The sequence below is a fragment of the Oscillibacter sp. 1-3 genome (assembly GCF_000403435.2).
GTDB lineage: Bacteria > Bacillota > Clostridia > Oscillospirales > Oscillospiraceae > Oscillibacter.
This window is the reverse complement of record NZ_KE159707.1, coordinates 691326-746561: the sequence shown is the minus strand read 5'-3', so window position 1 is coordinate 746561 and position 55236 is coordinate 691326. Positions and strand designations below refer to the sequence as shown.

Annotated in this window: 58 protein-coding genes and 1 riboswitch (1 of these 59 cut by a window edge); of the genes, 16 read left to right on the top strand and 42 right to left on the bottom strand. The window is 63.9% G+C overall.

Going from position 1 to position 55236, the window contains the following annotated elements:
- Nucleotides 1-505, bottom strand: the start of a protein-coding gene (serC, locus tag C816_RS10095) for a 3-phosphoserine/phosphohydroxythreonine transaminase (RefSeq protein WP_016322299.1). 584 nt of this gene lie to the left of the window's left edge; only the first 505 of its 1089 coding nucleotides appear in the window; it begins with the start codon at nt 503-505; its stop codon lies beyond the left edge, outside the window.
- Between the two features lie 327 nt (nt 506-832).
- Here serC and tmk point away from each other — a divergent pair, with 327 nt between their 5' ends.
- The gene (gene tmk / locus C816_RS10090) at nt 833-1465 is read left to right on the top strand and encodes a dTMP kinase (RefSeq protein WP_016322298.1); all 633 of its coding nucleotides are present in this window, start codon (nt 833-835) and stop codon (nt 1463-1465) included.
- Nucleotides 1466-1516: 51 nt separating this feature from the next.
- On the opposite strand, the gene C816_RS10085 is transcribed toward tmk, so the two are convergent.
- From C816_RS10085 to C816_RS10055, 7 genes are all read right to left on the bottom strand, one after another.
- Nucleotides 1517-4618 carry an efflux RND transporter permease subunit gene (locus tag C816_RS10085; protein ID WP_016322297.1) on the bottom strand — a complete coding sequence of 1034 codons (3102 nt, stop codon included), beginning with the start codon at nt 4616-4618 and terminating at the stop codon, nt 1517-1519.
- Nucleotides 4619-4624: 6 nt separating this feature from the next.
- Entirely contained in the window at nt 4625-5800 is a 1176-nt protein-coding gene (locus tag C816_RS10080) for an efflux RND transporter periplasmic adaptor subunit (protein WP_016322296.1), read from the bottom strand.
- A gap of 11 nt (nt 5801-5811) precedes the next feature.
- On the bottom strand, nt 5812-7200 hold the full coding sequence (locus C816_RS10075; protein ID WP_016322295.1) for a TolC family protein: 1389 nt from the start codon (nt 7198-7200) through the stop codon (nt 5812-5814).
- Complete coding sequence (locus C816_RS21790) at nt 7197-7838, bottom strand: TetR/AcrR family transcriptional regulator (protein WP_016322294.1); 642 nt, start codon at nt 7836-7838, stop codon at nt 7197-7199. The genes C816_RS10075 and C816_RS21790 overlap by 4 nt, the downstream gene beginning before the upstream one ends.
- A gap of 181 nt (nt 7839-8019) precedes the next feature.
- On the bottom strand, nt 8020-8403 hold the full coding sequence (locus tag C816_RS10065; RefSeq protein WP_242832170.1) for a metallopeptidase family protein: 384 nt from the start codon (nt 8401-8403) through the stop codon (nt 8020-8022).
- The gene (locus tag C816_RS10060; protein ID WP_016322292.1) at nt 8397-9053 is read right to left on the bottom strand and encodes an HAD family hydrolase; all 657 of its coding nucleotides are present in this window, start codon (nt 9051-9053) and stop codon (nt 8397-8399) included. Before C816_RS10060 ends, C816_RS10065 begins: the two co-directional genes overlap by 7 nt.
- Nucleotides 9054-9186: 133 nt before the next feature.
- Nucleotides 9187-9801 carry a TetR/AcrR family transcriptional regulator gene (locus C816_RS10055; RefSeq protein ID WP_016322291.1) on the bottom strand — a complete coding sequence of 205 codons (615 nt, stop codon included), beginning with the start codon at nt 9799-9801 and terminating at the stop codon, nt 9187-9189.
- Nucleotides 9802-9894: 93 nt separating this feature from the next.
- Between C816_RS10055 and C816_RS10050 the strand changes: the two genes are divergently transcribed.
- The gene (locus tag C816_RS10050) at nt 9895-10188 is read left to right on the top strand and encodes a YciI family protein (protein ID WP_016322290.1); all 294 of its coding nucleotides are present in this window, start codon (nt 9895-9897) and stop codon (nt 10186-10188) included.
- A 39-nt stretch (nt 10189-10227) separates the two neighbouring features.
- Here the strand turns inward: C816_RS10050 and C816_RS10045 are convergent, their stop codons facing one another.
- The 15 genes from C816_RS10045 to udp all read right to left on the bottom strand — a co-directional run bounded on the left by C816_RS10045 (nt 10228) and on the right by udp (nt 24636).
- Nucleotides 10228-11049, bottom strand: coding sequence for a histidinol-phosphatase HisJ family protein (locus tag C816_RS10045; protein WP_016322289.1), 822 nt, complete (start codon nt 11047-11049; stop codon nt 10228-10230).
- Entirely contained in the window at nt 11046-11690 is a 645-nt protein-coding gene (gene hisIE / locus C816_RS10040; RefSeq protein WP_016322288.1) for a bifunctional phosphoribosyl-AMP cyclohydrolase/phosphoribosyl-ATP diphosphatase HisIE, read from the bottom strand. Before hisIE ends, C816_RS10045 begins: the two co-directional genes overlap by 4 nt.
- Nucleotides 11691-11756: 66 nt before the next feature.
- Nucleotides 11757-12527 (bottom strand): imidazole glycerol phosphate synthase subunit HisF, encoded by a 771-nt coding sequence (hisF, locus tag C816_RS10035; RefSeq protein ID WP_016322287.1) that lies wholly within the window; start codon nt 12525-12527, stop codon nt 11757-11759.
- Nucleotides 12521-13240 (bottom strand): 1-(5-phosphoribosyl)-5-[(5-phosphoribosylamino)methylideneamino]imidazole-4-carboxamide isomerase, encoded by a 720-nt coding sequence (hisA, locus tag C816_RS10030; protein WP_016322286.1) that lies wholly within the window; start codon nt 13238-13240, stop codon nt 12521-12523. Before hisA ends, hisF begins: the two co-directional genes overlap by 7 nt.
- A gap of 101 nt (nt 13241-13341) precedes the next feature.
- Nucleotides 13342-13812 (bottom strand): pyridoxamine 5'-phosphate oxidase family protein, encoded by a 471-nt coding sequence (locus C816_RS10025; protein WP_040655374.1) that lies wholly within the window; start codon nt 13810-13812, stop codon nt 13342-13344.
- 23 nt (nt 13813-13835) lie between these two features.
- The gene (gene hisH / locus C816_RS10020) at nt 13836-14447 is read right to left on the bottom strand and encodes an imidazole glycerol phosphate synthase subunit HisH (RefSeq protein WP_016322284.1); all 612 of its coding nucleotides are present in this window, start codon (nt 14445-14447) and stop codon (nt 13836-13838) included.
- A complete protein-coding gene (hisB, locus tag C816_RS10015; protein ID WP_016322283.1) occupies nt 14448-15035 on the bottom strand; it encodes an imidazoleglycerol-phosphate dehydratase HisB in 588 nt (195 codons plus the stop codon). It lies immediately after the preceding gene.
- 12 nt (nt 15036-15047) lie between these two features.
- On the bottom strand, nt 15048-16112 hold the full coding sequence (gene hisC, locus C816_RS10010; RefSeq protein WP_016322282.1) for a histidinol-phosphate transaminase: 1065 nt from the start codon (nt 16110-16112) through the stop codon (nt 15048-15050).
- 149 nt (nt 16113-16261) lie between these two features.
- Nucleotides 16262-17539 (bottom strand): histidinol dehydrogenase, encoded by a 1278-nt coding sequence (gene hisD, locus C816_RS10005; protein ID WP_016322281.1) that lies wholly within the window; start codon nt 17537-17539, stop codon nt 16262-16264.
- Nucleotides 17536-19113, bottom strand: a complete 1578-nt coding sequence (gene hisG / locus C816_RS10000; protein WP_016322280.1) for an ATP phosphoribosyltransferase — start codon at nt 19111-19113, stop codon at nt 17536-17538. Before hisG ends, hisD begins: the two co-directional genes overlap by 4 nt.
- A gap of 344 nt (nt 19114-19457) precedes the next feature.
- On the bottom strand, nt 19458-19649 hold the full coding sequence (locus tag C816_RS09995) for a PF20097 family protein (RefSeq protein ID WP_016322279.1): 192 nt from the start codon (nt 19647-19649) through the stop codon (nt 19458-19460).
- Between the two features lie 29 nt (nt 19650-19678).
- Complete coding sequence (locus tag C816_RS21785) at nt 19679-21160, bottom strand: MerR family transcriptional regulator (RefSeq protein WP_016322278.1); 1482 nt, start codon at nt 21158-21160, stop codon at nt 19679-19681.
- Between the two features lie 68 nt (nt 21161-21228).
- Nucleotides 21229-21630, bottom strand: a complete 402-nt coding sequence (locus C816_RS09985) for a DUF5655 domain-containing protein (protein WP_016322277.1) — start codon at nt 21628-21630, stop codon at nt 21229-21231.
- Between the two features lie 162 nt (nt 21631-21792).
- On the bottom strand, nt 21793-23064 hold the full coding sequence (locus tag C816_RS09980; RefSeq protein ID WP_016322276.1) for an amidohydrolase family protein: 1272 nt from the start codon (nt 23062-23064) through the stop codon (nt 21793-21795).
- Nucleotides 23065-23172: 108 nt separating this feature from the next.
- Nucleotides 23173-23271, bottom strand: a riboswitch (purine riboswitch).
- 594 nt (nt 23272-23865) lie between these two features.
- Nucleotides 23866-24636, bottom strand: coding sequence for a uridine phosphorylase (gene udp / locus C816_RS09975; RefSeq protein WP_016322275.1), 771 nt, complete (start codon nt 24634-24636; stop codon nt 23866-23868).
- On the opposite strand from udp, the gene C816_RS23645 reads away from it, so the two are divergent.
- Nucleotides 24610-24882 (top strand): hypothetical protein, encoded by a 273-nt coding sequence (locus C816_RS23645; RefSeq protein ID WP_155978968.1) that lies wholly within the window; start codon nt 24610-24612, stop codon nt 24880-24882. The two genes, udp and C816_RS23645, sit on opposite strands and share 27 nt — an antisense overlap.
- Before the next feature lie 164 nt (nt 24883-25046).
- Here the strand turns inward: C816_RS23645 and C816_RS09970 are convergent, their stop codons facing one another.
- The 6 genes from C816_RS09970 to C816_RS25610 form a co-directional block, all read right to left on the bottom strand.
- Entirely contained in the window at nt 25047-25499 is a 453-nt protein-coding gene (locus C816_RS09970) for a hypothetical protein (RefSeq protein ID WP_016322274.1), read from the bottom strand.
- Nucleotides 25500-25581: 82 nt separating this feature from the next.
- Nucleotides 25582-26346, bottom strand: coding sequence for a DNA repair protein RecO (gene recO / locus C816_RS09965; RefSeq protein WP_016322273.1), 765 nt, complete (start codon nt 26344-26346; stop codon nt 25582-25584).
- A gap of 220 nt (nt 26347-26566) precedes the next feature.
- A complete protein-coding gene (locus C816_RS09960) occupies nt 26567-26926 on the bottom strand; it encodes a pyridoxamine 5'-phosphate oxidase family protein (RefSeq protein WP_016322271.1) in 360 nt (119 codons plus the stop codon).
- 114 nt (nt 26927-27040) lie between these two features.
- A complete protein-coding gene (gene era, locus C816_RS09955; protein ID WP_016322270.1) occupies nt 27041-27940 on the bottom strand; it encodes a GTPase Era in 900 nt (299 codons plus the stop codon).
- A 58-nt stretch (nt 27941-27998) separates the two neighbouring features.
- Nucleotides 27999-29864 carry a tRNA uridine-5-carboxymethylaminomethyl(34) synthesis enzyme MnmG gene (gene mnmG / locus C816_RS09950; RefSeq protein ID WP_016322269.1) on the bottom strand — a complete coding sequence of 622 codons (1866 nt, stop codon included), beginning with the start codon at nt 29862-29864 and terminating at the stop codon, nt 27999-28001.
- Between the two features lie 174 nt (nt 29865-30038).
- Nucleotides 30039-30263, bottom strand: coding sequence for a helix-turn-helix domain-containing protein (locus C816_RS25610; RefSeq protein WP_040655171.1), 225 nt, complete (start codon nt 30261-30263; stop codon nt 30039-30041).
- Between the two features lie 81 nt (nt 30264-30344).
- Here C816_RS25610 and C816_RS09940 point away from each other — a divergent pair, with 81 nt between their 5' ends.
- On the top strand, nt 30345-30551 hold the full coding sequence (locus C816_RS09940; protein ID WP_016322267.1) for a hypothetical protein: 207 nt from the start codon (nt 30345-30347) through the stop codon (nt 30549-30551).
- Here the strand turns inward: C816_RS09940 and C816_RS09935 are convergent.
- On the bottom strand, nt 30543-31397 hold the full coding sequence (locus tag C816_RS09935) for a metallophosphoesterase (protein WP_016322266.1): 855 nt from the start codon (nt 31395-31397) through the stop codon (nt 30543-30545). The two genes, C816_RS09940 and C816_RS09935, sit on opposite strands and share 9 nt — an antisense overlap.
- A 68-nt stretch (nt 31398-31465) precedes the next feature.
- Nucleotides 31466-31768 (bottom strand): YciI family protein, encoded by a 303-nt coding sequence (locus tag C816_RS09930; protein ID WP_016322265.1) that lies wholly within the window; start codon nt 31766-31768, stop codon nt 31466-31468.
- Between the two features lie 769 nt (nt 31769-32537).
- Between C816_RS09930 and rpsF the strand changes: the two genes are divergently transcribed.
- The 3 genes from rpsF to rpsR all read left to right on the top strand — a co-directional run bounded on the left by rpsF (nt 32538) and on the right by rpsR (nt 33771).
- Nucleotides 32538-32834 (top strand): 30S ribosomal protein S6, encoded by a 297-nt coding sequence (gene rpsF, locus C816_RS09925; protein ID WP_016322264.1) that lies wholly within the window; start codon nt 32538-32540, stop codon nt 32832-32834.
- A 10-nt stretch (nt 32835-32844) separates the two neighbouring features.
- Nucleotides 32845-33297 (top strand): single-stranded DNA-binding protein, encoded by a 453-nt coding sequence (locus tag C816_RS09920; RefSeq protein WP_016322263.1) that lies wholly within the window; start codon nt 32845-32847, stop codon nt 33295-33297.
- A gap of 222 nt (nt 33298-33519) precedes the next feature.
- Complete coding sequence (gene rpsR / locus C816_RS09915; protein ID WP_016322262.1) at nt 33520-33771, top strand: 30S ribosomal protein S18; 252 nt, start codon at nt 33520-33522, stop codon at nt 33769-33771.
- A gap of 192 nt (nt 33772-33963) precedes the next feature.
- Here rpsR and C816_RS21780 read toward each other — a convergent pair whose 3' ends face one another.
- The 9 genes from C816_RS21780 to rpsO form a co-directional block, all read right to left on the bottom strand.
- Nucleotides 33964-35754 (bottom strand): VanW family protein, encoded by a 1791-nt coding sequence (locus C816_RS21780; protein WP_016322261.1) that lies wholly within the window; start codon nt 35752-35754, stop codon nt 33964-33966.
- A gap of 236 nt (nt 35755-35990) precedes the next feature.
- Nucleotides 35991-36800: a ParB/RepB/Spo0J family partition protein gene (locus C816_RS09905; RefSeq protein WP_016322260.1), complete on the bottom strand. Its 810-nt coding sequence runs from the start codon at nt 36798-36800 to the stop codon at nt 35991-35993.
- A 265-nt stretch (nt 36801-37065) separates the two neighbouring features.
- Nucleotides 37066-37293, bottom strand: a complete 228-nt coding sequence (locus C816_RS09900) for a hypothetical protein (protein ID WP_016322259.1) — start codon at nt 37291-37293, stop codon at nt 37066-37068.
- A gap of 823 nt (nt 37294-38116) precedes the next feature.
- The gene (gene prmA / locus C816_RS09890) at nt 38117-39094 is read right to left on the bottom strand and encodes a 50S ribosomal protein L11 methyltransferase (protein WP_016322258.1); all 978 of its coding nucleotides are present in this window, start codon (nt 39092-39094) and stop codon (nt 38117-38119) included.
- Between the two features lie 154 nt (nt 39095-39248).
- The gene (locus C816_RS09885; protein ID WP_016322257.1) at nt 39249-40115 is read right to left on the bottom strand and encodes a DegV family protein; all 867 of its coding nucleotides are present in this window, start codon (nt 40113-40115) and stop codon (nt 39249-39251) included.
- Complete coding sequence (locus tag C816_RS09880) at nt 40108-40680, bottom strand: DUF1836 domain-containing protein (protein WP_016322256.1); 573 nt, start codon at nt 40678-40680, stop codon at nt 40108-40110. The genes C816_RS09885 and C816_RS09880 overlap by 8 nt, the downstream gene beginning before the upstream one ends.
- Nucleotides 40681-40776: 96 nt before the next feature.
- Nucleotides 40777-42189 carry a tRNA uridine-5-carboxymethylaminomethyl(34) synthesis GTPase MnmE gene (gene mnmE / locus C816_RS09875; RefSeq protein WP_016322255.1) on the bottom strand — a complete coding sequence of 471 codons (1413 nt, stop codon included), beginning with the start codon at nt 42187-42189 and terminating at the stop codon, nt 40777-40779.
- Nucleotides 42190-42574: 385 nt separating this feature from the next.
- Nucleotides 42575-44725, bottom strand: a complete 2151-nt coding sequence (locus C816_RS09870) for a polyribonucleotide nucleotidyltransferase (protein ID WP_016322254.1) — start codon at nt 44723-44725, stop codon at nt 42575-42577.
- Between the two features lie 173 nt (nt 44726-44898).
- Nucleotides 44899-45165, bottom strand: a complete 267-nt coding sequence (gene rpsO, locus C816_RS09865) for a 30S ribosomal protein S15 (RefSeq protein ID WP_016322253.1) — start codon at nt 45163-45165, stop codon at nt 44899-44901.
- 304 nt (nt 45166-45469) lie between these two features.
- On the opposite strand from rpsO, the gene C816_RS09860 reads away from it, so the two are divergent.
- The 5 genes from C816_RS09860 to C816_RS24265 all read left to right on the top strand — a co-directional run bounded on the left by C816_RS09860 (nt 45470) and on the right by C816_RS24265 (nt 49677).
- Nucleotides 45470-45871 (top strand): GntR family transcriptional regulator, encoded by a 402-nt coding sequence (locus C816_RS09860; protein WP_016322252.1) that lies wholly within the window; start codon nt 45470-45472, stop codon nt 45869-45871.
- Nucleotides 45868-46764 carry an ABC transporter ATP-binding protein gene (locus C816_RS09855; protein ID WP_016322251.1) on the top strand — a complete coding sequence of 299 codons (897 nt, stop codon included), beginning with the start codon at nt 45868-45870 and terminating at the stop codon, nt 46762-46764. The genes C816_RS09860 and C816_RS09855 overlap by 4 nt, the downstream gene beginning before the upstream one ends.
- Nucleotides 46739-48712, top strand: coding sequence for an ABC transporter permease (locus C816_RS09850; RefSeq protein ID WP_016322250.1), 1974 nt, complete (start codon nt 46739-46741; stop codon nt 48710-48712). Before C816_RS09855 ends, C816_RS09850 begins: the two co-directional genes overlap by 26 nt.
- A gap of 3 nt (nt 48713-48715) precedes the next feature.
- The gene (locus C816_RS09845) at nt 48716-49396 is read left to right on the top strand and encodes a peptidoglycan recognition protein family protein (protein WP_016322249.1); all 681 of its coding nucleotides are present in this window, start codon (nt 48716-48718) and stop codon (nt 49394-49396) included.
- A 110-nt stretch (nt 49397-49506) separates the two neighbouring features.
- Nucleotides 49507-49677, top strand: a complete 171-nt coding sequence (locus C816_RS24265; protein ID WP_016322248.1) for a hypothetical protein — start codon at nt 49507-49509, stop codon at nt 49675-49677.
- 170 nt (nt 49678-49847) lie between these two features.
- Here C816_RS24265 and C816_RS09840 read toward each other — a convergent pair whose 3' ends face one another.
- Entirely contained in the window at nt 49848-50063 is a 216-nt protein-coding gene (locus tag C816_RS09840) for a helix-turn-helix domain-containing protein (protein ID WP_016322247.1), read from the bottom strand.
- Between the two features lie 124 nt (nt 50064-50187).
- Here C816_RS09840 and C816_RS24260 point away from each other — a divergent pair, with 124 nt between their 5' ends.
- The 4 genes from C816_RS24260 (at nt 50188) to ileS (ending at nt 54285) form a co-directional block, all read left to right on the top strand.
- Entirely contained in the window at nt 50188-50355 is a 168-nt protein-coding gene (locus tag C816_RS24260; RefSeq protein WP_016322246.1) for a hypothetical protein, read from the top strand.
- Nucleotides 50356-50761: 406 nt separating this feature from the next.
- Nucleotides 50762-51274, top strand: coding sequence for a hypothetical protein (locus C816_RS09835; RefSeq protein ID WP_016322245.1), 513 nt, complete (start codon nt 50762-50764; stop codon nt 51272-51274).
- Nucleotides 51275-51284: 10 nt separating this feature from the next.
- On the top strand, nt 51285-51476 hold the full coding sequence (locus C816_RS09830) for a PF20097 family protein (protein ID WP_016322244.1): 192 nt from the start codon (nt 51285-51287) through the stop codon (nt 51474-51476).
- Between the two features lie 37 nt (nt 51477-51513).
- The gene (gene ileS / locus C816_RS09825; RefSeq protein ID WP_016322243.1) at nt 51514-54285 is read left to right on the top strand and encodes an isoleucine--tRNA ligase; all 2772 of its coding nucleotides are present in this window, start codon (nt 51514-51516) and stop codon (nt 54283-54285) included.
- A gap of 112 nt (nt 54286-54397) precedes the next feature.
- Here ileS and C816_RS09820 read toward each other — a convergent pair whose 3' ends face one another.
- Entirely contained in the window at nt 54398-54994 is a 597-nt protein-coding gene (locus C816_RS09820) for a PIN domain-containing protein (protein WP_016322242.1), read from the bottom strand.
- Nucleotides 54995-55236: the final 242 nt, after the last annotated feature.

The following is a 55236-nucleotide window of genomic DNA, read 5'->3' as shown; positions in this document are numbered from 1 at the left end:
CCTTGCCCTTGGTATCCGGCAGCTTAAAGTATGTGGTGCCGTTGATGGTCTCGTTTTCGCAGATGTAGACGTAGTCGGCGTTATCGGGGATGTCCAGGTCAGAGCAGTCGGGGATGTAGGAAAAGTTCTTATCGGCGGAGGAGGCCGCGATCTTCACCTCGCCGTACTTCTTCGCCTCGGCAATGGCCTTTTTGGACCACGCGCCGGTCTCCACATAGCAGGCGAGGCCGTTCTTCATCAGATTCATGGCCACCATGGCAAACTGAACGGTGCCGCCGCCCTGGATAAAGAGAACCTTGTAGTTGTCGGGAATCCCCATGAGCCTGCGCAGATCGGCCTCGGCCTCGTCCCGGATCTGCTGGAACACCTTGGAGCGGTGGCTCATCTCCATGACGCACATGCCGCTGCCCCGGTAATTCAGCATCTCGGCGGCAATTTCCTCAAGGACGGGCTCCGGCATCATGGCGGGACCTGCGGAGAAGTTATACGTGCGGTTGTATTTCATACTGCGTTCCTCCAGACTTCAAAATTGGTATTTTTCCGGTCTTCGGTCAAAATAACCGAAATATATATTTCAGTATATCATAATCTTAAAAATATTCAACAGAAAAATGGTCAACCTTATAAAAAACTTTCAAGTCCCTAAAAATATTTTCAATTTCTGCGGCGCGCTGAAAACCGCCCCGCCGGAAGGACTGATCGTCCGCAGAATTCCTCAAAGCCCCAACAAGTCCCGGAATATACCGCTGCGCAGGTCTCCGCACCCCGTGCCGCTTGAAGCCGGAGAACATTTATGTTAAAATGGGCCAAACAAAAAAAGAGAGGTTATCCTATGAGCGGACAGACAAGCGGCCGGTTTCTGGCCTTTGAGGGCATTGACGGCTCCGGGAAGAGCACCCAGCTCCAGCTGCTGCTGGAGCGTCTCCGGCAGCGGGGCGTGGAGTGCCGCGGCACCCGGGAGCCCTCCGACGGCCCCGTGGGCGCCATGCTCCGCCAGATTCTCACCGGCAGAATGGCAGCGGACAGCCGGGTCATCGCGGGGCTCTTCGCCGCGGACCGGCTGGACCACCTGGTAAACGAGCGGGACGGGATTCTGGAGCAGGTGCGAAGCGGCGCCACCGTGGTGACGGACCGGTATTACTTCTCCTCCTACGCCTACCACGGCGTGGATGTGGACATGGGCTGGGTGATTGACAGCAACCGCCTCAGCGCGGAGCTGCTGCGGCCTGACGCCACCATCTTCCTGGACGTGCCCGTCCGGCGGGCCCTGGAGCGGATCGGCCGGAACCGCACCCACACGGAGCTCTTTGAGAAGGAGGACCGCCTCACTGCCACCCGGGAGAAATACCTGGAGGCCTTCGCGCGGCTGCGGGACACGGAGACCGTGCTGACCGTCGACGCGGACGCGGACGCGGACACCGTGGCGGAGCGGATCTGGGCCGCCGTTTCCCATCTGTTTCCCTGAGGGCGAAAACCACCCCCGGAAGCGCGCGCTTCCGGGGGTGGTCTGCCGTCTCTATACGCCGGCGGAAGCCGGCTCCTCCTCCGTCCGGGGGAGGACCTTCTTTTTCCGGCGGCGGAACACATGGCTCAGCTCGTCAATCACGGAGTAGAACACAGGGGTGAACACCAGCGTCACCACGGTGGAAATCACCATGCCGCTGATCATCACAATGCCCATGTCGCTCATCATCTCGTTGGTCTCGCCGATGCCCGCGGCCATGGGCACCATGGCCAGGACCGTGGTGAGGGTGGTCATCATAATGGGCCGGATGCGCAGGGGGCAGGCGTTGAGGATGGCGGTCGCCCGCTCCTCCCCCATCTCCCGGCGGATCTTGATATACTCCACCAGGATGATGGAGTTGTTGACCACCGTGCCCGCCAGCATGATGAGGGCCACCAGGGAGATAATGGAGAGATCCTTACCGGAAAGGGGCAGGGCGAAGAGGGCCCCGGCAAAGGCCACCGGCAGAATCATCATGACGATCACCGGCATCAGGAAGGACTCGAACTGGGCCGCCAGCACGAAGTACACCAGGCCCAGGGCCACCAGCAGGGCCAGCAGCAGATCGCCGAAGCTCTCCATCATGCTGGAGTAGCTGCCGCTGATCTCCGCGGTGTAGCCCTCCGGCATCTGGTACTCCGCCAGAATGGCACGCAGCTCCCGGGTCATGGCGGTGGTGTCGCCGCTGAGGGTGGAGCCGGTGACCTGCACCTGCCGGGACTGGTTCACCCGGGAGATGCTCTGGGGCTCCTGCACCACGGACACGTCCGCCACGGAGCTCAGGGGCACCGTGCCGCCCAGGGCGGTGGCGACGGGCATGGAGCGCAGGGCATCCAGACTCTCCTTGGCGCTGCCGCCGCCCCGGACCACCACGTCCAGCTCCCGTCCGCCGATGGTGACGGTGGTGGCGGTGCTGCCCGTCAGCTCCGAGCGGACCGCCATGCCGATGGAGGCCGCCGTGAGGCCGTACTGCGCCGCCGTCTCCCGGTTCACGCTGACCTTCACCTGGGGCACCCGCTCGGCCAGGGAGCTCTTGACGTCGATGGCGTCCGGCAGCCGGGAGACCCGGTCCGCCAGGTCGTCGGCAATCATAGCCAGGGTGGCGTAGTCCATGCCGGTGATGTCCAGGCTGATGTCGCTGCCGCCCATCATGCCCATGGTGCTGGAGGCATCCACGGTGATCTCGCACCCGGCGATGTCCTGAAGCAAGGGGCGCAGGCCGTCAGCGATGTCAAAGCTGCTGCGGCTCCGCTGGCCCTTGCTGGTGAGGTTTATCATGATGGTGACGGACTCGTCCTGGGCGATGTAGTATATTTCATCCATCTCCGGAATCTCCGCCTGGGCGATGGCGGTGATCCGGTCGGCAATCGCCGCGGACTCCTCCATCTCCGACCCGATGGGCATGGAGACGCTGACGTTGACCTGTCCCTGGTCCATGTCCGGCATCAGCACCATGGTGGTGGCGAATACCGGCACGGCAAACAGGACCACCAGGGCCACGGAGGCCAGCATTCCCGCCTTGAGATGGCGGACAAAGTAATTCAAAAGGCGCATATAGAGGCCGTGGAGCCTGGAGATCCAGCCGCCGATTCTCGCGGACAGGGCGCTTTGCTTTTTCTCCGCCTGCTTCAGCTGCTGGCGGCGGACCTTCTCCTCGTCCAGCAGCATGTAGCAAAGAAGGGGCACCAGCGCCAGGGCGATGACCAACGAGGCGAAAATCAGCGAGGCGATGGTGAGGCAGAAGTCCCGGAACATCATGCCCGCAAGGCCCGTCACCAGCCCCAGGGGGACGAACACCGCCAGGGTGGTGAGGGTGGAGGCCAGCACGGAGGTGGTGACCTCTTTGGTGCCGTCCACACAGGCGCTCATGCGGTCACGGCCCTCGGCGGCGAAGCGGTAGATGTTCTCCAGCACCACGATGGAGTTATCCACGATCATGCCCACGCCCATGGCCACGCCGCCCAGGGACATCATGTTCAGCGTCAGGTCCATGGCGTTCATCAGGATGAACACCGTCAGTATGCACACGGGCATGGACACCGCGATGGTCATGGTAGCGCCGCCCCGGCGCAGGAAGAGAAATACCACAGCGGCGGCCAGCAGCACGCCCTGGAGAATGTTCTGGAAGGCGGCGCTGACGGACATGTCGATGTACTCCGCGGCGCTGTACGGCACGGTGTAGACGATGGAGGGATTCTCCTCACGGAGCTCCGCCAGGCGCCGCTCCACGGCCTTGGCGGCGGCGGCCTCGTTGGCGCCGGACTGCTTGGAGACCTGCAGCACCACGCAGGCGGTGCCGTCCATCCTGGCCAGGGCGTCGGAGGGCTCCGTCTCCAGCGTCACGTCCGCCACCTCGCTCAGGCGCACCACGCCGCCGGTGGGCAGGGTGAGGAGCATATTGGCCACGTCCTCCACGGACTGAAACTTGGCGTCGGTGCTGACGGTCAGGGTCTTGGAGCCGTTCTCCATGCTGCCGCCGGGATAGAGCAGGTTCTGTCCCGCCAGGAACTGGGAGACCTGGGCGGCGGAGAGCCCCAGACCGGCGGCCCGGGTGGCGTCCAGCTCCACGGCGATCTTCTGGCTCACGCCGCCGTTGACCGTCACCTGGGCCACGCCGTCGATGCGCTCCAGCGCCGGGGCCACGGTGTCCTCCGCCAGGGCCTGGAGCTCCGCCAGGTCGTTTCCGGCCAGGGCCACCATGGCCGTGGGCATCAGCTCGCTGAGGTTCAGGTTCACGATGACGGGATCGATGGCGTCCTCCGGCAGGCTCAGCCGGTCAAACTGCTCCCGCAGCTTGGTGGCGGCGATGTCCAGATCCGTGCCGTCCACATAGGTGATCTGGAGCTGGCACATGCTGTCGGCGGAGGTGGAGGAGACCTCGTCCACGCCGGAGACCGACATGACGGCGGACTCCAGGGGCCGGGTGATCAGCTCCTCGATGTCGCTGGGGTTGGCGCCGTTGTAGTAGCACACGACCATGGCCATGGGGGCCTCCATCTCCGGCATCAGGGCCATCTGCAGCTGGGTGGCGAAAACCAGGCCGAAGACGGTAATCATGATGACTGCCAGGAGGGTTGCGACCTTGTGCTGGATGCAGAATTTAGAAACACTCATGGGGCCTTAACCCTCCCCGGAGACCACCCGGACAGGGTCCCCCTCGTGGAGGTACGCCTGTCCCACGGTGACCAGCTGCTGCCCCGCCGTGAGGCCGCTTGTCACCTCGGTAACGCCGTTGCCGGTGAGACCGGTGGTGACCTCCGCATACCGGGCGGTACCGTCCTCCACAACAAACACATACTGGCTGCCGCCGCTGGTGAGAATGGACTCCGTGGGCACCACCACGGTATTCCGGGAGACATCGGTGAAAAAGGTCACGTCGGCAAACATGCCGGAGAGGAGCCCGCCCACGTCCGCCGGGACGGTGAGGGTGACGGTGTAGAGCCGGGTCTGGACATTGGCCGCCTGCTCCACGGAGCGGATGACGGCGGAGAAGCTCTTGTCCACGGCGCTGACGTACACGTCCGCCTGGGAGCCGATGGAGATCTTGGGCACCAGGGCCTCGGACACGGAGACGGTGACCTTCATCTGGTCCGGCCCGTCGATTACCGCCAGGGGCATGGAGTTGGAGATGAAGCTGTTCTCCACGGCGCTCATGGCGGCCAGCGTCCCCGCCATGGGGGCGATAACGTTGCCGTTGGCGTCCACGTTCTCCAGGGCGGTGTCCAGCTGCTCCAGACCGGACTTGGCGCTCTGGATGCTGGACTCCAGCTGGGCGAGGGCGGAGTTGCGCCCTGCCACGGCGTTGGAGTAGTTCAGCTCCGCCTGGTCCACCTCCAGCTGGGAGGCGGCGCCGATCTCAAAGAGGGCGCGGGTGTTGGCCACATTGTCCGCCGCCAGCTGCACCTGTTTGTCCAGAATGGCCTTCTGGTCGTTGTAGCTCTGTACGGCGCCGTTGTAGCCGATGCGGGTGGCGTTGTAGTTGGCCAGGGCGCTGCCCAGCTCCAGCGTGCACAGGATGTCCCCGGCCTCCACCTGGTCGCCGGCCTCGAAGTACACGGCGGTGCACTTGGCAGTGGAGGCGATCATGATGACGGTCTCGTTGTCGGCGGAGATCTTGCCGGAGACCTTGTTCTCCGCAGCAATGGTGTCCTGGGCCACGGTCTCCACCTGGACGGCGACGCCTGCCGCCTGCTCCCCGTCCTCCTCCTGGGCCTGCTCCCCGCCGCCGCAGGCGGTCAGGGACAGCGCCAGGACCGGCGCCAGCAGAAGCGCGGCGGTTTTTCTCGGTATTTTCATGGATGTCCTCCTCAATTCAGGATGCCGTGCTGGACGGCCCAGCAGTAGGTGTTGTAGGTGGAAAACAGGTCTCCCGCGGCGGAGCGGACCTTCTCCTCCGCCTCCCGCAGGTCGTCCTCCGCCGTCAAAAGGGCGTTGCGGGAGATGGTCCCCTGCTGGAATTTCAGCTCCGAGGCGGCATAGGACGACTGCTCACAGGCCAGAGACACCTTGGCGGCCTCCCAGATCTGAAGGTAGTCCTTCACCTGGGCGTAGAGGGTGCGGAATCTCAGCTCGTAGCTCTGCACGGTGTTGTTGTATGTATACTGCGCCGCTTGCCAGGTGCGCTGGACATTGCGGAACTCCATCCGCTTTTCGTTGTATCCCCAGCTGTCGGCGTCCTCCTTATACTGGTCCCGGGCGTCCTCCAGCGTCTTCTCCGCGTCGTAGAGCTCGTAGCTCTTTTCCTTGGCGGCGGCCAGATCGCGCTCCAGATCCATCTCCTCCAGCTGCTCCGCCGTCACCTCCGGCAAAGGGCCCAGCGCAATCTCACCGCTCTGCTCCGCGCCGATCAGCATCTCCAGCTGGAGCTTGTAGTTTTTCACGTTCATCCCCAGGGTGGAAAGGCCGCTCTCCAGGGCCGTCCGGCCGGACTTCACCTCCGCCAGCTGCATGGCGGAGATCTGGCCCAGCTGGTAGCGCAGCTCCATCTCCTCCACGGTGCGGTCCAGGCCCCCCAGCTGCCGCCGCAGGCCCGCCTCCTGGCTCTCCATGGCCGTCAGGGCCGCGTACAGCGACTCTCCCGCCATCACAATCTGGTCCTGGAGGTTTCTGAGCTGGCGGATCATGTCGGCGTTGTCCTTTTGCATGTCGCCCTCCTTGATGGCGTCGAACTGCTCCCGCACGGCGTCGTAGGCCCGGTCCAGCTGGTCATAGGAGCTGTGGTATTCGTAGTCGCTCATATATCCCGCCGGAATCAGCATCTTTGAGGAGGTCACCAGCCCCCACTGGGCTTGGGCAATCTCGTTGAGCTGGTGCCAAAGCTTGTCGTAGAGCTTGTCGTAGTCGATGTCCTCAAGGGACAAAACGCTCTGCTCCAGCGCCAGGAGCTGGAGATTGTTCTCCCGCATCCGGCGCTCCACGTTGGCAAAGCTCACCTCCCCCAGGGCGTCCGGCTGGATGGTCACATTGTCCGCCAGATCCGGCCCCGCCAGGGCGGGAGGCTCCGCCGCTTCCTCCGCCGTCTCCGGGGCGGCCTCCGGCTCCTCTGCCGTCTCCGGCTCCCCCTCCGCTGGAGGGCCGGCCTGTTCCGTCTGCACGCCGTCCGCCGGAGCGGTGCGCTCCTCCGCCAGAGCGGACACGGCACACACCGACGCCAGCGACGCCAGCGCCAGCAGAAGGGCGATGACTCTTTGTCTCATACTTTCCTCCTTTTATGCTCTTTCCACGGGCACATGCCTTTCCGGCAGGCCCCGTCCCTGATGATCTCCAGCTGCTCCTCCATCTCCCGCCGGCGCTCTGTCCGCCGCTCCGGGCAGGTCAGGCTGTCCATAACGGCGGGCATCACGACCACGGAGGTCAGCAGCAGGGTGCTGCGCACAAAGGCGGGGTCCTTCCTCCGCAGCATTGAGAGATCGATCTTCCCTATCAGCGGCGCGGCGGAGGCGTCCGGGTCGCCGATAATCAGCTGCTTCAAATCCATGCCCGGATTCAGCAAAAGCACTTGGATGAAGCGGTCCCGCAGCTGTCCGGGGTCCATCTCCTGGCTGATGCGGTCGTAAACCGCCAGCTGCATCTGAAAAATATCGCCGCCGTTTTCCTCCAGCAGCCGGGCGAAGAGCTGGACAAACTGCTCCCGCACGCTCTGGAGAAGATAGGCGAACAGATCCTCCTTATCGGCGAAGTACTGGTAAAAGCTCCCACGGGGAATTCCGGCGTGCCGGACAATCTGATTGATGGAGGCGTCGCTGAATTTCACCCGGGTGAATTCCCCCCAGGCCGCTTCCAGGAAGCGGCCTCGCTTCTCCTCCGGCAGCCGGAGGAACGTCTCCGTACACATATGCGCCCTCCTCTCCAGAAATGACACTTTGTCACTTTATGACAGATTGTCACTGATTATACACGGGGACCGGGCGGCTGTCAATCCCCCCTCCTGCCGGGATCTGTTAAGATTTTGTGAATTTGGAGCCGGCAAAAACCACCCCGCCGAAGCTGCCGGCGGGGTGGTTGAAAAACGCGCTCTATTCCTCTTCGCGGCGCTCCCGCCGCCAGGCCTCCAGCTCCTCCGCGTCCCGGTCGTCCAGGGCGTGGAGACCGCCCCGGGCCTCCATGTGATGGGTCAGCTCATGGGAGAGGGTGAGTCGCAGCTCCTCCTCCCAGGTCCCGCCGTCCCAGTCCTCCCGGGATGCCAGGGCGGCGAAGGAGCCGTAGTACAGGTTGATGTACCGGCCCAGCAGATCGTCGCAGTACTCTCCCAGCACGTACATTTCCCCCGGCGGAAACTCCGGGTCCGGCGCCGCCTCCTCCAGCAGGTTCACCCCGCCGTTGAGTCCGTCAAACAGCGCCTGGGGAAACCGCTCCGCCAGGGCGTCCAGCAGCTCCCCAGCCCCGTCAAAGCTCAGCACCACGCGGCGTGCAGGAGCACCTGCTCCAGCTCCTCCACCGTGTCCGCCAGAAAGTCCGCCCCCTCCAGGGACGCCCGGGGCCGGAAGCCCCAGGTGACGCCGCAGACCCTGGCCCCGGCGTTATGGCCCGTCTGAATGTCCACGCCGCTGTCCCCAACGAAGACGGTCTCCGCCGGGTCCGCTCCCAGCTCCGCCAGAAGGGCCCGGGCGGCGGCGCCGTCCGGCTTCACCGGCACGTCCGGCAGCTTGCCCCGCACCAGCCGGAACACCCCAGGGAAGAAGTGCTCCACGATCTCCCGGCTGAAATCGTCGGCCTTGTTGGAGTACACCGCCATGCACATTCCGGCGGCTCTCAGCCGCTCCAAAAGCTCCGGAATGCCGGCGTAGGGGGCGGTCTTATCCATGTTGTGGGCGCCGTAGTAGCTGCTGAACTGGGACAGGGCGCTGGCAATCAGCAGGGGACTGCGGCAGGTCTCCGGGGTGAATTGGGAAACGAGATTGGGAATGCCGTGGCCCACCATGGCCTTGAAGCGCTCCACAGTGTGCTCCGGCCAATTGTGCTGGCGGCAGACCCAGTTTCCGGCGGCAGCCAGGTCCTCAATGGTGTCCAGGATGGTCCCATCCAGATCAAAGATCACAGTTCGAGCCATATAACGCCTCACTTTTCATTCGTAGTCCTCCTATTTTACCAACAGATGCCCTATAACTCAATTGACAAGAAGCCAAAAGGCGCAGCTTTTGCCGCGCCTTTTTCATACAATTTCCACGCAAACGCTGGGAAATTCAGCCGCTGTTTTCCGGAAAAAAGCATTTCACGGCATATGACACGGCCTTGCGGCCGCTCTCAGAGAGGTCATATGCCCCGCCGGAGAAGCACCATGTGGCCATCACGCCCCGGGTGACGCTCTCCAGATAGGAAAACGCCTCCTCCCGGGTGAAGCCCGCCGGCAAAAGAGGCTCCGCCTCCTCCAGCAGCCCGCGGAGGATCTCCGCAAAGGTCCGCCGCCGGAAGTGCTCCGAGGCCCCCGGACGGCAGGCGGCAAGGTTCATGGCATAGGCCAGGCAGGTCAGCTCGTACCCGGCGTAGGCCGCGAACTCCAGCTGCAGGCAGAGAAAAGCCTGAATCCGTTCCGCCGCCCCCAGATCCGGACGCTCCCGCAGGGCGGCTTCGTAGGCATTGCGGACATAGCGGTCCATGTCGGAGTAATAGCATTCCCGGACAATATCCTCCTTTGCCCGGTAGTGGACGTAAAAAGACCCCTTGGCGATTCCCGCCGCCTGACAGATCTGGCTGACGGTCACCCGGTCATAGCCCTGGGCCTTAATCAGCGACACCGCCGTGTCGAATATCCTGGCCTTGGTCCTTTGCGCCTGTTCCTGCCTTGTCTCCCGTCCCATAGCCGCCTCCTTCAAAATGTTCTTGACATGGCGCGTCCCCGGAGCTATAATGACCGCAGTCACTGACCGTAGTCACCAAAAGGAGTGCATATCATGTTCCTGTTTGACCTGACCTATCGAGCGCCTCTTTCACAGGTGGACGCCCTTCTCCCCGGCCATATTGCCTATTTGGAGCGCCATTACCGCTCCGGCGAATTTCTCTGCTCCGGCCGAAAGACGCCCCGCACCGGCGGCGTCATTCTCTGCCGGGCGTCCTCCTTGGCGGAGGCCCGCGCCATCCTGGAGGAGGACCCCTTTTACGCCGAGGGGATCGCCGATTACAGGGTGACCGAGTTCATCCCGTCCAAGTATGCCGCCGCCCTGGCCCCGTTCTTTGAAGCCCTTTGAACGCGTCCCGCCGTGATTTTTCCGGCGGGACGGCCCTTTTCACGGCAACGGCCGCTCCACCGCCCCGCCGGCGGTCAGCACCGCGGAGCGGGCAAACCCCGCCGCCCGGGCCAGCTCCGCCGCCTGGGCGTAGCCATAGACGATGGCGGAGACGCTGTGGGCGTCGGCGGTGAGGATAATTCTGCCGCCCATGCGCCGCCACTCCTCCAGCAGGAAGGGGGCCGGGTAGGGCGTCCGCCGGTATCCCCGGGACATGGCCCCGGTGTTGATCTCCAGCAGCGTCACGGCGGGGTCTGCGGCGTGAAGGGCCTCCAGCGCCGCGGCGCGGTAGCGGGGGGAGGATTCATCAAAAAGGGGCGTTCCCTCGTTGAATTTCGTAATCAGGTCGATATGGCCCAAAATGTCGGGGCCCATGGCCGCCATCCGCCGGACCTCGCCGTAGTACCGCTCCGCCATGGCCAGGCCGTCTCCGCCGAAGGCGCTCTCACAGCAGGCGGCCAGGGTCTCCGCGTCCCAGTCCACAGTGTACCAGCGGCCGTCGGGGCCGCGCAGCCGGTGGGCGCTGCCGATCCAGTAGTCGAAGCCCTCCGCCGTCACGTCGGCGCAGTTGTCCAGCTCGATCCCGAGGAGCACGTCCATCCGGCCCCGGTACTCTTCCCGCAGCCGCAGGACCTCCGCCCGGTAGGCGCTCATGTCCGCGGGCAGGACGCAGCCCTCGTCCTCGGGAATGGGGGTGTGGCTGTGGCCCGAGGCCCCGAAGGACGCCGCACCGGCGTCACAGGCCGCGGCGGCCATCTCCGCCAGGGTGTTCTTACCGTCGCACATGACGGAGTGGGTGTGGACGGAGCAGAAGGCCCTCACTGCATCCGCTCCTGCTTCACCTTGCGGTCCACCACGTGGCGCTTTTCCAGCTCCCGGGTGACGTCCTCCACGGCGATGCCCATCTGCACCATCAGCACCATCACGTGGTAGCACAAATCGGCGATCTCGTAGACGGTCTCCGCCCTGTCCTCCTTGCGGCCGCCGATGATGACCTCGGTGCACTCCTCGCCCACCTTTTTCAGGATCTTGTCCAGTCCCTTCTCGAAGAGGTAGGTGGTGTAGCTGCCCTCCACAGGGCTGGTCTTCCGGCCCTGGATCAGGCGGTAGAGGCCCTCGTAGCTGAACTGCTTCAGCTCGTCGGAGAGATAGAGCTCATTGAAAAAGCAGCTCTCCGCCCCGGTGTGGCAGGCAGGGCCGTCCTTCACCACCTCCACTACCAGGGCGTCGCCGTCGCAGTCGGCGGTGACGGAGACCACGCGCTGGACATTGCCGCTGGTCTCCCCCTTGCGCCACAGCTCCCGGCGGCTACGGCTCCAAAAGCAGGTGCGGCGCTCGTCAATGGTGATGGCGAGGCTCTCGGCATTCATATAGGCCAGGGTCAGAACCTCCTTCGTGTAGTGGTCCTGTACGACGGCGGGGATCAGGCCCTTTTCATCGAATTTCAACTCTTTGATTTCCACAGATGACACTCCTTCCTGTTCCCCGGAGGGGGAACGGGGCTTTTTGATTCCTTCAAGATCCGCCCGTCAGGACGGGCGGACCTGCGTCCGCATGGGCACCCCCAGCTCCTTCAAATACGCCTTCAAGGCGGAGATCTCCACCTGCCGGGTGTGAAAGATGGACGCCGCCAGCCCGGCGTCCACCCCGGGATGGGTGAAAAGCTCCGCAAAATCCTCCATCCTTCCGGCCCCGCCGCTGGCGATAATGGGCACGCTTACCCGGCCGGCCAGCTCGTCCAGCATCTCCAGATCGAACCCCTGCTTCACCCCGTCGGTGTCGATGGAGTTCAGCACAATCTCCCCGGCCCCGGCGGCCGCGCCCCTCACGGCCCACTCCATGGCGTCAATGCCGGTGTCCTCCCGGCCGCCCTTGGCGAAGAGGCGGAACTGCCCATCCACCCGCTTGACGTCCATGCTCAGCACCACGCACTGGTCGCCGTACTTCCTGGCTCCCGCGGCAATGAGTCCCGGGTCGGCGATGGCCCCGGAGTTGACGCTGACCTTGTCCGCGCCGCACTTGAGCACCCGGTCGAAGTCCTCCAGGGTCCGGATGCCGCCCCCCACCGTCAGGGGGATGAAAATCTCGCCGGCCACCCGGCGCAGAATGTCCGTGAACAGACTGCGCCCCTCGGCGGAGGCGGTGATGTCGTAGAACACCAGCTCGTCGGCGCCGGATTCGTTGTAAAATTTCGCCAGGTCCACCGGGTCCGCCATGTCCCGGAGCCCCTGGAAATTGGTGCCCTTGACCACCCGTCCGTCCCGCACGTCCAGGCAGGGGATGATGCGCCGCGCTAACACGTCCCCACCTCCTCAATGACGGTTTTCAAATCCAGCCGCCCGGTGTACAGCGCCTTGCCCAGAATGGCGGCATGGGTGCCGATGGCCCGGAGCCGGCGGAGCTCCGCGATGCTGCTGACGCCGCCGGAGGCGGTGACGTTCAGCCCCCGGATCTCCGCCAGCTCCCGGTAGAGGTCCAGGTTGGTGCCGGCCTCCATCCCGTCCCGGCTGATGTCGGTGTAGATCACGGTCCGGACGCCGGCGTCAAAGAGACGGCGGCAGAAGTCCACGCCCCGCTCCTCTGACAGCTCCTTCCACCCGTTGACAGCCACATATCCGTCCCGGGCGTCCACGCCCACGGCGATCCTGTCCCCGTATTTCCGGACCATGCGGACGGTGAAATCAAAGTCCTTCACGGCGGCGGTGCCCAGGATGCACCGGCCCACCCCCAGGTCCAGGTACTGCCTGATCCGGTCCTCGGTGCGGATGCCGCCGCCCACCTCCATATAGAGCCCGCCCTGCTTTGCGATGGCGGCGATGGAGCCGAAATTGACCGGCGTGCCGTCCTTGGCCCCGTCCAGGTCCACCACGTGGAGGTATTCCGCCCCGGCGGCCAGGAAGTCCCGGGCTGCGGCGCAGGGGTCCTGACCGTAGATGGTCATTTTGTCATAGTCGCCCTGGCGGAGCCGGACAACCTGTCCGCCCCGCAGGTCAATGGCGGGAAATATCTGCATACTCCCTCTCCTTCCCATACGATCCTACAATTAAGCGCTGTATTCACAGGCGGCGAACGCCGTCCGGCGGCATTCCGCCAGTTTTCGGGCCCGCCCGGCGATCAGCGGAGCTCCTTGCAGGACAGCTCCTCCGCCTCCAGGCGAATGACCGCCGCCGCGTCCACCATTGCGTCTCCAAATGTCCAGGGGCCCGGGCCGGCGGCGTGCTCCATCAGGGCCGTAAGGCCCGCCCGCTTCTCCTCCGCCGTCTCCAGAAGAGCTGCCGGGCCGCCGCCCATGACGCACCGGAACCGCGCGGTATACTCGCAGGCGATCTCATCGGAGACCACCTGATGTCCGGTGTCCATCTCAAAGGACGCCCAGCCGCTCTCCCGGATCAGGTCGATCTTCCGCCCATTTTTGGCGCTGTGGAAATAAAACGTATAGTGTCCGTCCCGCTCCGTAAAGCCGAAATCCAGGGGCACGATATAGGCCCTCCCGTCCTCGCAAAGCCCCAGGCGGCAGCAGTCGCAGGCGGCAATGATCTCGCGGATTTTCCCGGGTTCCGTTACCTCCCGGTCTTTTCTTCTCATGGCTCTCACAGGATTCTCTCCTTTCAAAGCTCCGCAAAGGCCCGCAGCAGCCGCAGTCCCGCGTCCCCGGACTTCTCCGGGTGGAACTGGGCGCCCCACACATTCCCGTTCCGCACCGCGCCGGTGACGGCCACGTTTCCGTACCGGGACACGCCCAGGGTGGAAGCGCCGCAGTCCCTGGCGTAAAAGCTGTGGACGTAGTAGACGTACTCGCCGTCCCGGAAATATTTGAACAGCGGGTCGTCCCGCACAATGTCCAGGCTGTTCCAGCCCATATGGGGAACCTTCAGCGTCCTGTCCTCCAGGTCCTCCCGCAGGCTCACCACCTGCCCGGGCACCAGGCCCAGGCCGGGGTGCTCGCCGTACTCAAAGCCCCGGTCAAACAGCAGCTGCATCCCCAGGCAGATGCCAAGCAGGGGCTTGCGGGCCGCCTCCTCCCGAAGGATGGGCACCAATCCCGTGCCGTCCAGCTTCTCCCGGGCGTCTCCAAAGGCCCCCACGCCGGGGAGGATAATCTTGCCGGCGGAGCGAAGCCGCCCGGCGTCCCGGGTCACCTCCGTCTCCATCCCCAGGGCCCGCAGGCTGGAGGAAAGAGAGAACAGGTTCCCCACGCCGTAATCTACAATGGCGATCATTTACAGCACACCCTTTGTACTCGGGATCTCGTCCCGGTGCTTTTCGTCCGGGGCCGCGGCCATGCGCAGCGCCCGGCCCATGCCCTTGAACACAGCCTCCAGAATATGGTGGGTATTCTCCCCCGCCATCTGGCGGATGTGGACAGAGCTGGGACAGCAGCGCACAAAGCCCAGCCAGAACTCCTTTGCCAGCTCGGTGTCAAAGTCCCCCACCTTCTGAGCGGGCAGGTCCAACGCCCAGCCCAGGTAATCCCGGCCGCTGAGGTCCACGGCGCACAGCACCAGCGCCTCGTCCATGGGCAGCAGAAACTGTCCGTACCGGGCGATGCCCCGCTTGTCCCCCAGGGACTCCGCGAAAGCCTGCCCCAGGCAGATTCCAATATCCTCCACGCTGTGGTGGAAATCCACCTGGGTGTCCCCATGACAGGTGAGGGTGAGGTCAAAGTCCCCGTGGCGGGCAAAGAGCTCCAGCATATGGTCCAGGAACCCCACACCGGAGGAGACGGAGGATTTTCCGGCGCCGTCCAGGTCCAGCGTCAGCCGGATCTGGGTCTCCCGGGTATCCCGTTTGATGTTGGCAGTTCGCATGGCGGCGCCTCCTTACATGTCTTCCAGTATCCGGGCCAGCTCGTCCGCCAGCGCAGCCAGCTGCTCCATAGAGCCCACGGTGATGCGGACGAAGTCCCGGATGCGGTCCTTGTCGAACCAGCGGACCAGAATGCCGTTCTCCTTCAGCTGGCGGTACAGCTCCCCGCCGGAGATTTTGCCGCACCTGGCGAAGACAAAGTTGGCAGAGGAGGGCAAAACGGCAAAGCCCAGCCCCTCCAGCTCCTCCACCAGCCAGGCCCGGTTCTCCCGGATGGTCTCGCAGCAGCTTTGGAAGTACTCCTCGTCCTCCATGGCTGCGGTACCGGCAATCAGGGCGAGGCGGCCGACGTTGTAGGGGTTGAAACTGTACTTCACCCGGTTCAGCGCCTCAATCAGCGCCTCGCCGCCCAGGCCGAAGCCCACCCGCCCGCCGGCGAGCTGGCGGCTTTTCGACATCGTCTGGGTGACGAGAAGATTGTCATAGCGGAAGATCATGGGCACGCAGCTCTCGCCGCCGAAGTCCACATAGGCCTCGTCCACGATCACCACCCGGTTGGGGTCCGCCTCCAGCAGCCGCTGGATGTCCTTCCGGGGCACGGCGATGCCGGTGGGGGCGTTGGGATTGGCGATGACGATGGTGCCGGGGAAGTCCATGTAGTCGTCCACATTCAGGGTGAAGTCCTCCCGCAGGGGAATCACCTTGGCCTCCAGGCCGAACAGGGCCGCCTGGGACTGGTAGAAGCTGTATGTGACATCGGCAAAGGCCACGGGCCTGCCCGTACCGCAAAAGGCCCGAAACGCGAAGGCCAAAATCTCGTCGGAGCCGTTGCCGGAGATCACATTAGCGCTCTGGAGGCCGTAGTGGGCGGCAATGGCGGCGTTGAGCCCCGCGCAGGCGGGGTCGGAGTAGAGGTTCAGCTTCAAAAGCTCCGCCCTTGAGAGGGCCTTGAGAACCCTGCGGGAGGGCGGGAAGGGGCTCTCGTTGGTGTTCAGCTTGACATACTGCTGGTCTCGTGGCTGTTCACCAGGGGTATAGGGGGCGAGGCGGTTCGCCTCAGGGGAGAGGAAATTTTTCATGTTGAAACACCTCTTTATAAATATGGGGGCTTATTCCTTTGGAACCGTCCCACGGAGCGGGACGGGGGCTTTCGCGCCTCGGGCGCGGGACGGGGGAATCCGGCCGCGGCCCGGGGACGGGGGGGACCGCCCGTCAGGGCGAGCACCCCCTACCCCTCCCGGCGGGAGAGCGCCGACCTGGCATGCCCCTCCAGTCCCTCCCGGCGGGCAAAATCCGCAATTCTCTCCGCGCAGCCGCTCAGGGCCGCCCGGTCATAGTAGAGGAAGCTGGACCGCTTCATAAAATCATCCACCCCCAGCGGACTGGAAAACCGGGCCGTCCCGGAAGTCGGCAGGGTGTGGTTGGGCCCTGCGAAGTAGTCCCCCAGAGCCTCCGGCGTGGACCGGCCCAGAAAAATACTTCCGGCATTTTTGATCCGGGGCAGCAGGGCAAAGGGGTCGTCCACGCACAGCTCCAGATGCTCCGGGGCGATGCGGTTCACCGCCTCCACCGCCTTGTCCAGGCTGTCCGCCACGATGATCTTGCCGTTGTCCTCAATGGAACGGCGGGCGATGTCTCTTCTAGGCAGGGCCTCCAGCTGGACCTCGACCTCCGCCCGGACGGCCTCCGCCAGCGCCCGGCTGTCCGTCACCAGCACGGCGGAGGCCAGCACGTCGTGCTCCGCCTGGCTCAGCAGATCCGCCGCCGCCCATTTCGGGTCTGTCTTTCCGTCCGCCAGCACCAAAATTTCGCTGGGGCCGGCAATCATGTCAATATCCACCAGGCCAAAGACCTTCCGCTTGGCGGTGGCCACGAAGACGCCGCCGGGACCCACGATCTTGTCTACCCTCGGCACGGTCTCCGTGCCGTAGGCCAGAGCCGCCACCGCCTGGGCGCCGCCCGCCTTGAAGACGTCCGTCACCTCCGCCAGCTCCGCCGCCATCAGCGCCTCCGGGCTGACGGTCCCGTCCTTCCGGGGCGGCGTTACGATCACAATGTCCTGCACTCCGGCGATCTGCGCCGGAATGGCGTTCATCAAAATCGTGGACGGAAACGCCTCCGGGCTCCGGGGCACGCAGATGCCCACCCGCTCAATGGGCGTCCACCGCTGGCCCATGACCACGCCGGAACCCCTGGTGAGAAAAAAGTCGTTGTGCTTCTGCCGCTCATGGAACCGGCGGATATTCTCCGCCGCCTCCCGCAGGGTCTCCAGAAAACAGGGGTCCACGGCCTCCCTTGCGGCGTCGAATTCCGCCGCCGTCACCTGGAGATCCCTCAATTCCGCGCCGTCAAAGCGCCGGGTGTACTCCCGCAGGGCCGCGTCGCCCCGGCTGCGGACATCCGCCAAAATGCCGTCCACAGCGGCGGAGACGTCCTCCTCCGCCCGGATGTCCCGGTTGAGAAACTCCTCCGGGGCCAGACCGTCGAAATCCAGTATTTTCATCATGCCCCCGTCGCCTCCTTCAGCCTGCCCAGCAGGGTCTCGATCTCCCGCCGTTTGAACTGATATCCGGCCCGGTTGGCGATAAACCGGGCGGAGATGGGCATAAACTCCGTCAGCACCTTCAAATGATTCTCCTTTAAGGTGGTGCCGGTCTCCACGATGTCCACAATGACATCCGAGAGCCCCAGAAGGGGGGCCAGCTCGATGGAGCCGTTGAGCTTGATGATGTCGATGTCCCGGCCCTGGGCGGCGTAGTACGCCTTGGCGATGTTCACGAATTTTGTGGCCACCCGCAGCGTCCGGCCCGGGTCGTCCTGGAAGTCCGCCGGTCCCGCCACGCACATGCGGCACTTGCCCAGGCCGGTGTCCAGCAGCTCGTACACATCCGCGCCGGACTCCGCCAGAATATCCTTGCCCACAATGCCGACGTCTGCCGCGCCGTGCTCCACATAGATGGCCACGTCGCTGGGCTTTACCAGAAAGTAGCGGATGCCCGCCTCTTGGTTCTCCACCACCAGCCTGCGGGTGTCGCTGTAATTTTCCGGGCACCCGTAGCCCACTCCCGCCAGGAGATTGTAAACCTTGTCCCCCAGGCGGCCCTTGGGCAGGGCCACGTTCAGCATGACCCTCCCGCCGTCCTCCGGCGCGGCCTTCTCCAGCCGGTCCAGCTCGTCCAGATACAGGGCAAAGCCGATGGCCCGGGCCCCGGGGCGGAACTGCTCCGCCAGAGGGTCATACCGCCCGCCCTTCAAAACGGCCCGGGGCAGTCCGATGAGGTAGCCCTGGAGCACCAGGCCGTTGTAATACTCCATGTCGTTGGCAAGGGACAGATCCAGCCGCAGACGCTCCGTCTCCCCCTGCTCCGCCAGGGTGCGGCAGAGCTTTCGCAGCTCCCGAACGGCCCCGCCCATGGGAGCGTTCAGGGCCAGGGGCTCCGCCTCCGCCAGCACCGTCTCCCAGTCCCCCGCGAGAGAGGGCAGACGGCACAAAGCCTCCGCCCCCTGGCGGGACAGTCCCGCCGACTCCGCCGTCTTGTGCAGCTCGTGGGTGTTTCGGTCCCGAATACAGGTCAGCAGCCTGGGCCGGACGGCCTCCGGGGCTCCTACGGCGTCAAAGAGGCCGGTGACAAAGCCCATGTGGCTCAGCTCCACCACAAAATCCCGGCCCGTCAGTGCCAGGCTCTGAACCGCCAGGGACACCGCCTGAGCCGTGACGGCGTCGTCCACTGCGCCGATGCACTCCAGGCCCATCTGGCTGATCTCCCGGAAGGTGTGGCTCTCCTGGCTGGGGCGGTAGACGTTCTCGGCGTAGTAGTACCGCCCGCAGCCGCCCTCCTCCACCTGGGCGTTCTTGGCGATGGAGAGGGTCACGTCGGGCTTCAGCGCCAGCAGCCGCCCGTCCAGGTCCGTGAAGGTGATGACCTGGTCGCTGGCGAGAAACCGGCGGTTCTCCTGGTACAGTCCGTACTCCTCAAACCGGCCCATGTGGTACTGCCGAAAGCCCGCCCGCTCAAACAGCAGCCGGGTCTGCAGCGAGACCTGCTCCTGGGGCCGGAGCATATTCAGATCCAATTCCATGGGGACGTTCCTCCTTGGAGGCGGGGAGATCCCGCCCGTCTTGTCACGGCCTATTGTACTTCAATATATTAGCAAAGTAAAGCGGTAATTCGCTAATACGATAAATTCTCTGATTTATCCAAATATCAGAAAGAGAAAGAGGCCGGATACAGGGATTTTACACCCAACATCCGGCCTTTGCAACTGTGGATTCTATTTTCGGCACACCTGTCACTTAAAGATTTTTGTAGGGGCCGCCGAGGACGGCGGCTCCTACGAACGTTTGCCGATAGAAGGTCGTAGGGGCGATTATCAATCGCCCCTCCTCCGCGAATGCCGGATTGCCGTATTTTCTCCTCCCGGCGTCACACATCGATCAGGATCTTTTTGCAGGACTCACAGTAAAACGCCTCCGCCCTGGACTGCGAGAGCGCGTTTTTCGCCACGATGACTCTGTTCCACGAGGGGCCATCCAGCGGCCACCACGTGATGCCGCGCCTTCCGTCCCCCGTGAGCTCCTCCTTTTGCATCCCCTGCTGACAGTATGGACAGATCATAAAATCCTCCTTCTCATGCGCTTCCCGCGCTATCCCTCCAAGGCGATGGTACAGCGCCAGGAGAGGGAATTGTCCGCCTTGGCCTCATCCGTCGGGAACGCCGTTGCCAAGTCCCCGTTGACGTAAAAGTTCCGGCTCTCCACCTCCCAGGTGACGACGGCGCCGTTTCCCCGGAGGGTGAAGCCGTTTTCCCAGTCCGCGTCCACCAGGCCGCTGATCAGGCCCTTTCTGGCGGAGGCCCAGAGGGGGGCGTCCGCCCGGGACCAGGCCAGGGCGGTGGCCGCCGTGGCGATGTCGTTGACGGGGAGATAGATCCACTCCTCCGTGTTCTCCAGGGACCGCTCCCAGGTGACGGCCCGCACCGCCCCATCCTCCAGGGTGTACTGAAAGTCGTGGTCCCGGCGCCAGCTGGCGCCCGTGTATGTCACAGTGACCCCCGGCGGGTCCGGGGCCCTCTTCCACCCGCCCGTCTCGTCCAGGATCCAGACGGGGGACTGGTCGATATAGGCGGCCTGGCGGTTGTAGTTCTCGGCGAACTCCGCCACCGTCAGGGGCCCCCGGTTGGGGGGCAGCTGGGAATAGCTGTTGGCCGCCTCGGCGCACGCCAGCACCAGCACTGACGCCAGGACAAAGCCGGCAGCGTGCCGCAAAGGCCGAAACGGGGCGGCCGTATAGGCGGTGTCCGTGTCCCAGGGCTGGGGCTCGTCGTTCCAGCATCGGTTGGCGGTGCGAAACATCTGAATCCAGGACCAGATGGGAATAAACGCGCCCCTGCCGTACCACAGCAGCAGCAGGTGCCGGGTGAAGCCCTCGGAGTACGTCAGCTTCTCCCCGTCCCGCCCGGTAATCCGCAGTCCCAGCAGGGCCTTGCCGGGGGTGGTGCCGAAAAGGCGCAGCAGCAGCGGCTCCAAAAACAGCCAGATCACATGGACGGCGATCTGGAGCGCCAGTCCGCTGGCGAGGGCGGGGTTGTGCCCCGTCAGGGCAGCGGCCGCCAGCAGCAGCAACAGCAGTCCGTATTCGTCAAAGAGCCTGGCCAGCAGCCGCCGGGTAAGGCCGGTATACACCGGCAGGGCGTCGGTCTCCGGCAGAGCCGGGGCGGGCGGGGCCTTCCACCACACCTGCCCATCGGCGGGGGGCAGGGCCGGGGCGTCCAGGGCCGCGAGGTAGGTCCCCGGGTCCAGCGTCTCAAAGACCGCTCCGGACCGCCGCAGCTCCCCGCAGACCTGCTCCACCCGCTCCAGGGTCCCCCGCTCCCCGGCAAGCTCCGCCAGGCGGCGGTCCAGGGCCTCGGAGAGGCTCCGGGAGCCCCGCCGGAGCTCTTTCAGCTCCTCCACGGAAACGCCCAGCCGCCGCAGCAGCTTGATCTTCTCCAGAACCGCCAAGTCCGCCTCGCTGTAATCCCGGTAGCCGTTCCTGGCCCGGGCAGGGGTCAGCAGCCCCTCCGACTCGTAGTAGCGGATGTTCGCCCGGGGCACGCCGGAGCGGGCCTCCATCTCCTTACTGGTCATATCACCGCCTCCTTTTGCCCCCAGTGTAAACTATCAAGTAACTTCCATGTCAAGTTTTTTTGAGTATTTCAGCGCTTTTGGGCGGAAAATTCCGCCGCCTCCCAAATCCAGCCCATGAGCTCCCCATCGATCTCCTCCGCCGAGCCAATGACAATATGGTGGGTCCAGCGGCCCGGGTAGGGCTCCGAGGCGGCGTCCACCCGGAGGGAGTCCAGCCGGCGGCCCAGTCCTACGGTGACGGTGAGATAGGGATTGGGCCGCAGAGCCGCCCGCCGGGCAGGCAGCAGGGAGGCGAAGGCGAAATTCCGCCTATTGGAAAAGGAGATCTGTGTCTTTTGGACCCGGACGCGGGTATCCGGAAGCTCCGCCAAAATCCGCTCCTCCAGGGCCAGGTACAGCGGCAGGGAGAGGGGACTGTCCCGGAAGAAAAAGGGGGTGTCGGGGCTGGTGGGCTGATCAGTTCTTTTCATAGGGATTGTGCTCCTTTCCTTTTCTCCTTTGCGCTTCCTCTTTGCATTTCTTTTGGGCTGTGCCGGCGCGGAGCCTTACGGCCCGCTCCTGGGCTCCGCCCAGACCCGCCAGGGCTCTGCCCTGGACCCGCCGCCCTTTGAAAAGGGCGGCCCCAAACTTTATCAGTCCTTCGCGGTAAATACCCTTCTTCCCGCGCTCCACACCGCCCGGACTGCGCCGGGCTGCCGGACGTACAGGCACCGCTCCAGCCGCTCCTCCGGCGTCAGGGGATGGGGCTGGAGGAGCTTGCCGTCGTCCAGCGCCAGGGCGTGGAGCTCATTGCCCGGGGCGAAGCCGGGCCGCTCCCCAAAGAAGGCCGCCCCGGCGGAAGTGGCCAGGTACCACGCCTCCGCCGCGGTCAGAAAGTCCGTCTCCCAGCTGTCCATGACCCGCCGGGCCTTGGAGGCCCGGATGGCGGAGGCCGCCGCGTCCAGCATGCTCAGCGTGTCGCCGCCGGCCACGTCGGTGCCCAGGGCCACCTTCACCCCCTCCCGCAGCATCACCCGCACCGGGGCCGCGCCGGAGCAGAGGTTCTGGTTGGAGTCCGGGCAGTGGACGGCGGTGACCCCGGCGTCCTTCATGGCCTGCCGCTCCCACCCGTCGCACCAAACGCAGTGGGCCATCACCGTGCGCTCGTTCCACAGTCCGTACTTGGCGTAGGTCTCCCAGTACTGGCCGCAGTCCGGGTGCAGCCGGCGCACCCAGGCCCCCTCCGCCGTGTTCTCCGACAGGTGGGACTGAATGGGCAGATCCCGCTCCGCCGCCAGTCTGCCCAGAAAGGCCATCAGCTCATCCGTACAGGAGGGGGTGAACCGCGGCGTCGCCATGGGGCGGATATGCCGGAAGTCCCGGCACTCCTCCAGCCACCGCAGCGTCTCCGCCATGGACTCCTCCGTGGTCTCCTGGAGATTGGGTCCGCCGTTGCGGTCCATGTTCACCTTGCCCACGTACCCGGTGACCCCGGCCCGCTCCAGCTCCTCCATCAAAATGAGAGTGGCCTGGCGGTGGAGGGAGGAGAACATGCACACCCGGGTGGTGCCGCCCGCGATGAGGTCCCGGGCCAGCCGCCGGTAGACCTCCCGGGCGTAGTCCGGGTCGGCGAACCGGGCCTCCGTGGGAAAGGCGTATGTGTTCAGCCAGTCCAGCAGGGGCAGGTCCATGCCCATGCCCATCATAGGGTACTGGGGGGCGTGGAGGTGCAGGTCCGCCGGGGCCTGGAGGATCAGCGCGTCCCCAAAGTCCTCTGCATGCGCCCCGGCGTACCGCTCCGGCAGGACGGGGAACACCCCGGTGATCCTTCCCTCCTCCGCAATGAGATACCCCCGCTCCGTCACGTCCAGCTTCCCCAGGGCCGGGGCGGAGACGACGGTGCCTTTTAAGATCGTCAAAGCCATGGTAACACCTCTTTCATAATTTAGGCCTGTTCACATAAGGCGGATGCGCGCAAACATTTTACCGCAAGCGCTCCGAGCAGAAAGAAAAGCGCCTCTCCGGCAGGGCGCCCCCTGCGGAAAGACACTCATAGCAGAGCCTTGGGCGGCCCGGTAGAAACTTTCGCGCCATCACAGCGAAATTATATGAGCTGTTTACTTTTCTCTGGTCAATCTCAGTATACCACGCGCCGGGCCAAAGCGCAAGTCCCAAGACTCTCAGGGAGGTGTCCGGCCGCGCATCCTCTCGTCCGCGATTTCACTTTGCGGCTGCGGCTTTGCAGGGGCGGACTCCGTCCCCGCCCGTTTTCCCGAAAACGCCGGGTTTCCGGCGGACGGCCCGCCGTTTGTGCGACTGCGCCCCGTCTCCCAGTTATCAGCGATTTGGAATTCCGCTGTCAATCCTTTCTACCGGCCCATCCGCTCCCGTTTGAAAAAACATATGCGCTTTTCAAACAGAGCCTCCCGGCTCCAAAGCCCATCTCCGGACTGCAATGCCGGCGGCGAGCGGGGATGCTCTCCAGCTCCCGCAGAGGTTCGGAGCGGGAAAATACAGCCCGGCGGCCAATGGCCGCCGGGCTGTATTTTCCGCAAACCCGCGGACGCCGCATTCCGCCGGATCGATCCGGACCCGCGGCAGGGCCATTGCATCTTCGCGCTGCCTGCGCCCAGGCATGTCCCGGTTGCCCGATCTCCCTTATGACCGCACCGCCGGTTGGTCTTGTCTGTCAAACGGAGAACAAGCTCTCCTTCTGGCCCTTTCGGTCACTGCCGCTCTCGATCCGCTTCCATCAGCAGCTTCAAACCCTCCACCGCCACGCGGACGGAGGCGGAGGTGTCCTCGCTCATCCTCTGGTCCAGCCCGGCGGCCTCCCGCTCCTGGTTCCAGATCACGTGGAAGCAGGACGCGGCCCGGCAGTGAAGCGCCGCCGCGATGACGAACAGCGCCGCGGACTCCATCTCGCTGGCCTTGACGCCCAGCCGCTTCCAGCTCTCCCATTTGGCTTTCAGCTCGTAGGAGACGGGGGAGGCGCCGGGGCTGTGCTGGCCGTAGAAGCTGTCCTTGCACTGGACCACCCCCAGGTGGACCGGCAGGCCCATCGCCTCCGCCGCCCGGGCCAGGCATCCGGTGGCCTCATAGTCCGGCACCGCCGGGAACTCGATGGGAGCGTACTCCAGGCTGGTGTGCTCGTACCGGATAGCCCCTGTGGCCACCACGATGTCCCCGGCCTGAACGCTGAGGTCGATGCCGCCGCAGGTGCCGGAGCGGAGGAAGGTGTCCGCGCCGCACTTGTGGAGCTCCTCCACCGCAATGGCCGTGGAGGGCCCGCCGATGCCGGTGGAGCAGGCAGTGACCTTCTCCCCCAGCAGTGTGCCGGTCCAGACGTTGTACTCCCGGTTGTACGCCACCTGTCTGGCGTCGTCAAACAGGGCGGCGATGGCGGGCACACGGCCCGGGTCCCCCGCCAGGATGCAGTACCTGCCCACGTCCCCGGGGACGCAGTTGATGTGGAATTGACGTTCCAGTTCTTGCATAATGGTCACCTCACGATTGAATTTTTGAAGCTGCGCCAACCGGCGGAAGCGAGCGGATCGGCGGGGAAATTTTTGTCCGGCCGGGAAGAAACACGCAGGAATCCCGGTGGATTTCAAGCTTTTCCGGCACAGTCCGGACGAAAAATTTTCCGCCGGGATGCCCGCCTTTGCCGAGTGGTGCGGCTTCTTGGAGCGGCTCCCGGAAATAAAGGCGCCGCTCTATATCAGGGGCCATTTGAAAAATGATAAAACGGCGGCCTGGCGCGTCTTTTTCCGCTGAGACTGCGCCGCTTTTTCATAAAATCCGTCATTCCGCCGATTTTCAAGCAGCTCCTGGAGAAGCATTGTCAAGGGCGGATTTCGCCAGGCAAAATCCCCCTGCAGCCCGGAAAAACGACCAAGGGAAGCGTTCACCCATATGGATTTTCCTCCTCCAAAAGCCAGGGCAGACGCCACTCCAGATTCAGCTGGAGCCCTGGCTGCGGGAAGTCCTCCGGCAGGAGGTGGCACTCCGGGCTGAAGGCCGCCTCCACGCCCTCCGCCAGGGTCAGCCACTCCCCGCAAAGACGGCCGGGCAGCGGCCCGCCTGCCGCCAGCTCCCCGATCAGGTGATACCAGCAGCCATAGAGGCAGCTCCCCCCGTCCGCATGGTCCACGCAGACCTCCGCCGGCTTCTCCGGGTCCAGCCCCAGAGCGGCAAAGAAGTCCGCCACAGCGGGCGGCAGGGTTTTGACCGCCAGGGCAAAATTCCGGCACCCGGCGCACGCGCAGGTAACCCAGGGCAGGGGGCGGGCGGCGTAGTAATCTCCGGTCCCCTCCGCATCCGCCGAAAGACGGTAGGGGCCGATTTGAAATTCCGGCATATGTCCCTCTTTTCCCGTATAAAAGCGGCAGATCCTCCCGGGATGTACGCTCACGCTCAAAGCCTGTATTCACAGCCCGCGCTCAAGGGCGGTGCACGCCGCCCAGGCTCTCGTAAAAATCCAGCGTCTTAAAGTCCCGCTCCAGCTGGGCAAACAAAAAGAGGGCGGCCGCTTTGGACAGGCGCCGGAGGGCGTCCGGGGAGAGCCGGAAGGAATACAGCCGCTTGGCATCTCCGTATACGATATGCCGCAGGGCCGCCAGAGACTCCCGGCAGAGGGGGCTGACCACGCCGCCGTGCGTACAGCGCCTGCACCGCAGCGTGCCCAGGGCCGCGTTCAGCATCGGCTCCTCCGGGTCCGTCCTGCCGCAGCCCTCGCAGGCGTCCGCCAGGGGTTCGTACCCCGCCAGGCACAGCAGCTTTATCTCGAAGGCCGGCTTGACCAGCTCCGGCGGCTTTTTCAGCGCGGACAGGGCGTACAGCCCGTTCAGCAGATGCCGCAGCAGCTCCGGCGCGGGCTCCTCCGGCATGGTGACGCACTCCGTCAGCTCCGCCATGTAGAACCCCAGAGCCAGGGCCCTCAGGTCCTTCCGCAGACCCTCAAAGAGCTCCAGCGTGGCGCCCTCGTCGGCATAGTACCAGTCCTTCCGCCGGTACAAGGTCCACTCCGACCAGGCCAGAGACTGGGCGGCGGCGGCAAATTTGCAGTTTTTCCGCCGGGCCCCCCGGGCGATGACGGAGATCTTGCCCTGTTCCGCCGTGAGCAGGGTGAGGATCTTGTCTGTCTCCTTCGTCTCCGTCTCCCGCAGGACAAGGCCCCGTATGACGATGTGGGGCGTTCCCGCCAAGGCGCTCCCCTCCTATGTACGGGGAATTTCTCCCCGGTGATTACGGCTTGTCTTCCGCTCTGTCCTCGATGGACCGGTAGAGCATGTAGGCCAGCGGCTCCCCGGTCATGCAGAACAGCTCCCACAGCGGAGCGGGCTCCATTTGATTCAGCATCGCGCAGACCTCCTTTATGGAAATAGTCTGCGAAAAGGCGCGAAAACTATGGCTGGAAATGTCCGGTCAATCTGGAATCAAAAAATTCTCGGATTTGAAATTGGTGTAATACCGGCCCCTTTTTGCCGTGAATTTCAGCACGCAGCTCTCCGCGCCCTCCAGCACCTCCACAGTGCCGGAGAGGCAGACGCCCCGGTAAAAGTCGGGAGCGAGCAGATAGAGGCTGGCCCTGGGCTCCTGCCGGAAGCCGGCGGCCTTCTGGGGGGAGGCGGTCAGATAGAAGACGCGGATTCCCTCCCGCTCCCGGAGCGCCGCCGTGGCGCGGATGGTGGGAGTGGGTTCGTCGTCCGCCTCCTCCAAATAGGCGAGGAAGGCCAGATCAGCCTTGTCGGCGATTTTGCCGATCATCTTTTCCAGGTTCCGCAAATCTCCCGCCCCTCCTCTCCGGCGCCGATACGCGCCGGCCGCCCTGCCCAAAAGGCCGGCCAAACTGTGAAACGCCGCGCCCAGACGGCGTCGACCGGTGGTGAATTCAGGTTTTCAGTCCTCCCGGTAGCCCAGGCTGCGGACGTAGTTCACATTGTCTCTCCAGTTCTCCTTGACCTTCACCCAGGTCTCCAGGTAGATTTTGGCGCCCATAAACCGCTCCATATCGTGCCGGGCCATGGAGCTGATCTTTTTCAGCATGGCCCCCTGCTTGCCGATGATGATGCCCTTGTGGCTGGACTTCTCGCAGTAGATGGTGGCCTCCACATCGATGACGCCGGAGTCCCGCTCGGAAAACCTGGTGATCTCCACGGCGGTGCCGTGGGGGATCTCCTTGTCCAGGCACAGCAGAAGCTTCTCCCGCAGCAGCTCCCCCATGACCTGCCGCTCCGGCTGGTCGCTGGTCTGGCCGTCGGGGAAGAGCTGGGGGCCCTCGGCGGCGTACTTTTGCAGCTCCGCCATCAGCTCGTCCAGGCCGCCGCCGGTGCGGGCGGAGATGGGGATGATGGCGTCAAAGCCGTCCCAGACCTCGCTGTAGGCGGCGATCACCGGCAGCAGCTCCGCCGGCTCCACGGTGTCGATCTTGTTGATGCACAGGATGCAGGGAATCCTCTCCTCCCGGATGCGCTCGATCAGGGCCCGCTCCGGCCCGCCCGCGTGGGGAATGGGCTCCACCAGCAAGAGGGCGCAGTCCACGTCGCTGAGGCTGGCGGTGATGACCTTGACCATATAGTCCCCCAGGGCGGATTTGGGCCGGTGGAGACCCGGGGTGTCCAGCAGGATAAACTGGGTGTCCCCCCGGTTCACCACGCCGTAGATGCGGTTCCGGGTGGTCTGGGCCTTGTTGGAGACGATGGCCACTTTCTCCCCCACCAGGGCGTTGGTGAGGCTGGACTTGCCCACGTTGGGCCGGCCGCAGACTGTGACCATAGCCACGTTTTTGATCTCATTCATTCAGGTGATCCTCAACTTTCTTGATTGTTAAGCAATTTATCTTTGACAGGAACTGCGCCTATCGCTCCAGATAGATCATCAGCGCCGCGATGTCCGCCGGGGACACGCCGGAGATCCGGGACGCCTGCCCCAGGTCCAGGGGCCGCACCGCCGCCAGCTTCTCCCGGGCCTCCAGACGAAGTCCCTGAATGGCGCTGTAATCCAGACCGGGGGGCAGCTTGTGGGACTCCATCTTCCGGAATTCCTCCACCTGCCGCTGCTGGCGCTGGATGTAGCCCTCGTATTTGACCGAGATCTCCACCTGCTCCCGCACGTCCGGCGGCAGGTCCGGCCGGCCGGGGTCGAAGGGGGCCAGCTCCTCATAGTGCACCTGGGGCCGCCGCAGCAGGGCGATGAGGGAGCAGCCGTCGGCGGCGTCGCCGGTCCCCCGCTCCGCCAAAAAGGCGGACAGCGCCGGGGAGGGCGCCACGCCGGTGTGGGTCAGCCGTCTGATCTCCGCCTCCACCGCCGCGTACTTCTCCTCCACGGCCCGGAGGCGTTCCTCCGATACAAGGCCGATCTCATGGCCCCGCTTTGTCAGCCGCAGGTCGGCGTTGTCCTGCCGCAGGAGAAGCCGGTACTCGCTGCGGGAGGTCATGATGCGGTAGGGCTCCTCGGTGCCCTTGGTCACCAGGTCGTCGATCAGGGTCCCAATATAGGCCTCCGACCGGGAGAGGACGAAGGGGGACTGTCCCCGGAGCTTCCGGACGGCGTTGACCCCGGCGCAAAAGCCCTGGACCGCCGCCTCCTCGTACCCGGAGGAGCCGTTGAACTGCCCCGCGCCGTACAGCCCCGGCAGGGCCTTGACCTCCAGGGTGGGGGCCAGGGCCAGGGGGTCGATGCAGTCGTACTCGATGGCGTAGGCGGGCCGGGTGATGACGGCCCGGCGGAGCCCCGGCACGCTGCGGAGCATCCGGACCTGCACCTCCTCCGGCATGGAGGAGGAGAAGCCCTGGATGTACAGCTCCTCCGTGTCCAGCCCCATGGGCTCCACGAACAGCTGGTGGCGGAGCTTGTCCGGAAAGCGGACGATCTTGGTCTCAAAGGAGGGGCAGTACCGGGGCCCCACGCCCTCGATGAGGCCGGAGTACATGGGGGCCCGGTCCAGGTTTTCCCGGACGATCCGCCTGGTCTCCTCCGTGGTCCAGGTGAGCCAGCACACCGCCTTGTTCTCCGGCGGGCTTGCTGTGGAGTAGGAGAAGGGCACCGGCAGACGGTCCCCGGGCTGAAGCTCCATCTCGTCAAAGTCCACGGTGCCCGCGTGTACCCGGGGCGGGGTGCCGGTCTTGAACCGCCGCAGGGGCAGGCCCAGCTTTTTCAAAGAGTCCGTCAGCCGGGCGGCGGCGTGCATCCCGTCGGGGCCGGAGTCCTCCACCCACTCGCCCACGACGGTGCGGCCGGAGAGGTAGGTCCCGGTGGCCAGAATGACGGCCTTTGCCTCAAACACGGCCCCGGTGGCCAGAACGACGGCGGAAACCGCGCCGTTTTCGGCGCGGATCTCCGTGACCTCGCCCTGGCGGACGGTGAGGTGTTTCTGCCGCTCCAGGGCGCGCTTCATATAGCCCTGATAGCGCCGCCGGTCGGCCTGGGCCCGGAGGGACCAGACGGCGGGGCCCTTGCCCCTGTTCAGCAGCCGGTACTGGATGCAGCAGCGGTCCGCGGCCCGGGCCATCTCGCCCCCCAGTGCGTCCAGCTCCCGGACCAAATGGCCCTTGCCGGTACCGCCGACGGCGGGGTTGCAGGGCATGTTGCCGACGGCGTCCAGGTTGATCGTGAAAACGATGGTTTCCGCCCCCAGGCGGGCGGCGGCCAGGGCGGCCTCTATGCCGGCGTGGCCTGCGCCGATGACGGCGACATCGAATTTTTCTGCTAGAAATTCCTGCATAGGTGCTCCTTGAACGGTCTCCCTGGCAGGGAGACCGGGGATTTCGCGCCTCGGGCACGGGACGGGGGGTGTACCGCCCTTCGGGCGGAGGTGGTTTTTACTCGCCCTGACGGGCGGGGGGATTTCAGCCATGATGATGGCTGGGCAATGCACCCCGCCCGTCAGGGCGAGCACTTACTCCGGCTTACGCCGGTGAGCATACCGGTCCTCGGTCCGCCCCATGAGCCAGTCCACTGAGACATCATAATACTCTGCAATCTTGAAAATACTGCTGTACCTGGGCTCAGAGCCCAACTCTATATTTTGGTATCCACGCATGGAAAGGCCTGCTTCTGCCGCAACAGCAGTTTGACTAATCCCTTTTTCGTTTCGCAGCATTCGTATTTTTTCAGCAAACATAATTTACCCCTTGACATTTTCAAAATTGCGTACCACAATGTGTATTATACATAATCGTGTACAAAATTGGGAGGCTGTGTTATGAACGACATTCCCGAAGTTGTGGAGCAACTTTATTACAACTGGGTCACCATTCCGGCCCCGGAAGACTGGGCCGGGTACATCGGAAAAAACCCCGTGCTCGCACAGGGCCTCTATTCCTTTTATCAGGGCCTGTGCCTGGGCATGAACCTCTCCGACGCCCGCAGGGGCTGGGCGCCCCTGCCGATCCAGGACTTCCTAAGATGACCGCAGCGTCACCACCGCCACCTCCGGGCGGTTGAACAGCCGGAACGTGGGCCCGGAATTCCCCAGGCCCCGGGTGACGAACAGCGCCGAGCCGTTCTCCTCATAGAGCCCCGCCGTGTAGGACGGGAAAAACGTCCGCTCCACGGACAAAAGCCCGTCCGTAAAGGGCAGGCGGATGATGCCGCCATGGCCGTGGCCCGAGAGCACCAGGTCCGTCCCCAGCAGGCTGTACCGCTCCGCAAACTCGTTGTTCCGGTGGGCCAGCAGCATCCAGAAGGGATCGCCCTGGGCGGCGTAGATCTCCGCCGCCACCTGCTCCGGCGTCTTCTGGTCGGCGTAGCCGTTGGGATCGTCGATTCCCGCCAGAACCACCGTGTCCCCGTTGCGCTCCAGGGTGACAAACTCGTTGGTCAGCACCCGGGCCCCGCTGGCCGCCAGACGCTTTTTCAGCTCCGGCACATCGCCGATGGCCCACTCGTGGTTGCCCGTCACATAGTACAGCGGCGCAATGGCCGAGAGGCCTTGGGCAGCCTCCTCTGCGTAGCCCTCCCTGGGACCCCGGTGCCGGTCCTCCAGATCCCCCAGATAAAAGATATAATCCGGCGCGGCCGCCGCCACGGCGGCGAACAGGTCCGCATTCCCCGGGCCGAACCTCGCGCCGTGAAGGTCGCTGAGCACTGCCAGCCAACAGCCGTCAAAGCCCTCCGGCAGTCCGGCGAAGACCGGCTCAAAATAGGTCACCTGCAAGGCCGTGTTGTCCCAGCGGACAAACAGCGCCGCCAGTATTACCGCCGCCAGAGTACACATCGTCCTCAGCGGGCGGCACTTTTTGGGACGGTCCGCCATAGCCGCTCCGCCTCCTCCATCATCTATCATCGCCGGAATGCGGCGCCAACAAAGCGGCGCACGGCCGGTTACGTAAGCAGGTAGTTGTTCTCCCGGTTCGCCGTCTGCAGCGCCTTCAGCTTATATGTGGCAAATCCCTCTGTGACAAGCGGCTCCGCCTTGCAGAGCTCCTCCGCCTCCTCATAGCTTCCGGCCCGCAGAACATACATTCCCGCAACGCCGGGGAAGCCCTTGAAGGCCCCGCCCAGCTCCAGGTGTCCGTCATCGTCCAGCTTTTTCAAATTGGCGACGTGCCGCTCCACCGCGGCTTTGGTAAGCCTGTTGTACATTTTGGTCTTTTCGATCAGCATTACATACAGCCAGTCCTTCATTTGCCTCTCCTCTCAGCAAAAAAATATTGTTTTTCCGTTTCAGCGGCGCCGCAAACCGGCCTTTTGGGCTATTATAGCACAACGGGCTGTGTGATTGCGAGAGAAAAAATACACAAAGAAACGGCAGGCCCTATGGAGAAATCGTACTCTCCAGGCGCGCCCGCAGCGCAGCATTCCGGCATCCCCCAAAATAAGAGGTCGGCCTTTGGTAATTCTACCACAAATTGTGCTTGCAATCTGGAAAAAACGTGTTATAATTTATATATCTTCAAAACAAAGAAAGGAGAGAATTGATATGAAAGACATTAAGTACCCGGTATATGGCGATGTGGACGACCTGATTTTCGTAGGCGAAACCTGGTCCGAGAGTGAGCGGTAAAAATCCGTGAAACCACGCCGGAGCTGGCGTGGGTTTTTTTATCCGCGGATTATATGGACGTTTGGGTGAGACACCCGTTTACGATAGATCGTTTTCCGGTTCCCCTCCAAAATGCGCCAATCCCAAGCCGCGGGCCTCTGGCTCGCGGCCTCTTTCATCCCCGGCGAATCCTTCTGAACAAGGTCAACGCGCCCAGGCGGCGGCCTCTTCCGCCAAAAAGGGCGGAATACGACGGGAATCCCGGCAGATCGCAGGGTAAAAAAGCAGATATGCAAATATTTTCCTTGACATTCGCGCCGTTTCCTGTATAATAATAAAGCTCGTATTTTGCGGGCATATCCTTGCTCCCGTCGTGGAACGGGGGCCATTTGTCCAAAAGGAGGTGCAAACATGGCAAAGGTTACTGCCAATTACGAGGTCGTGTATATCGTCGACCCTGCACAGGGGGAGGAGAGCATCGCCGCGATGGTGGCGAAGTTCAAGGCCCTGGCTGAGCAGCACGGCTCCGCCGTTGAGGTGGAGGAGTGGGGCGCCCGGAAACTGGCCTATCCCATCAACTACAAGAACGACGGCTACTATGTGCTGATGACGTTCACCAGCGGCCCCGAGTTCCCCAAGGAGCTGGACCGCGTCCTCGGCATTACCGAAGGCGTCATGCGCTCCATGATCGTCTGCAAGGGCGAATAAGGAGGCACATATGCTCAACAGGATTGTCCTCATGGGCCGTCTGACCCGTGACCCTGAGCTGCGCCGGACCCAGAGCGGCACCGCCGTCACGTCCTTCTCCATCGCCTGCGACCGGGACTTCAAGTCCCAGAGCGGTGAGAAGGAGACGGATTTCATCGACATCGTGGCTTGGCGGGGCACCGCGGAATTTGTCAGCAAGTACTTCGCCAAGGGCCGCATGGCCATTGTGGAGGGCCGCCTGCAGATCCGCGACTGGACCGACAACAACGGCGGCAAGCGCAGAAGCGCCGAGGTAATCGCCGACAACATCTACTTTGGAGATTCCAAGCGGGACAGCGCGCCGGGCGACTACGGCGCCCCTCCCGCCTACGGAGCGCCTGTCGGCCGCGGAACCCCCGCGCCTATGGAGAGCCGCTCCGACTTCGCCGAAATCGGCGAGGAGGACGGCGAGCTGCCGTTCTGATACGGATCTCAGATAAAGCGCTTTCGTTTTCTCTGAGACGGAACCCCCTGTGAACGGTTCCCGTTTTGCGCCGCTTCGGCGCGAAGCGCGTCTCATAAGGATTCAGCGCGTCTATGACGCCGCAAAAGCCTTTTCACGCTTTTGAATGAATTCTTAGAATGACCCGGCCTCCCGCTCTTTCCGGAGCGGGGACCGCCGACTATGAAATAAGGAGGAAGCACTATGGCTTTCGATCGTGAAGCAAGACCCGCCCGCCCCATGCGGGGCAAGCGCCGCAAGGTCTGCCAGTTCTGCGCTGAGAAGTGCGAGAGCATCGATTACAAGGATGCCGCCAAGCTGCGCCGGTTCACCTCCGAGCGCGCCAAGATCCTGCCCCGCAGGACCACCGGCACCTGCGCCATGCACCAGCGCCAGCTGACTGAGGCCATCAAGCGGGCCCGTCAGATCGCTCTGCTGCCCTACGTCACCGACTGAGGGAACGGCGAATCCCCGGCAAACAGATCATAAGCAGCGCCCCCTGACGCAGGAAAACGGAAGTACTGTGTCAGGGGGCATTCATATGATGAGACACTCTCCGGCGGCATCTTTTCCGACTGCGCCGGACGGACAGCGGCGCCGCCAGGATTTGGCGGCGCCGCTGATTGTTTCACGCTCTTCCCGCCGGTCTCACCCGATCTCCTCCTCCGGCAGGACGATAATGGGGGGATTCATCCCCGGGTCCTCCACCGGAGGCTCTATCACCACTCCGGGGTCCGTGACCTCCGGCAGATCCACTACAAAGCCGCCGGGGTCCGGGTTCACCGCCGGGACGGAGGGCTCCGCCTCCGGTCCCCGCAGGATCACCCGGTTGCGGACCTTGTAGTCACTGGTGGCCTCGTACTCGCTGGAGATCAGTGTGCCGTCTGCGGCGTAGACATTGCGGTAGGTCCGCCCCTTGTAGCCGGTGTAGGGCGTGACCTTCACCACCTCCTGGCCCGGGGCCAGGGTGGGATCGTCCTCGTAGACCACCTCAAAGGGGGTGGAGGAGAGCTCCTCGTAGGTCATCTTCACATAGGTGCCGTCCACGTTGGTGCCCAGCAGGCGCACCGTGAGATAGCCCTTTTCGTAAACGGTCTCGATCTTGATGGGATAGTCCGTGTTATTGGTGAACTTGTAGTCCGGCCCCCCCCAGGACACCGTGGCGTCCATGCCCTTGCCGATGTAGGCGGGGACGTACCGGTGGGCGTACCGCTCCGTAATCTCCAGGTTGGCCCGGAGGCAGGCTAAGTACAGCGTGGAGGAGGGCTGGCACACGCCGCCGCCGATCTCGTCCACCGTCTCGCCCTGCACATAGGCCGGCGCGGGCCGGTAGCCCTTGGCCGCCGTCCGCTGGCCCACGGTCTCGTTGTAGGAGAACATGTCGCCGGTGTTGAGCACCACGCCGTTGAAGGCCGCGGAGGCCAGCTTCACATTGGAGATCCGGGCCGCCGTGCCGGATACGTGGGTCCGGGCCTCACCCAGCACGTCCCGGAACAGCAGCTCCTCCAGGTCCTCCGCCGTGACGGCGGGGAGCTGGATGTCCGCGTTGATGCGCACGGTGGAGCCGGGCTCCGCCGCGTCCATGGCCGCCTGGGCGGCAGGGATGTCAAAATCCGCCCCCACCTGCTCGGGGGTGACGGTGTCGGTCTCCGCGTCATACCCGGCGTTTTTCACCTCGCCGCTGACAGCGTCGTGGATGTCCTGGGCGGTGAGGACCTCTGTGGGGGAGAGAATCTCCCGGGGGAGGGCAATGGTGAGGCTGCTGTTCCAGGCGCGGTCCTCCAGCGCGGAGCGCAGCGCGTCGGCGTCCAGGGACTGGCCGTCTTGGGGAATCCGCACCAGAAGGGCGTCCTCCTCCACGCTGTAAGCGGTGTTCGCCGCCGGCCAGGAGAGACTGTCCGCCACACGCTCCGCGGTCTTTGCCGTCTTCTCCGGGTCCAGGGTGATGGCGTCCGGTTTGTTGAAAGAGTGGGCCTCCTCCCGGGAGAGGTAGCGGTATCCGGCGGTGAGGAAGGACTGGGACCGCTGGGTCTGGTCCGCGAACTCCACCAGGGCGGCGGCGTCCACCTCCGCTCCCAGATCGCCGAGGGGGATCTGAGCGCCCATGCCGGAGTCTGCGCCGACGGAGTAGTTCTCCGGCGCGTCCGGCGGGGTGGTGTCGTCGAGAAGCAGGATCTGGATGGCCATGTCCGGCAGGGCGGCCTCCAGCTTCTGAACGGCCTGGTCCCGGGTGAGACCGCCGATGTCCTGCTCCAGCACATGGGTGTTGCTCCAGATTGTGTCGCTGTTGACCGCGTAGCCGCACAGGCCCAGATAGGCCCCGCCGGCGATCACCGCCGTCAATCCCAGGGCGGCCAACAGCGGCCCGCCGATCCCGCCGCTCTTTTTCAGCCGGGTTCCCCCGGCCCGCTTCTCCGCGGCTTCGTTGATCTGTTCCATGAAGCCCCTCCTGTCGCTCGTTCCTTTTGAAAAAGCGCCGCACACAACCGGCCCTTTTCTGCCACGATGTATTGTAACACATTCTCAATGAAAAAAAGGTTACAATCCAGTAACAATAAAAGGAAAGTGAGAGAGGAAAAAGAAATATTCTGCCGAAAATGTTCTGCCGAAGCGGCGGGCTCTTCCGCCCTGCGAAAAAACGGCGGCAGTTTGAAAATGTGGGCGGCGGAGCGGCCTTATCTCTCCCGGGAAAAAGCGGGGCGCTTGGGAATACGGATGGTGAGGAGGATGTCGTCCTCCGTCTCCTCGCGGCCGCAGGCGGCGTCCACCCCGGCGTCCCGAATAATCTGGAGCCCCCGGTCCACGCTGTTCAAAAACAGCCGTACATCTTTTATGATGTAGGTCCGCCGGCCCGCCGGAGGCGTGGACTGCAGGGCGGCCAGCCGCCGCTCCACGTACTGCTCCGCCTGAGCCACGGTCAGCTGCTTTTCCGCCATGTGCCGTGCGGCCAAAAGCCGCTCGCTCTCGTCCTCCAGCCGCAAAAGGGTGCGGGCGTGGCGCTCCGCCAGGGCGCCGGAGATCAAAATCTCCCGGCAGGCGGGGGAGAGGCGCAGCAGCCGCAGCTTGTTGGCCACCGCCGAGGGAGACCGCCCCAGCAGGGCGGCGGCCTCCTCCTGGGTGGAGCCGGACTCTTTGATGTACGCGGCAATGGCGGCGGCCTCCTCAAAATAATGCAGGTCCTCCCGCTGGAGGTTCTCCACCAAGGCCAGCAGGGCGGACTGGCGGCTGTCCACCGCCGCCTCGATGCAGGGCACTGTCTCAAGACCCGCCAGCCTCGCGGCCCGAAGCCGCCGCTCCCCGGCCACCAGCTCCCAGCCGTCTCCCCGCCGCCGCACGGTGAGTGGCTGGAGGATGCCGTGGCGCCGGATTGAGGCCGCCAGCTCCCGCAGGGACGCCTCGTCAAAAAAACGCCGGGGCTGAGCGGGGTTGGGACGAATGTCCGCCGCCGGCAGGCGCAGGACCCGCCGTTCCTCCGCGCGCTCCATAGAACCGCCTCCTTTGTGTTGTTTGGGTTTTCTCTATTCTACATATAGTGGATGGAGAAGGCGGCTGGAATCTGTCGAAGGGGAGAAAAAAGAACCGCCGGCAGGCCTGCTTCCGCTTTATCCGCCCCTGCGCCGCGGGCGCTGGCCCCTTTCCGCCCCCCCCCGCACACGCTGTGGTCCGGTTTTCTGTCGGGTTATTTTTCAAAAGCAAACCGCCGCCCCGTCGGGGCGGCGGCTGCCGGATTTCACGGCTGGAATTTTGAAATCAGTCGCCGAAGAACTCGGCCAGAATGGCGTCGGCGTTCTCCACGATGGCGTCGTCCTCCGTCCCGGCCATGGTGGTCAGGGGGAAGGTCACCCTCATGCCGCTGAACCGGGCGTAAGCCTCCAGGAAGGCGGCCTTGTCGCCGGCGACGGCGAAGTTGGCGGGGTCAAAGGCTCCGTCCTCGTAAGCGGTGGCGATGCCGTTGGGCTGGGCCCAGCCGATGGCCAAGTGCGAACTCGTGGTCCGCAGGCCCGTCGGCGAAGATCGCTGGAGCGGCGGCAGGACTGCCGGCGCGGATGTGGAGGAAGTTCATCAGCTCGCCGCGGGTGTGCATCAGGGCCAGGGGGACGATGCCGTCTTCGATGGTGGCGCCGCCGTCATCATCGCCGGGGAGGGGGGTATCGCCGTCACCGCCGGTGGTAATGCCGCCGGGATTACCACCTGGTGATAATGTCCCCAATCTCATCCTCGGTCTCGATTACGGCAGCATCGGCTTCCTTCTTTGCGTCCTCGGCGTCTTCCTTGATCTTTTTAGCAGCATCCAGCTGGCCTTTGCTAGGCCCTGTTTGAAAAATGGTCTAGTCCCAATATTTTTGCGCCCCCCTTTTTAGGCGGTTTGCCTTTTACAGAATATTTGTCTAAACCGCTATTCGCCGATCCGGCCTATGCCGGCGCGGCTCAGACCGGGGCGGAGCATCCGTCTCCCCCTTCGCATAGGCATCCCTCCAATCCACCAAAATTTATGCGGAGTTCCGGGCATCCGGAACAAAACATACAACGTGTATCTTTTGCTGTCCTGCGGATAGCAAAAGATGCTTTGCGCCATGGCGCAAAGCATCTGATTACATCTGACCCGAGACTTGTCATGCTGTAACTGGCTGCCGCTCCAAACCGGAAAGACTCTTTGGCTTGCGTCACCACCTTTCACCGGCTTTGCCTTTATCGCGGGCACGATGCATCATATATTTCCAGGCGTGTCAAGCGAATCTTCAAAAAAATTTCTGAAGCTCCGTAGTCCACAAAAGAGACTCCCAGAAATTGAAAAAAGCACTCAATTCCCGCCTTCCGCGGGCCCCTGCCGGCAGGTAAAGGCATACCAGCCCTTTTGCTCCCGAGTCTCCAGGATCGTGAGCCCCGCCTCCCGCAGGCGCTCCGCCACCTCCGCCTCCCGGCCCTCGATGATGCCGGAGCAGAGGAACAGCCCGCCCTCTTTCAAAAAGCTCCGGGCCAGGGGAGCCAGGCCGATAATCACATCCGCCACAATGTTGGCCAGCACCACGCCGTACCCGCCGCCCAGGGACGCCCGCAGGTCCCCGTTCGCCAGCACGTCTCCCACCTCCACGGTGTAGACGTCCTTCCCGATGCCGTTGAGGGCGGCGTTCTCATAGGCCACGTCCAGACACATGCGGTCGATGTCCACCGCCCGGGCGGAGGCGGCGCCCAGCTTCAGCGCGGCGATGGACAAAATGCCGCTGCCGCAGCCCAGGTCCAGCACCCGCTCCCCACCGTGAATCTCCTTCTCCAGGGCGGTGAGGCACAGCCGGGTGGTGGCGTGGTCCCCGGTACCGAAGGTCAGGCCGGGGTCCAGGTACAGGGGCGCCCGCTCCCCGGGGTCTACGGTCTCCCACTTGGGCACCACCAGCAGCCGCTCCCCGATCTCGATGGGCTTGTAATACTGCTTCCAATTGTTCTCCCAGTCCTCGTCCGCCAGGTTGTCCAGGGACATGATGAGGCTGCCCCAGTCCTGCCCCTGAGCGCGCAGGCCCTCCAGAGCCAGTCGGACCTCTCCCAGCTTGGCGAAGCCCGCCTCGTCCGACTGGAGGTAGAAGGTCACCCGGGACAATCCCGCCATGCGGCGGGAGAGGTCCTCGTCCACATAGTCCCAGTACTGGCGGTTGTCCTCCAGAAACTCCCGGAACTCCGTCTCGTCGTCAATCACCACGCCGTCCACATCCAGGGAGGACAGCATGGCCTCCACCGGCTCCAGGCCGGCGTGGTTGGTATCAATATGTACTTCCAGCCAATTCAAGTGAGATGCCCCTTTCGTAAAATCATGGTCCGAATTTTTCAGGGGAGGCATGTCCCCAGAGGGCTGCGGCCCCCACAGCAGGGCCGGACCGGCAAAAACACCTGCCCCGTGGGCCTGGCACCCTGTGCAGGCCATTTTCCCGGGAGCGCCAGGGTCACCGGACAGTCCCCAGGAAAAACAGCGCCACGGTCCCCGGGCCTGAGTGGCTGCCGATCACCGGACCCACGTAGTTGATATGGATGTCCTTCGTCCCGAAGCGGCGGCGGACCTCCTCCGCCACGAACTCCGCGTCCGCAAGGCAATCCCCGTGGGAGATAAAGACGGTCTGCTCTCCCGGGTCTATGGCGGTCTTCTCCATCTCGTCCACTAGGGCCAGCAGGGAGGCCCTCCGGCCCCGGGCCTTGCCGACGGGGGTGAGATGGCCGCCGTCGTCCACGTGCATCACCGGCTTAATGGAGAGCATGGTGCCGAACAGCGCCGTGGCGGCGCTGATCCGCCCGCCACGTTTCAGGTGGTTCAGGTCGTCCACCGTGAACCAGTGGCAGATCCGCCCCCTGGTCTCCTCGGCAAAGTCCCGCACCTCCTCCAGCGTCCGCCCCTTTTTCCGCTCCCGGGCGCACAGCCACACCAAAAGGCCCTGGCCCAGGGAGGCGCACAGGGAGTCCACCACGTAAATTTTGGCCTCCGGGAACTCCTGCCGCAGGTCCTCCGCGGCGATGGAGGCGGACTGGAAGGTCGCAGACAGGGCGGAGGAAAAATTGACGCACAAAATGTCCCGGCCGGAGGCCAGAATCCTCCGCATCTCCGCCTCGAAGTCTCCCACACTGACGGCGGCGGTGGAGGCGCTCTCGCCGCCGCGTACCCGGCTGTAAAACTCCGGGAATCCGATGTCCCGCCCGTCCAGCCAGTTGCGGTATACCGCCTCGCCCATATGCAGGCTCAGAGGCAGGACCGACAATTCCTCCGCCATGGCGGCGGTGAGGTCGCAGCAGCTGTCCGTCATGATGGCAAATTCACGCATCCTGCCCACGCTCCTTCCTGGCTTTTTTCGCGGGCGCGGCGGCCTCCGCCGCCTGGTCGGTCTGCCGGCGCAGCAAGGTCACATAGCGGCTGCTGGCCACGCCGGCGGCGTAGCTCAGCAGGGCAAAGTGGATGGCGGCGTCCGCCAGATCCTCCTCGCCGCCGGGCCGGCTCTCCATCTCCCCGGCGGTGAGGTTCAGCGCCTTGTCCAGGCTGTCGCAGAAGGCGGCGTAGCCGTCCTGAACGGAGCGGTCCCCCTGGAGCTCCTGGCGGATCAGCAGGTCCATGTCCCGGGTGGACATGACCCGCTTCAAAACGCAGATCACGGTGAGGTACGCCAGGTGCTCCCGGCTGTACTTCTTGCCCTCCGCCCGGGGCACCAGGCCGCTTTTGGTGTAGTTGTTCACCATGGCGGCGGTGAGGCCGTCGTCCTCGTCAAAGCGGATGACCTGCCGGTCCATATAGCTGAGCACCTGGTCCATATACAGGGAAAAATCCGGCAGCTGGTCCCACTCCACGGGGCGCTGGGTCCGCAGCCGCTCCTGCAAAGAGGCTGAATCACACATGGCACAATACTCCTTCAAATAAATATCACCGGTATTTTATACGGTATTGTACCACGCAAACGTGGTTTTGTAAACCACATTTAACGGATTCCGAGATTATTTCCCCACGCAGAACCGGGAGAAAATGGCGGAGACGATCTCCTCCCTTGCCGTGCGGCCCGTCAGCTCGCCCAGGGCGTCCAGCGCCTCCTCCGCGTCGGCGAGGACGGCGTCAGGGGTCAGGCCGCTCTCCAGGGCGGCGCGGCCCCGGCGGAGGGCGTCTCTGGCGCGGCGGGCGGCGTCCTCCTGCCGCCGGTCCGTCAGAAGACCTCCGGCCTCGCCGGGATCTCCGGCGGGGAAGAGGTCCGCCACGGCCCTCTCCAGGTCCTCCATGCCCTCGCCGGTGAGGGCGGAGAGGGAGACATAGGCGGCGGGGCCCTTCCAGTCCGGGTCGCCGACGGCGCCGATGGACCCGGCGGTTTTCCCGGTGAGGTCCCGCTTGGAGGCCACAAAGATCCAGGGCGCGGGTCCCCGGCCCGCCTCGTTCAGCAGCTGGCAGAAGCCCTCCCAGTACGCTGGGGGCCTGGGCGTCTCCGGGTCTGCCAGGCTGTCGTCCACCAGGAGGATCAGCTCCGCCGTCTCCATGGCCTTTCGGGACCGCTCCACGCCCAGCTTCTCCACCGTGTCCTCCGTCTCCCGCAGGCCCGCCGTGTCGATCAGCCGCAGGAGCACCCCACCGCAGAGGACGGACTCCTCCACCGTGTCCCGGGTGGTGCCGGGGATGTCGGTGACAAGGCAGCGCTCATACCCCGCCAAAGCGTTCAAAAGGGAGGACTTCCCGGCGTTGGGCAGGCCCACAATGGCGGTGCGGACGCCCTTTTTCAGCACCTGTCCCCGGCGGCAGGCCGCCAGAAGGCGGGTGAGGGCGTCCTCTGCGGAGACCATGGCCCGGGCGATCTCCGCCGGGTTTACGTCCTGGATGTCCTCGTCGGGGTAGTCCACCACGGCGTAGAAGCGGCTGGCAATGTCCAGCAAGGTCTCCTGGATGGGCTCCAGTACCCGGCGGAGTCCCCCGTCCAGCTGGGCGGCGGCGTTGCGGGCGGCGGCGGCGGTCTCGGCGTCGATCAGGTCCACGACGGCCTCCGCCTGGGTCAGGTCCATGCGTCCGTTGAGAAAGGCCCGCTTGGTGAACTCCCCGGGCCCGGCCTGCCGCGCCCCGGCGGCGAAGAGGGCGGACAGCAGCTCCCGCAGCGCCGCGGGGGAGCCGTGGCAGTGGAGCTCGGCGGAGTCCTCCCCGGTGTAGCTGCGGGGGGCGGGAAAGCGGACGGCCATTCCCCGGTCAACGACCCGCCCCCGGCTGTCCAGCATCTCGCCCATCACCAGCTTCCGGGGCTCCTGCTCTTCGAAGGGGCGGCCGTTGGCGGGCCGGAAGACCCGGCCGCAGACGGCAAAGCACCCCTCTCCGGAGAGGCGGACGATGCCGATGGCGGAGGCGGCGGCTCCGGTGGCGATGGCGGCAATGAGCTCCATAAAATCATCTCCTTTTGGTCTCTTTTGTGATAAAGCCGTCAAAATACCCGGCAAAGGGCCCGGCCAGGGGCCCGCGATTTTGAAGCCTGCTGTAAATATAGAGAAGGATACCATATTCCTCCGGCAATCGCAAGGCGCGTTCCGTCTCCGGAAGAGCCCTGCCGCGTATTGCTCCTCTGCGATTTCGGATTTGCGGCCTTGCAGGGACGGGGCTCTGTTCCCGCCCGTTTTCCCAAAAGCGCCGGGGCAAACGGGCCGGGGCAGAGCCCCGCCCCTCCTCCTGCCTCCGGCGGCAGGCGGCCCGCAGGGAGGAAGACGCCCTCCAAAAAGCGGCGGGACAGGCATCCGCCCGTCCCGCCATTTTCACGCCTTGCCGGCAATAAGATTATTTGATCCGCTCTCCGGCGGCCTCCTTGGCCTTGATCTCCCGGACGGCGTCCTTGTGGCTCAGGTTCACCCGGCCCTTCTCGTCGATGTCGGTAACCTTCACCCACATCATGTCGCCGATCTTGCAGGCATCCTCCACCTTCTCAATGCGGTGGTCCGCCAGCTTGGAGATGTGGACCAGCCCGTCCTTGCCGGGGGCCAGTTCCACGAAGGCGCCGAAGGTCATCAGCCGCACCACGCGGCCGTAGTAGAGGGAGCCCACCTCGGGGACAAAGACAATGTCGTCAATGCACTTCTTGGCGGCGTCGCAGCTGGCGGCGTCCACGCCGGCGATGAAGATGGAGCCGTCGTCGTTGATGTCGATCTTGGCGCCGGTGTCGGCCACGATCTTCTGGATCACCTTGCCGCCGGAGCCGATGACCTCCCGAATCCTGGAGGGGTCGATGTGCATGGTCAGCATCTTGGGGGCGTAGCGGCTCACGTCCGCCCGGGGCTCCGCAATCGCCGGCAGCATGATCTGGTCCAGAATCTGGCAGCGGCCGTCGTAGGTAATGTCCAGGGCGTTTTTGATGATCTCCATGGTGAGGCCGTCGTTTTTCAGGTCCATCTGAATGGCGGTAATGCCCTTCTTGGTGCCCGCCACCTTAAAGTCCATCTCGCCGTGGAAGTCCTCCACGCCCTGGATGTCGATGAAGGTGGTGAAGGAGCCGTCGTCGTCCTGGATCAATCCGCAGGAGATGCCGGCCACAGGGGCCTTGATGGGCACGCCGGCATCCATCAGCGCCAGGGTGGAGCCGCAGACGGAGCCCTGAGAGGTGGAGCCGTTGGAAGAGACCACCTCGCTGACCACGCGGATGGCGTAGGGGAAGGTCTCCACATCGGGGATCACGGGCAGCAGCGCCCGCTCGGCCAGGGCGCCGTGGCCGATCTCCCGGCGGCCGGGGGAGCGGGCGGGCTTGGCCTCGCCCACGGAGTAGCCGGGGAAGTTATAGTGGTGCATATACCGCTTCTCCGTCTCCTCCCAGATGGTGTCCAGCTTCTGGTTGGCGGAGAGGGTGTCCAGGGTGACGGCGGAGAGCACCTGGGTCTGGCCCCGGGTGAAGAGGCCGGAGCCGTGGGCCCGGGGCAGAAGGCCGACTTCCGCGCCCAGGGGGCGGATCTCGTTTTTGGCGCGGCCATCCACACGGTGGCCCTCCAGCAGCCAGGCCTTGACAATCTTCTTCTGGAACTTGTAGGTGATCTCGTCCAGGTATTTGTCCATCTCGGGGAACTCTTCCAGGTACTTCTCATGCCAGCGCTCGATCATGGCGTTCCAGCGCTGCTCCCGGACGTTTTTGTCGTCGGTGTCCATGGCGGCCTTGGCCTCGTCCATGAAGTCCGCCGTGATGCGCTCGAAGAGGACCTGGTCGAAGTCGGCGTGGGGATAGTCAAACTTGGCCTTGCCGATCTCGCTGACCATGCGCTTGATGAGCTCCACCTGCTTCTGGTTCTCCTCATGGGCCAGCTGAATGGCCTTAAACATGGTGTCGTTGTCCACCTCGTTGGCGCCGGCCTCGATCATGACCACCTTTTTGCCGGTGGAGACCACGGTGACGTCCAGGTCGGAGACCTTGCGCTCCTCGCTGTTGGGGTTGAGGACCAGCCTGCCGTCCATCAGGCCCACCTTGAGAGCGCCCACGGGGCCGTTCCAGGGGATGTCGGAGATGGCCAGGGCGGCGGAGGTGCCGATGAGGGCGGCCACCTCGGGGGAGCAGTCGTGGTCCACGCTCATGACGGTGGCCATGATGGACACGTCGTTGCGGAAGTCGTGGGGGAACAGGGGGCGGATGGGCCGGTCGATGACCCGGCTGGTCAGCACGCCCTTCTCGCCGGGGCGGCCCTCCCGGCGGTTGAAGCTGCCGGGGATGCGGCCCACGGAGTAGAGCTTCTCCTCGAAGTCAACGCTCAGGGGGAAGAAGTCGATGCCGTCCCGGGGACGGGCGGAGGCGGTGGCGCACACCAGCACCCGGGTGTCGCCGTAGCCCACCATGACGGCGGCGTTGGCAAGCTCGGCCAGCTTCCCCACCTCCAGGGTGAGGGGACGGCCGGCCAGGTCCAATTCGTACTTGCGGTAGTTGGGGAACTGTCTCTTGGTGATAATGGTAGACATGGTCTTGCTCCTTTTTGTTTTGGATTCCGCGTGGGAGCCGGACCGTTTAGCACTTGAAAAAACGGCCGTTGTCCGGCCCCTTTTTCAACTGCTAAAGGGCTTGCGCGGCTCACACACGGGCTGGGGAAAAATGGAATCAGGGCGGCGGGTAAAACCGCGCCGCCCTGGATTCATTACTTGCGGATGCCGAGCTTCGCGATCAGGGCGCGGTAACGCTCGATGTCCTTTTTCATGAGATAGTCCAGCAGACTCCGGCGCTTGCCGACCATCTTCAAAAGGCCTCTGTTGGAGTGCTTGTCCTGGGGATTGGCACGCATGTGCTCGGTGAGCACGTTGATGCGCTCCGTCAGAATGGCGATCTGGACCTCCGGGGAGCCGGTGTCGGTCTCGTGGGTGCGGTTGGCGTCGATGATCGCGGTCTTTTGTTCCTTGCGCAGCATAGTGTATTTCCACCTTTCATAAAATGACCCGCGGTACTGTGCCCCGGGCCGGTGAAGCTCCGCGGGACAAAGTACAGGGGCGAAATCGCGGGCGCGGTTTTCCGCGCCTATCGAAATATATCACACATCCTTCCCATTGTAAAGAAGAAAATACGGATTCTGCATGGATTTTCCAGATGCAGGCCGGAAAATTCCGCCCAAAAGAGAGGCTTGACAGCGGCAGTCCGCCGTGTTATCCTAAGTGTACTAGTACAGTTAATACAGTTTGCGGCGGACAGACCGCCGCGGAAGGGAAGGTGAGCGGATGATCAGCCTGAACTACCGGGACTCCCGCCCGATCTACGAGCAGATCAAGGACGGACTGCGGAAGCTGATCGTCACAGGGGCCATGGGCCCGGATGAAAAGCTGCCCTCCGTGCGGGCGATGGCGACCCAGCTGTCCATCAACCCCAACACCATCCAGCGTGCGTATAACGAGCTGGAGGGAGAGGGGTACATCTACTCCGTGCCCGGCAAGGGGAGCTTTGCCACCGGCAGCGCCGGGGCGGATGAGGCCCGCCGGAAAGAGCTGATGTTCAGGGCCCGGGAACTGCTGGCGGAGCTGAAATACCTGGGCGTTTCGCAGGAGGAGCTGGCGGCGCTGGTCCGGGAGGAGCCGAAGATGCCGGGCGCCGCGGAGCAAAAGAGAGGGGGAGGACAACAATGATTGAAGTAAACGGCCTGACGAAGCGGTTTGACAGCTTCACGGCCCTGGATGCGGCCGCCGTCACGGTGCCCACGGGCAGCGTATACGGCCTGGTGGGCCCCAACGGCGCGGGCAAATCCACCCTGATCCGCCACCTGACGGGCATCTACCGCCAGGACGCGGGCACGGTGCGCATCGGCGGCGAGGATGTGTGGGAGAACGACGCGCTGAAAGCCCGGGTGGGCGTCATTCCCGACGACTGGTACTATTTCAGCCAGTCCACCATTCGGGACATGTGCCGCTTTTACCGCGGATTTTACCCCGGCTTTTCCATGGAGCGGTACGAGAAGCTGCGGGAGGTCTTCGGCATTGACGAGAAGCGGGCCATCCGCCGCCTCTCCAAGGGCATGCAGAAGCAGGCGGCCTTCTGGCTGGTGCTCAGCTGCATGCCGGACTACCTGATTCTGGATGAGCCGGTGGACGGCCTGGACCCGGTGATGCGGCGGCAGGTTTGGTCGCTGGTGATGGGGGACGTGAGCCAGCGGGGCACCACGGTGCTGGTGAGCTCCCACAACCTGCGGGAGCTGGAGGACGTGTGCGACCACGTGGGCATTATGGACCGGGGCAGGGTGCTGCTGGAACGGAGTCTGGCCCAATTGCAGGACAATATGGTAAAGCTCCAGGTGGTGTTTCAGGACGGCGTGACAGAGGTCCCGCCCGAGCTGCCGGTGCTTCACGCCTCGAAGATCGGCCGTATTCACACCTTAATTATGCGGATGAGCGCCCAGGAGGCCGCGGACCGGCTGGCGGCATACAGCCCGCTGCTGGTGGACGCGGTGCCGCTGACGCTGGAGGAGATCTTTATTTACGAGCTGGGAGGTGCGGACTATGCGGTCAAAGACATTGTACTTTAATAAAACATTGTTCCTGAAGGACCTCTCCAGGTTCTGGCCCCTGTGGGGCGGAGCGTCCTTCATCGGGGCGCTGTTCCCGCTGGCCATGCTGTCCAAGCTGCTGCGGTACGGCGGGTACGCCGGGGTTTCGGCGGGTGCGCCGCTGGAGATGACCAAGCTGTATTACGACGTTTTACAGGCCGCCGTGCCCGCGGTCTGCCTGCTGTACGGCCTTCTGTGCGCCATGGCGGTGTGGAACTACCTCTATAACGCACGCTCCGCCGGCCTGATGCACACCCTGCCCATCCGGCGGGAGGGGCTGTTTGTGACCAGCTTCCTGGCGGGGGCGGCCATGCTGCTAATCCCCTTTGCCGTCACCGGGACGCTGTGTGTTCTCACCTCGGCGGCCTTCGGCCTCTTCGAGCCGGTGGGACTGCTGGTGACCATTCTGGGCGTGCTGGGGGAGAGCTTTTTCTACTTCTCCAGCGCGACGCTTGCAGCCTTCATCACCGGCAACGCCTTCGCCATGCCGGCGCTGTACCTGCTGCTGCACTTCCTGGAGGCGATCCTGGACCTGCTGCTGTCCAACTTTGCCAGGGGCTTCATCTTCGGGTTCAGCACGGACTACACCGGCTTTCTGGAATTTCTGTCCCCCACGGTCTATCTCTACCGGAACGTGTCGATGGACGCAGAGTATCGGGAGATCGTCAATTCCGTCGGCGAGTTTGTCAGATTTGAGCTGGTTTCCGTCCGCATAGAGAACCTGTGGATCATCGCCGTGTACGCCCTGGCGGGGGTGGCGCTGCTGGCGTTTGCCTTCGCCCTCTACCGCCGCCGCCAGAGCGAGCGGGCCGGGGACGTGGTGGCCGTGGGCTGGATGCAGCCCTTCTTCCGGTACGGCGTGGCGGCCCTGGCCGCTCTGCTGGGAGGCCAGCTGATCTACAGCATGTTCTGGTATGACGAGTATTTCAAGGTGGCGCCCCTGGCGGTGGTCATGTTCCTGACCGGAGCCATCGGGTACTACGGAGCCTCCATGCTGCTGGCCAAGACTCTGCGGGTGTTCCGGGGCAGCTGGAAGGGCCTGGCCCTGGTGGCGGCGGGCATCGCGGTGGTCTGCGGCGCGCTGAAAATGGATGTCTTCGGCGCAGCGGGCCGGGTGCCGGAGATCAGCCAGATCCAGCGGGCAGAGCTCTACGTGGACAACAATAGCTACACCTTCTATCCCGGGGAGGAGGACGAACTGCTGGAACAGGTGCGGGCGGTCCACGCCGCCATCGCCGCGGACCGGGACTACATCCTGAACTCGAAGCAGTCCGATCTGTCCGTGCTTGCGGAGGATGCCCTGACCCATGCCAGCGTCAGCCTGACCTATATCACCACTGGCGGCCAGGAGGTGCAGCGAGTCTACTACATGCCCCTGACCCGGGACCGTCTGGGCCGGTCCGGCACCTACGACTATCTGCTGGACCAGCTGGTGAACAGCCAGGAGATGCGCCTCAAGCGCATTCACGCCAACGGCGACGGCTATGAGCCCGCCGGCGGCAGCATCTACCTCAACAGCCGGGACGAGGGCTACGACCTCAGCGACCGGGAGGCCGCCGCCATTCTGGAGGCGCTGACCCGGGACGCCGTGGCGGGCCGCTGGGGCCAGGTCAACTGGCTGGACACCCGTGAGGAGACCCAGGGCACCGCCTACGCCATGAGCCTGAGTCTCAGCTTCCGTCAAAGCCTGGAGCAGAACATGTTCAGGAATGACTGGATCGACATCAAGGTGCGGCCGGAGATGACCGCTGTCACCGCCTGCCTCATGGAGCTGGGCCTGGTGACAAGCGCGGACCTGGTGACCTACGCGGAGATGTACCCGGAGGAATACGGCGGGGAGTCGTCCCGGGTTCGGACTCCGTCGGCGGAGGCGGTCTGGCCGGAGACGGTCTCGGACTCCGTCATTCTTATGGGGACCACCGGCTGAGCCATGGAGCGTTGCAGGAAGAGGCGGCTGAATCCCCGCTTCGTGATTCTCTGCGCCGTGCTGGCGGCGCTGACTCTGGCGGTGATTGCCGCGGGCATCTCCAAGCTGCTGGGAGGCAGAGCCCTCCCGGCGGAGGAGACGCCGGTGCCGGACTATGTGGAAAAGGACTATCTCACGCCCAACGAGTGGTCCCGCCCCGGAGAGGCGCTGAAAAAGATAAAAGGCGTGGTGATCCACTACGTGGGCAACCCCGGCACCACGGCGCAGGCCAACCGGAATTACTTTGAGTCCCTGTCCTCCGGCAGCACGGCGACCTACGCCAGCAGCCATTTTATCATCGGGCTGGAGGGGGAGGTCATCCAGTGCGTCCCCCTGACGGAGATCGCCTACGCCTCCAACAGCCGCAACGACGACACGGTGTCTATTGAGGTCTGCCACCCGGACGAGACCGGGGTGTTCAGCCTCCCCTCCTATGAGCGGTGCGTGGAGCTGACAGCGTGGCTGTGTCACGAGTTCCGTCTGGACCCGAAGGAGGACGTGATCCGCCACTACGACGTAACAGGAAAGCTGTGCCCGCTGTATTACGTAGCGGACCCGGATGCCTGGGACGCCTTTTTGGAGGACGTGTCGGCGGCGGCGGACGCGCTGGAGGCTGCGGAACGCGAGGCCGAAAAAAATTTCTGAAAAATTTTCCGATAAAGTGAAACAAAACGGCCCGCTCTTTCGTCTTATTATATAGACGGGCTGTGTACCGTGGAAACGTGTGTAAAAATTTAGGAAGGGAGCCTTCTGAAATGGAGCAAACAAGGAATGCTGAAAATCTGTGGCGGGTGTGGGTGGACAACCACCGGCGCATCGTGTCCTTTCACGAGGAGGAGGGCTGCCAGCTCATGGAGTTCCGCAGCCGGGAGCTGTTTCTCAGCTGCGTGGAGCAGTACACCGGAAAGCAGTACAGATACCAGTAACAAAGAGGGGGCCGCGCAGCGGTCCCTCTCTTTGTGCCTCTGTCCCCCGGGGAAGATTTTTACCAGCCCTAACGGGCGGGGGAGAAAAAACCTCCCCCGCCCGAAGGGCGGTACACCCCCCGTCCCGCGCCCGAGGCGCGAACTCCTCCGCCCCTCCGCAGGAGCCCCCCTCACCTTCGATAAGGTGCAGGATCATCCGTAAGCCCCAGCAGGTAATCCACGCTGGTGCCGTAAAACATCGCCAGTGCGATCAGGGCGGAGCTGGGCACATCCAGCCCGCCGCTCTCATACCGGGAGTAAGTGGCCTGGGAGACGTGGAGCAGCCCCGCCAGGGCCCGCTGGGGCAGGTCCCGGTCCTCCCGCATATCCCGTATCCGCTGGTACATCCCACGCGCCTCCCATCCGTCGCTCTGCCGCCATTTTAGGATATGCGAAAATTGCATATTGATTTTTATACGATAATCGCATAAAATGGAAGACGGTATTTGTCGAAGCGGGGAGGGGACGGCTTTGCAGGCGCGGGGAGAAGAGCGGGTGTGGCGGATCTGGGTGAACGCGGAGGACCGCGTGGTGTCCTTCCACCAGGAGTCGGGGTTTCAGATGCTGGAGTTTCGCAGCTGGGAGTATTTTCAGGCGGCCATTGACCAATATACCCAGCAGCGGTACCGCTATCAGTGAGAAACCGGGAATCAGAAACCGAAATTTTGCGCAAAATCCGGTTGACAAACCAATAAAACGTGGTATGATACGGATAATTGAACAATCTGGCGTAGATAAGGACGAGTAACCGCTCCGGGACCCTGCCAAGAGAGCCGCCGTTTGGTGCGAGGCGGCGTGGGCCGGCGGCGAATATCCCCTTGGAGCCTCCCGCTGAAAGACGACGCGAGTAAGCGAGGACGTGTGGCGGGCGTTACTCCGCCGGCCCGTGACTGCGGGCCGTGAGGGGCCGCGTCCCGGAAGGTGGGCGGCAAGCGAGAGTGGTACCGCGGAGGATGCGCCTCCGTCTCTTATGAGGAGACGGAGGCGTTTTTGTTTTTCGAGGCCTTCCCCGGTCCCGGCGCAATTCAGAAAGGAAGCTGACAGAATGGAAGCCGTCAGAATCGTCATGCAGGACACCCCGGAAAAATTCCAGCCCCTGGCGGAGGCGCTGGTGCCGCCGCTGGTGGAGCTGCTGCGGCAGCGGAACGAGCTGGAACGAGAGATCTGCACCCGCTCCCTGAAGCTCCGGGAGGAACAGGCTGCGGCGGGGATTTCCCCCCACCAGTCCACCCCGGCGGAGGAATCGCTGTGGGAGGAGTACCGCCGCCGGTATCTGGAGCTGGTCGCTCCCCGCTGCACGGAGAAGCCGCTGCGATGGGGCGCGGCGAGGAGCTTCGGCAAGCCCGCCAAATACGACTACCTCTTCGGCGCTCCGGAGCCCACGGTCTATTTTACCATGAAGTCCGCCAAAAAGGCCCTGGTGTCCACGGAGAACCCCATCTCTTACAGCTACCGCTACCGTTTCATCCTGCGGCCCTTCGGGGACGAGTGGAAGATAGACGGCGCGGAGTGCGCCTTCGGCGGCCAGGAGGCGTGGGGCGTGGAACACACGATATAAGGAGGGCCCGATGAACTGTCCCAAATGCGGCGGGTTAATGGAGGAGGGCCGGCTGACCGCCGGAGGCTTTCAAATCCGCTGGGTGCCGGAGGGCGGTTATGACCTTTTGGACAAAGTGAAGATCAGCCGCTTCTCCCTGAGCCCCAAGGGCGTTCCCGCCTGGATCTGCCGGACCTGCCGCAGGGTCATGGCAGATTACTGAGAATACAAATTGCAATATCATAAAGGAGTAATACAAAATGGACTACAACAAGACCATCAATCTCCCCAAGACGGAATTCCCCATGCGGGCGGGCCTGCCCAAGCGGGAGCCGGAGATGCTCAAGCGCTGGGAGGCCGAGGACATCTACCACGAGCTTCTCAAGAAGAACGAGGGCAAGCCCCTCTTCAATCTCCACGACGGCCCTCCCTTCTCCAACGGCTCCATCCACATGGGCACCGCTATGAACAAAGCCATCAAGGACATCATCACCCGGTCCTACGCCATGCGGGGCTACTATACCCCCTATATCCCCGGCTGGGACAACCACGGCATGCCCATTGAGTCCGCCATCATCAAGCAGAACAAGCTCAACCGCAAGGCCATGAGCGTGCCGGAGTTCCGCTCCGCCTGCCACGAGTTCGCCCAGCACTACGTGGGCGTCCAGATGGAGGCCTTCAAGCGCATCGGCGTCGTGGGGGACTGGGACCACCCCTACCTGACCATGGACCCCGGCTTTGAGGCCGAGGAGGTGAAGGTTTTTGGCGAGATGTACAAGAAGGGGTATATCTACAAGGGCCTCAAGCCCGTGTACTGGTGCCCCCACGACGAGACCGCCCTGGCGGAGGCGGAGATCGAGTACCAGGACGACCCCTGCACCACCGTCTATGTGAAGTTCCCCATGCATGAGGATCAGGGGAAGCTGTCCCACCTGGATACAGCCAAGCTCTTCTTCGTCATCTGGACCACCACCATCTGGACTCTGCCGGGGAACCTGGCCATCGCCCTGCACCCCAGCGAGAGCTACGCCGTCGTCAAGGCCCCCAACGGCGAGAGCTACATCATGGCCGAGGCCCTGGTGGAGAAGGTCATGGGTCTGGGCGGCTTTGACACCTGGGAGATCGTGGAGACCCACCCCGGCAGCTTCTTCGAGAACATGGAGGCGGACCACCCCTTCCTGCCCAAGACCAGCCGCCTGGTGAACGCGGACTACGTCACCATGGACTCCGGCACCGGCTGCGTCCACACCGCCCCCGGCTTCGGCGCGGACGACTACCAGACCTGCAGGCGCTACAACATGGACATGGTGGTTCCCGTGGACGACCAGGGAAAGCACACCGACTACGCTGGAAAGTACGCCGGCATGTCCACCGACGAGTCCAACCCCGTGATTCTCGCCGACATGAAGGAGAGCGGCATGCTCTTCGCCTCTGAGGACATCGTCCACAGCTATCCCCACTGCTGGCGCTGCAAGCACCCCATCATCTTCCGGGCCACGCCCCAGTGGTTTTGCTCTGTGGAGTCCTTCAAGGACGAGGCCTGCGCGGCGGCGGACGAGGTCCGCTGGGTGCCCAAGTGGGGCATTGACCGGATGAAGTCCATGATCCGGGAGCGCACCGACTGGTGCATCTCCCGCCAGCGCCGCTGGGGCCTGCCCATCCCCGTGGTGTACTGCAGGGACTGCGGCAAGCCCGTCGTGACGGACGAGACCATCTCCGCCATCTCCGCCCTGTTTGCGGCGGAGGGCTCCAACGCCTGGTTTGAAAAGGACGCGGCGGACATCCTGCCCGGCGGCTTCGCCTGCCCCCACTGCGGCGGCAAATCCGGCTTTGACAAGGAGGAGGACACCCTGGACGGCTGGTTCGACTCCGGCTCCACCCACTTCGCCTCCATGAAGAAGGACCAGGGCTTCTGGCCCGCCACTATGTACCTGGAGGGGTTGGACCAGTACCGCGGGTGGTTCCAGAGCTCCCTGCTCACCGCCGTGGGCGCCTTCGGCAGGGGCGCGCCCTTCCGTGAGTGCGTCACCCACGGCTGGACTGTGGACGGCGAGGGCAAGGCCATGCACAAATCCGCCGGCAACGGCATGGACCCCGCCGAGGTTTTTGAGAAATACGGCGCGGACATCCTGCGCCTCTGGGCCGCCAACAGCGACTATCACGCCGACGTCCGCTGCTCCCACGAGATCTTCAAGCAGCTGAGTCAAAACTACCTGAAATTCCGCAACACCGCCCGGTACTGCCTGGGGAACCTCAGCGGCTTCGATCCCAACCGTCTCACCCCCGCCGCGGAGATGGAGGAGCTGGACCGCTGGGCCGTCGCCCGCCTGAACGCCCTGATGGAAAAGTGCTTCAAGGGCTATGACGAGTACGAGTTCCTCACCGTCACCCACGCCGTCAACGACTTCTGCGTGGTGGAGATGAGCAACTTCTATCTGGACATCATCAAGGACCGGCTCTACTGCGACGAGACAGACGGCCAAAGCCGCCGCAGCGCCCAGACCGCCCTGTTCCTGATTCTGGACACCATGACCAAGATCATGGCCCCCATCCTGTGCTTCACCTGCGACGAGATCTGGCAGGCCATGCCCCACCGGGAGAGCGACGACGGGCGGAACGTGCTGTTCAACGACATGAACCGGCCCTTTGCGGACTGCGCCCTGGACGAGGAGACGATGGAGCGGTGGAACAAGGTCATTAAACTGCGGGATGTCGTCAACCAGGCCCTGGAAACGGCCCGGAACGAGAAGAAGATCGGCAAGAGCCTGGAGGCGAAGGTCGTTCTCACGGTGCCCGCGTTTGAAACCGCGCTGGACGGAATGGACGCGGAAGCCCTGGCCGATATTCTCATCGTCTCCCAGGCGGAGGTGCGAAAGAGCGATATGAACGTTCTAAAGGTGGACGTGGAGCCCGCCGGCGGCGCCAAGTGCGAGCGCTGCTGGAAGCAGATTGCCTCCGTGGGCAGCGACAGCGCCCATCCCACCCTCTGTGCCCGCTGCGCCGCCGCCGTGGCGAGCATTCCGGAGTTCTGAGCCGCGCTCCTCCGAAAAAGAGGGGCCTTAAAGAAATTTGGCCCGCCCAGACGGCGCTCAATATCTGTGAATACGGCAGCGTGCGCCCCGGAATTCTCCGGGGCGCACGCTTTTATTCCACGGGGATCTGCTGTCCTCCCTCGGCCTTTTTCCGCCGTCCGCCCCGGCGGGGGCGGGTGACCTTGGCGGGCTTTTCCGCCTCGGCGGACTCCTCCGAGCCCTGAAAAATCTGCTTGAGGTGGCTGTACAGGGCGCTGCCCTGGGCCTCGCCGCACTCCCTGGCCAGGGCGTTGCGCAGGTCCTGGCGGTTTGCGGCCTTCAAAATAAAGGGCAGGTGGAGGCAGTCCTCAATGGAGGGCCGCAGGTCCACCTCCTGGAAGGCGTCGGCGTACCGGGCCCGCAGGGCGTCGATGGAGGCGGCGTAGCCCTTGTCCTGGCTGATGACATAGGCGTAGTCCGCCTCCCGCCGGCCCACCAGCACTCCCAGCTCTGTGATGATCTGAAAGTCAATGGAGTTCCTGCCGCCCCGGACGCTCTCGATGTACTGCACGTCCGCGGAGGTCCCGGCGCACAGCTTCTGAATCTTGCTGAGCGCCAGCCCCTCCTTCTGGTAGAAGACCAGAACCGTGTCCTGCTCGGAGAGCATTTCGATGCCCTTCAGACCTGTGCCGATGTTGTTGTCGCCGTCCACTAAAAAAATCATTTTCATACAAACGTAGTCTTTCTTCTGTTTTTATTTTGTCCCTCTCACAGGGAGATGGTTCATAGTATAACAAGTTTTCCGCAAAAGCGCAAGCAGATGTGGCTATACACCGCTCTGGGTTGATGCATTTGGAACTATCCTGAATGGGAGTTCCGTATACAATAATATGATCAACGGTTTATTATTGGAATTTTCTAAATGATAACTTCCCGTTTACCGGGCAGTCATCCATCAACAGGTAACTGCCC

Bases quoted from the DNA above. Each gene is read 5' to 3' on its own strand.
- tmk (WP_016322298.1), top strand. From the start codon at position 833: ATGAGCGGACAGACAAGCGGCCGGTTTCTGGCCTTTGAGGGCATTGAC.
- C816_RS10085 (WP_016322297.1), bottom strand. From the start codon at position 4,618: ATGAGTGTTTCTAAATTCTGCATCCAGCACAAGGTCGCAACCCTCCTG.
- C816_RS10080 (WP_016322296.1), bottom strand. From the start codon at position 5,800: ATGAAAATACCGAGAAAAACCGCCGCGCTTCTGCTGGCGCCGGTCCTG.
- C816_RS10075 (WP_016322295.1), bottom strand. From the start codon at position 7,200: ATGAGACAAAGAGTCATCGCCCTTCTGCTGGCGCTGGCGTCGCTGGCG.
- C816_RS21790 (WP_016322294.1), bottom strand. From the start codon at position 7,838: ATGTGTACGGAGACGTTCCTCCGGCTGCCGGAGGAGAAGCGAGGCCGC.
- C816_RS10060 (WP_016322292.1), bottom strand. From the start codon at position 9,053: ATGGCTCGAACTGTGATCTTTGATCTGGATGGGACCATCCTGGACACC.
- C816_RS10055 (WP_016322291.1), bottom strand. From the start codon at position 9,801: ATGGGACGGGAGACAAGGCAGGAACAGGCGCAAAGGACCAAGGCCAGG.
- C816_RS10050 (WP_016322290.1), top strand. From the start codon at position 9,895: ATGTTCCTGTTTGACCTGACCTATCGAGCGCCTCTTTCACAGGTGGAC.
- hisA (WP_016322286.1), bottom strand. From the start codon at position 13,240: ATGCAGATATTTCCCGCCATTGACCTGCGGGGCGGACAGGTTGTCCGG.
- C816_RS10025 (WP_040655374.1), bottom strand. From the start codon at position 13,812: ATGAGAAGAAAAGACCGGGAGGTAACGGAACCCGGGAAAATCCGCGAG.
- hisH (WP_016322284.1), bottom strand. From the start codon at position 14,447: ATGATCGCCATTGTAGATTACGGCGTGGGGAACCTGTTCTCTCTTTCC.
- hisB (WP_016322283.1), bottom strand. From the start codon at position 15,035: ATGCGAACTGCCAACATCAAACGGGATACCCGGGAGACCCAGATCCGG.
- hisC (WP_016322282.1), bottom strand. From the start codon at position 16,112: ATGAAAAATTTCCTCTCCCCTGAGGCGAACCGCCTCGCCCCCTATACC.
- hisD (WP_016322281.1), bottom strand. From the start codon at position 17,539: ATGATGAAAATACTGGATTTCGACGGTCTGGCCCCGGAGGAGTTTCTC.
- hisG (WP_016322280.1), bottom strand. From the start codon at position 19,113: ATGGAATTGGATCTGAATATGCTCCGGCCCCAGGAGCAGGTCTCGCTG.
- C816_RS09995 (WP_016322279.1), bottom strand. From the start codon at position 19,649: ATGATCTGTCCATACTGTCAGCAGGGGATGCAAAAGGAGGAGCTCACG.
- C816_RS21785 (WP_016322278.1), bottom strand. From the start codon at position 21,160: ATGACCAGTAAGGAGATGGAGGCCCGCTCCGGCGTGCCCCGGGCGAAC.
- C816_RS09985 (WP_016322277.1), bottom strand. From the start codon at position 21,630: ATGAAAAGAACTGATCAGCCCACCAGCCCCGACACCCCCTTTTTCTTC.
- C816_RS09980 (WP_016322276.1), bottom strand. From the start codon at position 23,064: ATGGCTTTGACGATCTTAAAAGGCACCGTCGTCTCCGCCCCGGCCCTG.
- udp (WP_016322275.1), bottom strand. From the start codon at position 24,636: ATGCAAGAACTGGAACGTCAATTCCACATCAACTGCGTCCCCGGGGAC.
- C816_RS09970 (WP_016322274.1), bottom strand. From the start codon at position 25,499: ATGCCGGAATTTCAAATCGGCCCCTACCGTCTTTCGGCGGATGCGGAG.
- era (WP_016322270.1), bottom strand. From the start codon at position 27,940: ATGAATGAGATCAAAAACGTGGCTATGGTCACAGTCTGCGGCCGGCCC.
- mnmG (WP_016322269.1), bottom strand. From the start codon at position 29,864: ATGCAGGAATTTCTAGCAGAAAAATTCGATGTCGCCGTCATCGGCGCA.
- C816_RS25610 (WP_040655171.1), bottom strand. From the start codon at position 30,263: ATGTTTGCTGAAAAAATACGAATGCTGCGAAACGAAAAAGGGATTAGT.
- C816_RS09940 (WP_016322267.1), top strand. From the start codon at position 30,345: ATGAACGACATTCCCGAAGTTGTGGAGCAACTTTATTACAACTGGGTC.
- C816_RS09935 (WP_016322266.1), bottom strand. From the start codon at position 31,397: ATGGCGGACCGTCCCAAAAAGTGCCGCCCGCTGAGGACGATGTGTACT.
- C816_RS09930 (WP_016322265.1), bottom strand. From the start codon at position 31,768: ATGAAGGACTGGCTGTATGTAATGCTGATCGAAAAGACCAAAATGTAC.
- rpsF (WP_016322264.1), top strand. From the start codon at position 32,538: ATGGCAAAGGTTACTGCCAATTACGAGGTCGTGTATATCGTCGACCCT.
- C816_RS09920 (WP_016322263.1), top strand. From the start codon at position 32,845: ATGCTCAACAGGATTGTCCTCATGGGCCGTCTGACCCGTGACCCTGAG.
- rpsR (WP_016322262.1), top strand. From the start codon at position 33,520: ATGGCTTTCGATCGTGAAGCAAGACCCGCCCGCCCCATGCGGGGCAAG.
- C816_RS21780 (WP_016322261.1), bottom strand. From the start codon at position 35,754: ATGGAACAGATCAACGAAGCCGCGGAGAAGCGGGCCGGGGGAACCCGG.
- C816_RS09905 (WP_016322260.1), bottom strand. From the start codon at position 36,800: ATGGAGCGCGCGGAGGAACGGCGGGTCCTGCGCCTGCCGGCGGCGGAC.
- C816_RS09885 (WP_016322257.1), bottom strand. From the start codon at position 40,115: ATGCGTGAATTTGCCATCATGACGGACAGCTGCTGCGACCTCACCGCC.
- C816_RS09880 (WP_016322256.1), bottom strand. From the start codon at position 40,680: ATGTGTGATTCAGCCTCTTTGCAGGAGCGGCTGCGGACCCAGCGCCCC.
- mnmE (WP_016322255.1), bottom strand. From the start codon at position 42,189: ATGGAGCTCATTGCCGCCATCGCCACCGGAGCCGCCGCCTCCGCCATC.
- C816_RS09870 (WP_016322254.1), bottom strand. From the start codon at position 44,725: ATGTCTACCATTATCACCAAGAGACAGTTCCCCAACTACCGCAAGTAC.
- rpsO (WP_016322253.1), bottom strand. From the start codon at position 45,165: ATGCTGCGCAAGGAACAAAAGACCGCGATCATCGACGCCAACCGCACC.
- C816_RS09860 (WP_016322252.1), top strand. From the start codon at position 45,470: ATGATCAGCCTGAACTACCGGGACTCCCGCCCGATCTACGAGCAGATC.
- C816_RS09855 (WP_016322251.1), top strand. From the start codon at position 45,868: ATGATTGAAGTAAACGGCCTGACGAAGCGGTTTGACAGCTTCACGGCC.
- C816_RS09850 (WP_016322250.1), top strand. From the start codon at position 46,739: ATGCGGTCAAAGACATTGTACTTTAATAAAACATTGTTCCTGAAGGAC.
- C816_RS09845 (WP_016322249.1), top strand. From the start codon at position 48,716: ATGGAGCGTTGCAGGAAGAGGCGGCTGAATCCCCGCTTCGTGATTCTC.
- C816_RS24265 (WP_016322248.1), top strand. From the start codon at position 49,507: ATGGAGCAAACAAGGAATGCTGAAAATCTGTGGCGGGTGTGGGTGGAC.
- C816_RS09840 (WP_016322247.1), bottom strand. From the start codon at position 50,063: ATGTACCAGCGGATACGGGATATGCGGGAGGACCGGGACCTGCCCCAG.
- C816_RS09835 (WP_016322245.1), top strand. From the start codon at position 50,762: ATGGAAGCCGTCAGAATCGTCATGCAGGACACCCCGGAAAAATTCCAG.
- C816_RS09830 (WP_016322244.1), top strand. From the start codon at position 51,285: ATGAACTGTCCCAAATGCGGCGGGTTAATGGAGGAGGGCCGGCTGACC.
- ileS (WP_016322243.1), top strand. From the start codon at position 51,514: ATGGACTACAACAAGACCATCAATCTCCCCAAGACGGAATTCCCCATG.
- C816_RS09820 (WP_016322242.1), bottom strand. From the start codon at position 54,994: ATGAAAATGATTTTTTTAGTGGACGGCGACAACAACATCGGCACAGGT.